Here is a 55750-nt window from a genome sequence, read left to right on the forward strand (position 1 = left end):
CGTACGCGGGGAGAAACCATGGCCACAAAATGCGCCATAAATGGCCGCCAGTGGGGAGCTTACGATGGCCGTCGACACTCACCTGCGGCTACGTTCCCCATTTTGCAAGATTTAAACCACTTTCGGCGAGAATTAGTCCCGCAATTGTAGGTTGTGGAGCGTCCGCAATGTTTAGGCAAAGTCCCATCTTTTCCCAGAACAATGCTCTACTAAACGTGAAAACCGGATGTTCCCCCGATTTTGCTGAGAAGGTGCAACTATGGGGCGTAGCGTAACTGTCGCAGCGAACCGGAACATCGCGAATTGCTGCTCTAACCAATGACTTTGTTCAGGTCCGAATAATGCTCGGAGGTCGTCGATGTCGATGGAAATGGTGTTAGTCGAAGCAGTGATAGACAGTGGGGACACGGCGTGGGTGCTGATCTCCGCGGGTCTGGTTCTCTTCATGGTTCCCGGACTCGCCTTCTTCTACGCCGGTCTGGTGCGTGGTAGCAGTGCGCTCGTCATGTTGCAGCAGAACCTCGTCCCACTCGGACTCGTCTCGATTACCTGGGTCGTGTTCGGATACAGCTTCGCGTTCAGTGGAGACTGGGGTTCCGGCTTCCTCGGTGACCTCAAATTGTTCGGCTTGCAGGACATACACACTGCCGCCGCCCCGGGCTTCCACCTGATCGAAGGTGCAGTCGCGGTACCGACTCTGGCGTTCGTGGTCTATCAGATGATGTTCGCGATCATCACGCCTGCGCTGATCACCGGTGCGACCGCAAACCGGCTCAAGCCCTTGGGCTGGGCCGTTCTGCTCGTGCTGTGGTCGATCATCGTCTACCCCCCGATTGCGCACTGGCTCTTCAATCCCGAAGGCTGGTTGGCGCTCCGCGGAGCTCAGGACTGGGCCGGCGGAATTGTCGTCCACGCATCCGCCGGCGCCGCCGCCCTGGCAATCTTGCTGGTGGTAGGTAAACGTCCGGGATGGCCCAACGCCGAGGCAGTCCCGCACTCGGTGCCTCTGGCGTTGATCGGCGCAGGCATCCTGTGGTTCGGCTGGTTCGGATTCAACGCGGGCGACGGATTGGCTGCCGATGGTGTTGCGGCACAGGCCTTGATGAACACTCACATCGCCGCAGCGGGCGGTATGGTCGTCTGGCTCGTCATCGAAAGGTACACCGAGGGCAAGGCCACGGCGATCGGCGGAATCACCGGCGCGGTAGCCGGTCTCGCGACCGTCACCCCTTGCGCCGGCTTCGTCAGCACCTTCTCCGCGTTGGCGATCGGCGCGCTTGCCGGACTGGTCTGCCACTTCGCGCTCGCGCTCAAGTCGATCTTCAAGTTCGACGACGCGCTCGACGTCATCGCGGTCCACTTCATCGGCGGCATCCTCGGTTCACTCCTTCTCGGTTTGTTCGGCGAAAAAGCCATCAATTCGATCGGCCGCGACGGACTCTTCTTCGGCGGCGGGGCAGGACTACTCGGCGAGCAGGCGCTGGCGTTGATCGTCGTCATCGCTTTCTCGTTCGTGGTGACCTGGCTGATCGCCACGGGCATCGAGAAGACCATCGGTCTCAAGCTGGCCCCAAAAGACCAGGTGGACATCGACCGTCGTCAGCAAGGCATGGACGCATACCGCTACAACGCCGCATTCGTCGACGCAGGTGGTGCGCCGCAGACCAGCGGGTTCGACTCGGGGGTCCTGGTCGAGGGGGCAAAACTTGTTCCGAACCTCGGCGCCCCGAAGCACGAACTCATCACCGCGGTATTGCAGACCATCGAGTCCGAGAAGCTACGGGAGGCGCTGCTGGCCGCCGGAGCGGAGTCGATAGTCGTATCGGAAGCGCATGTCTCCGCGAGTGACTCGGCCTCGCTCAAGTTCCGCGGACAACGCAACGACGTCGTGTTCACCGAGCGGTTGCGTGTCGAGGTGCTGGTCGCCTCGGAACATGCACAGGCGGTTCTGGACGCGATCAACGAGTACTCGGGCGGCAGGAGGAGCGGTTTCGTCCAGCAAGCGGCCGAACCTCTCACCGAAGCGACGGAACAGGGGAGCTGACATGTATTCGACGACAGGGAGTTACCGCATGATCGACAAGGAGCGTTCAGAATGCATCTGACACCGCGAGAACTCGACAAGCTGACAATCCTCATGTTGGCGGATGTCGCACTGAGGCGAAAGGCAAAGGGGCTCAAACTCAATCACCCGGAGTCCGTCGCAGTTATCACTGCAGCCGCCCTGGAGGGAGCTCGGGAGGGCAAGACTCTCGAGGAGGTCATGGCCGACGCATCGCACGCCTTGACGGTCGACGACGTGATGGACGGTGTCGCGGAGATGATTCCACGTGTGCAGGTCGAGGCGGTGTTCCTCGACGGTAGCCGGCTCGTCACCGTGCACTCTCCGATCCAGTAGCCCGACCGAGATGTCAGGAGCACTCCAAGATGGCAAGCAAATCGACGAAGAAGGATTCCGGCGGCGAGAAGAAGGTGCCGGTCGGCGGATACGTGTTGCGGGACGAGCCGATCGAACTCAACGAGGGCCGTCCACGTTTGAAGTTGCGAGTCCGAAACACCGGTGACCGTCCCATCCAGGTGGGTTCGCACTACCACTTCATGGAAGTCAATCGCGCGTTGTCCTTCGATCGTGAACAGTCCTTCGGCTGGCGCCTCGACATTCCCGCGGGCACGGCGGTCAGGTTCGAGCCGGGCGACGAGAAGGAAGTGACGTTGGTGCCGTTCGGCGGCAAGCAACGAGTGCAAGGCTTCAACGGACTTGTCGACGGTTGGGCGCCGACCCACGCCGCCTACCGGCCTCGGCTTCCCGGAGCCGTCCAGCGTGCCGAAGAACTCGGCTTTCTGTCCGAACCTCAAACCGACTGATTCTCGTTCACGGCGGACGAAGGAGAGCAACACCCATGACAAGCATTTCGAGACAAGAGTATTCGGGTCTGTTCGGGGTCACCACGGGTGACCAGATCAGACTGGGCAATACCGACCTGTACATCGAGGTCGAGGAAGATCTTCGAACGATCGGCGACGAGTCGATCTACGGCGGCGGCAAGACGCTGCGCGACGGCATGGGCCAGGATCCGGAGTCATGCAGCATCGACGGTGCCCTCGACCTCGTGATCACCAACGTGGTCATCGTCGATGCAACCATCGGCGTCGTCAAGGCAGACGTGGGAATCAAGGACGGCAAGATCGTTGGCTGGGGCAAGGCGGGAAACTCCAGCACGATGGAAGGTGTCACCCCGGGGCTGACCACCGGTCCGGCGACCGACGCGATTTCCGGTGAGCAGATGATCCTCACTGCCGCCGGCATCGATCCACACGTTCACCTCGTGTCACCACAGCAGGCGTACCACGCACTCAGTGGGGGAGTGACGACGCTGATCGGTGGTGGTATCGGCCCGACCGACGGAACCAACGGCACCACCATCACTTCCGGTATCTGGAACATGGAGATGATGCTCAAGGCCAACGAGGGTTTGCCGGTCAACGTCTGCATGTTGGGCAAGGGGAACTCGTCCGGGCATCAGTCGCTGGTCGAACAGATCAAGGCCGGTGCGGCCGGTCTGAAGGTCCACGAGGACTGGGGCGCGACACCGGCCACAATTCGTGAGTCTCTGCGGGTGGCAGACGAAATGGACGTTCAGGTCGCCATTCACACGGATACCCTCAACGAGGCCGGATACGTCGAGGACACCATCGCGGCCTTCGAAGGCCGTACGATTCACACCTATCACAGCGAGGGTGCGGGCGGCGGTCACGCACCCGACATCCTGCGAGTGACGGGCGAGGACAACGTACTTCCGGCGTCGACCAATCCGACGTTGCCGTACGGCATCAACACTCAGGCCGAGCTCTTCGACATGATCATGGTCTGTCACAACCTCAATCCCAAAGTGCCCTCGGATGTTTCGTTTGCCGAGTCCCGCGTTCGCGCCGAGACGATCGGTGCCGAGAACGTACTGCAGGACATGGGCGTCATCTCGATGTTCTCGAGTGACTCACAGGCGATGGGCCGGGTTGGAGAAAACTGGCTACGCGCGATCCAAACAGCGGACTGCATGAAGCGGTCCCGCGGAAAGCTGCCCGAGGATTCACCGACGCACGACAACTTCCGCGTGTTGCGCTACGTCGCGAAGGTCACGATCAATCCCGCGTTGACGTTTGGTCTTTCGCATGTGGTCGGGTCGATCGGTGTCGGGAAGATGGCGGATCTTGTTCTCTGGGAGCCCGCATTTTTCGGTGCGAAGCCGAAGACGATCATCAAGAACGGTCTGATCAGTTGGCATGCCATGGGAGATCCGAATGCTTCACTCCCGACACCACAACCGGTGATCTACCGGCCGATGTTCGGTGGATTCGGCAAGGCGTTGCCGCAGAGTTCGGTCTCGTTCGTCTCGCGAGCGGCACTCGACGACGGCATCAAGGACCGGCTCGGTCTCGAACGTCAGGTTGTTGCTGTCGAGGGGACCAGAACAGTCACCAAGCGTGATCTGGTTCGCAACTCGGCCACTCCGGAAATCAAGGTGGACCCGGAGACCTTCGCGGTGACTGCGGACGGCGTCCACGCATACGTCGAACCTGCCGAATCCATTCGCTTGAACCAACTTTACTTCTTCAGTTAGGGGTCTCCAGTGTCGGGAACAATCACACACACGCACGGCGCCGATGCGACGCCACACACGCACGGCGAGATGACCGCGCCGAGCGGAAAGCCGACGCGAGTCGACGCGCTGCTCGGGAAGGAGACCGACGAGGAGTGGGCCGGTCGACTCGACAATGCGGTAGTCGACGTCTTGTCGCTCGATCAGTGGGAAGCGCAGAAGAGTCGGTTACGACGCACCACGATCGGTGGCCGTGAATTGGCCGTCTCGCTCGATCGGGGTATTCAGTTGCAGGACGGCGACATTCTGCTGTGGGACGAGCAGGCGAACACCGTCGTCGTGGCGAGGATCAACCTCAAGGACGTGTTGGAGATCGACCTGAGCGCACTGGTCGAGGTGACGCCCGAGAAGATGATTCAGACGTGCTTGGAGTTGGGACATGCCGTGGGTAACCAGCACTGGCCTGCGGTGGTGAAGGGAATGAAGGTCTACGTTCCGTTGACGGTCGACAAGGCGGTCATGGGCTCGGTGATGCGGACACATGCTTTCGAGGGCATCGAGTACACCTTCATCCCGGGCGCCGAGGTAATTCCCTACATCGCTCCACACGAGGCACGCCGTTTGTTCGGTGCGGCCGCGCGTGAGGGCGAGGGGCATACCCATGACCCTCTCGTCTGAGGGATCCGGGCTCAGCATCAACCGCGCGATGCGGATGATGCAGTTTTCCGATTCCATGTTCCCGGTCGGTTCCTTCTCGTTCTCCAACGGTTTGGAATCGGCCGTGGCGCAGGGAATTGTCACGGGTGGTCCGTCGCTGCGGGAGTTTGTGCTCTCGGCCGCCCATCAGGGCGCGACGTGCGACGGTATCGCCGTACTCGCGGCGCACCGGGGTGCGGCAGCCGGTGATTTCTCGGCGATCCTCGCCGCTGATCATGCAGTGATCGAACGCAAACTCAACGAAGAAGCACGCACGATGAGTACCCGCATGGGTAAGAAGTTGGCCGAACTCGGCGGGCGCTTGGCCGGTGAGACCCTGTTCAACAAGTGGTTGGCCGCGATCGCATCGGGGGAGACGCCGGGTACCTACCCCGTCGGCCTCGGAATTGCTTTCGCGGAGATGGGTTCTCCGGAAGAGGACGCTTTCACGGTCAATCAGTACGGTGTCGCGATGACGTTGCTCGGCGCTGCCCTTCGTATCGTCCGAGTCGATCACCTCACGACGCAAGAGATTCTGTTCGAGGTCAATCAGAGCGCCGGCCGTGAGTACGCCGCAGTGCGTGACTACGGACTCGACGACATGTCCAATTTCGCCCCGATGATCGACATTCTGGCTGCGGTTCACGTCAAGGCGCACGTCCGAATGTTCATGAACTAGAAGGAGAACGATGAAGAAGACAACGCGCATCGGAATCGGCGGACCCGTGGGTTCGGGTAAGACCGCACTCATCGAGGCGATCACGCCGGAGTTCATCAAGCGGGGCACCAGCGTTCTGATCATCACCAATGACGTGGTCACCACCGAAGATGCCAAGCATGTGCGCAAGGCTCTCAAAGGTGTTCTCGTGGAGGAACGTATCGTCGGCGTGGAGACGGGAGCCTGCCCACACACCGCCGTCCGCGAAGACCCGAGTATGAATCTCGCGGCGGTCGAGGACATGGAGAAGACGTTCCCGGACACCGACGTGGTGTTCATCGAAAGTGGTGGCGACAACCTCACACTGACGTTCAGTCCAGCTCTGGTCGACTTCTTCATCTACGTCATCGACGTAGCCGCAGGCGACAAGATTCCGCGCAAGAACGGTCCGGGAATCTCGCTTTCCGACATCCTGGTCATCAACAAGACCGATCTCGCACCGTACGTCAACGCCGATCTCGGAGTCATGGATCGCGACTCCAAGGGGATGCGCGGCGACAAGCCGTTCGTCTTCACCAATTGCATGACCGGGGAAGGCATCAAGGAAGTGGTGGACCTCATCGTGCACGGAGTCCTCTTCGACGAAGAGGAAGTGGGAGCGAGCGCACCGTGAGCGCAACGTCCGTCCCGGGAGCATCGCGGTCGCTCCCGGGGCCGATCCCGACCATCCCGGAACTCGACCAGTACCAGGACCAGCCGAAGCAGGCCCCGGCCGGCAAGGTCGGGAAGACCGGCGTTCTCGAGATGCGATTTGTCGACCGTGGCGACAAGACGATTCTGCGGGACATGTACCGCAAGACACCGCTGCTCGTTCAGCAGGCGCTGTACTGGGACGAAGCGTTGCCGACCATGCCGTGCGTCTACATGATCTCGACGTCCGGCAGTGTGTTGCAAGGCGATCGACTGTTCCTGACCATCGAAATGGAGCCAGGTTCCCTTGCACACGTGACCACCCAGTCGGCTACCAAAGTCCACCGGATGGATGCCAATCACGCGTCACAACTCCAGAAAGTGGTGCTGGCCGAGAATTCGTATCTCGAACTGATGCCGGGAGTGACGATCCCACACCGCAGCGCGAGGTACTACGCGCGCACCGACATCACGGTGGATCCGACTGCAACGCTGTTGTTCTCGGAGATCGTGATGCCGGGTCGCAAGTACCACGACGGCGGAGAGATGTTCGTCTACGACCTGTACTCCACCTTGATCAAGGCGAAGCGCCCGGACGGGAAGAATCTCTTCACCGAGAAGTTGGTGATCGAACCGGCACGCTTCCCCGTGCGATACGGCGGAATCATGGGCGACCACGACGTCTTCGGCAATGTCATCCTACTGACACCGAAGGAGCACGCAGACGCCATTCTCGAGGAGATAGTTCCGGGCCGTGACGGCAAGGTCGTCTCCGGGGCGAGCCGGCTACCGAACGACGCCGGTCTCATCTTCAAAGTCCTCGGTCCGGAGAGCGAACCCGTCAAGGCGAAGGTCCGTGATTTCTGGTCTCTGGTACGAAAGGCAGTTCTGGACACCACCATTCCGCCCGTCCCGCTGTGGGGATGACGCGGATCGTCGGAGAAGGATCGAGGGACGTGCGATGACCACCATCACCAAACCCTGGGACGACGTCGCGGACAAGAACGTCGTGCTCAGATTCATCGACACCAATCTCAAAGGCTCCGGGCAGGTGATGTTCCAGGGCAATGCGCTGACGGGCCTGCTGTTTCTGGTCGGTATCTTCTGGGGAGCGATAGCCGCGGACACGATCACCGTCGCAATTGGTGCCGTGGTGGGTCTGGTGGTATCCACCGTCACCGGCATGATGCTGCACTCCGACGACGATTCGATGCGTATCGGCCTGTACGGATACAACGGAGTTCTTGTGGGAGCTGCCTTTCCGACGTTCCTTGCCGGCGGTGTGATGCTGTGGATCTACCTCGTGGTGGGAGCTGCCGCGTCGACGATCGCGTTCCTGGCCGTTGCCAATGTCTTCAAGACGTGGGGCGTACCGGCGCTGACCTTTCCGTTCAACCTCGTCAACTGGTTCTTCCTCCTCGCGGCGTTCCAGTTCCTGCGGATCGAAACGTCGGACCTCAGCGCCGGCCAGTTTCCCCAGCACATCGGGGACGCGTCGGTTCATGCCGACATCACTTTCAACTTCCTGTGGGACACGCTGTTTCGCAACGTCTCCCAGATCTTTCTGATCAACAACACTGTCACCGGCATTATCTTCGTGATCGCGCTGCTGGTCGCGTCGCGTTGGGCGGCGTTGTTCGCGCTCATCGGTTCCGCGATAGCGATGGGTTCGGTACTGGCGCTGGGCGCAAACACCGTCGACATCGGCAATGGTCTCTACGGGCTCAGTTCGGTGCTGACGGCAATTGCTCTCGGATCGGTGTTCTACAACCCGTCGTGGCGTGTGTTCGTCTACACCGTCTTCGGAGTACTGGTGACTGTTGTCATCCACGGCACGCTGGTGTCTGCCTTTGCTCCGATCAGCCTGCCGGCCGGAACGGGCCCGTTCGTCTTCGCGACGTGGCTGTTCCTGCTGCCGAAGAAGAAGTTCGTTCCCATCCAGCACGACACCATCGAGGGTGGAGCGGCCGAGGGCAAGGATTCGATCGCAAAGGCGAACGGATAGGGCTCGAACGGGCAGAAGTTCCTAGATCGTTCCGCTATGGCACCCTCGCGAACCGGTATCACTCGAGTATTGTCTGGCCTTCGGTAGTCGGGCATGGTCGAAGCATGACCGTGCAGGTAGTTGTGATGGGTGTGGCCGGTGCTGGAAAAAGCACCGTGGCAGTGGGTCTCGCCACGTCTCTCGGGGCAGACTTCGTCGACGGTGACGATCTGCACCCCGAGTCCAATGTCGCCAAAATGCGTTCGGGGACACCGTTGACCGACGAAGACCGTGTGCCGTGGCTCGACGCGATCGCGGCCTGGCTTTCCGAGCGTGCCGATGCGGGACGAACAGGCGTCGTTGCCTGTTCGGCTCTGCGAAAGGACTATCGGGGCCGGTTGCGCCCGGACGGTCTCGACGTGCAGTTCGTCCACCTGGCCGGTGATTTCGAGACTATCTCCGCACGTATGCGTTTCCGCGCCGGGCACTTCATGCCGGAGAGTCTGCTCATCTCCCAGTTCGAGGCTCTCGAACCGCTTACAGACGACGAGCGCGGCATCACGCTGAATGTCGTCTCCGAACCGAGCACACTGGTGGGCGAGGCAGTCGACTACATCCATACATCTCAGAGGAGCGTCACAGCGTGAGTAGCACCGCAAGCCCCGGCCCGTTCGACATATCCGGGAAGGTCGCGCTGGTGACGGGTTCGAGCCGAGGCATCGGCTCGGCCCTCGCGACTGGTCTCGCCGAGGCGGGTGCGGTGGTGGTGCTCAACAGCCGAAATTCCGACGTGCTCGAAGCCGAGGGTCGACGCATCGCCGACGCGACCGGCGCAACGGTGCACGCATACGCGTTCGACGTCACCGATTCGGCCGCCGTCCGGGATGCGGCGACACGCATCGAGGCGGAGGTCGGCCCGGTCGAGATCGTTGTCAACAACACCGGCGTGCAGCACCGCGCCCCGCTTCTCGAGTTCGGCGACGACGACTTCCGGCGTGTCATGGACACCAACCTGACCAGTGCGTTCTACGTCGGACGTGAATTCGCCCGCGGCATGGTCGAGCGCGGACACGGGAAGATCGTCAACATCTGCTCGGTGCAGAGCGAACTCGGCCGAGCGGGAATCGCACCGTACGCGGCCAGCAAGGGCGGGCTCAAGATGCTCACCCGCGGAATGTGCGCCGACTGGGCACCCTTCGGTTTGCAGATCAACGCGATCGCACCGGGATACTTCGACACCGAACTGACCTCTGCGCTGGTCAACGATCCGGAGTTCACCGCGTGGCTTGCCAAGCGGACACCCGCCGGACGTTGGGGCCGTACCGAGGAGCTGATCGGGTCGCTACTGTTCTTGGCCTCCCCGGCTTCGGATTTCGTCAACGGTCAGATCCTCTACGTCGACGGCGGAATGACGGCCGTCGTCTGATTGTCCGCTGTTAGATCGTCCGCTACTCGAACAGAAAGCACCCACATGACAGACGCCAGCGCCCCTCGCATCCACCTCGGTCCCGTCGAGGATCCTCACGTCGCCGACGGAATACGCCGAGCCGGTGGAGTTCTCGTTCCACTGGCAGACGCCGAGGGCGTCGTGTGGGTACACGGGCCGGAGACGTTCCCGTCGTCGCTACCCGATTCGGTTCGCTGGGTGCAGTTGCCGTTCGCCGGCATCGAGCCCTGGTTCGACGCCGGGGTGATCGACGACAAGCGGGTCTGGACGTCTGCTGCCGGAGCGTACGCGGGCAATGTTGCCGAACATACGATGATGCTTCTCCTCGCCGGAGTTCGTTCTCTCCCTGAACAATTGGCGGCGCAGTCGTGGCGCAAGGAAGAGTTCGACCCGCGGGTGGGCACTTTGCAGGGCTCGACAGTGGCGATCATCGGTTGCGGCGGAATCGGCCGTGCGTTGATCCCGTACCTCGCCGCGTCCAAAGTCAAGGTCATCGCGATCACCCGCTCCGGGACCCCTGTCGAGGGTGCTTCCGAAACGCTCTCGGCCGACCGCACCGGCGAAATCTGGTCCAAGGCAGATCACTTCGTGATCGCAGCACCGTCGACATCCGCGACGCGGCATCTGGTCGGCAAGGCCGAACTGGACCAGATGTCGGAGTCGAGCTGGATCGTGAACATCGCGCGTGGCACCCTCGTCGACACGGACGCATTGGTCGACGCACTGGAAGCCGGTTCGATTGGCGGGGCGGCACTGGACGTCACCGATCCCGAGCCGTTGCCGGACGGGCATCGGTTGTGGAAGCTGCCCAACGCGATCATCACTCCACACGTCGCCAACCCGGCTACGACGCTCACCCGCGTCCTGGCAGATCACGTTGCAGCCAACGTCGCCCGATTCGCCGCAGGTGAGGACCTCGCCGCCGTGATCGATCCGTCGGCGGGCTACTGACCGCTCGCGTTGGTTCCCTTCACGTAATCGGCAACGACGGTGCGCAGAACATCGCGCACCGCCTCGGCCGGTTTGGAGAGGGGCTGATTGGCCGGGGTGCCAAGGGAGACATGCACTTCGATGCCCGGCTCGATGCGTCGTAGCTCGAGCGCTTCGACGTCCATGACCCTGCGGGCCACCGACCACGGCAGAACCGTCGCGCCCAATCCGGTGCGTACGGCCTCGGACAGCGTCATCACCGATTCCACTTCGGCCACGACGTTCGGTTGCTGCTCTGCACGGTCGAAAGCCTGCTCCACCACCTTGCGGATGGTGTGCATCCGACCCGGAAGCAATAGTGGCAGTTCGGCGATCTCGGGCAGGGAGATGTCGGATCCCGATTCGCCTGCCAGTCCGGTACCGAACGGCGCAACCACCACCAGCTCCTCGGTGAGCAAGCGTTCGAACGTCACACCCTTGATCGGGCCGGCGTCGTACAACAACGCCAGATCCATGCGACCGGTCATCATCGCTTCGCTGAGCACGCCACCGAAGTTCTCGTTGATGTGCAACAAGATATTCGGGTGCTGCTCGCGCACACGGGCCAAGAGCGGCAAGGCGATTGCCGTCGCGGTGCTGTACGGGGCGAGGCCGACCGAGACGCCACCCGCCAGCGCCCGTCCGACCACGGACACCTCGGCCTGGGCACTCTCCACCTGACGCAGAATCACCTGAGCATGCCGATAGAGTGCGTGCCCCGCATCGGTCGGCTCGACACCCTGTTTGCTGCGGATCAGAAGTTGCTGACCGAACTGCGTTTCCAGCGACGTCATCTGTTGGCTCAGGGCGGGTTGTGCGATGTGCAGGATGTCGGCGGCTCGGGTGATGCTGCCGGCATCGACAATTCGTACGAACGAGTAGAGCCTTCTCGTGTCCATGCTGTGCAAACTACCAGCTCAACGGACATATCGAATTCCGATCACCCCAACGCGAAACGGTATTAACAACCCTTTGGCGTTCCTGAGTAGCGTCCCAGAAACACCGAAGTCGACACACAGAACTTCGACAGTCGGACCAACCACGGGCAACGGCGCCCGTACGAACAAGTAAACGAACCGGAAGGACCGAAATGGCAACCAGCATCGATCTTGTCGCCGATCTCGGCGAAGGTTTCGGCACGTGGACCATGGGCGCCGACGATGCTCTGCTCGACACGCTGACTTCGGCCAACATCGCTTGCGGATTCCATGCAGGCGATCCACGAACCATGGATGCGACCGTGCGGGGGTGCGTATCGCGCGGTATCGGCATCGGCGCGCATCCGAGTTTTCCGGACCTCGCCGGATTCGGACGTCGCGCGATGGATCTCAGTGAGAACGAGGTCCGAACCGACGTGCTGTTCCAACTCGGCGCCCTTCACGCCTTTGCGGTCGCGAGCGGAACGTCGTTGTCGCACATCGCTCCCCACGGCAAGCTCGGGAATCTTGTTGCCGTACGCCAGGATTACGCGCGCGCCGTCGTCGATGCGGTCGCGGCCTTCGATCCGTCGTTGATCGTGCTCGCCCAGGACGGGGCGTTGGCCGACGAGGCGACTGCCCGCGGATTGAGCGTCGGCATCGTCGGAATCGCGGATCGCGCATACAACTCCGACGGAACTCTCGTGCCCCGCAGCGAGCCGGGAGCGGTGATTCACGACGTCGACGTTCTGGTCGAGCGGACCGTTCGGATGGTGGTCGAGGAAGTCGTCGAAGCTGTGGACGGCACGTTGATCCCGGTTGTCGCCGATACGGTCCTCGTGCACGGTGACAACCCCGGTGCCGTCGCGAACGCGAAGGCGATTCGCGCCGCGCTCGAGGCCGCCGGTGTCACCATTGCGCCGCTGACCCGGGTCGTGGCGTCACGGCGGGCCCGTGATGTCGGGTGTTCCGCGTGAAGACCTACGTCGCCGACTGCGGTGACGCCGCCGTTCGCGTCAGTGTCAGCGGCGGGACCGCCGAGCAGAACTGGAACACCGTTCGATCGATCGCTGCACGTTTCGATCTCGGTGCCGACGGCATCGTCAGCGTCATCCCGACATACGACGCCCTGCTGGTCGAGTTCGACAACCTCCTCACCGACCACGACGCCGTCCGCGGCCTGGTTCGCGAAGCAACGACTATCCCCCGACCGCTGGAAGGTGAACCTAGGACGTTCGAGATCCCCGTCGTCTACGGGGGCGAACACGGCCCGGACCTGGGTGATACAGCGCGGTTTCTCGGCGTCACCGAAGCCGAAGTGGTGCGCCTTCACTCCGCAGCCCCGTTGGTCATGCGTTGCTACGGCTCACCCGGCGGCGCCCCGATGCTCGACGGCCCGGCGTTCGGCCTTCCCATCCCGCGCCGATCGAGCCCGCGACCGCACGTCGCGGCCGGTTCCGTTGCGGTGGCCGGACGTCAGGCAGTCGTTTCGGCCAGGCCTGCGCCCGGCGGTTGGGCAGTGATCGGCCGGACCCCGCTCATCTTGGTCGATCCGGCGTCGGAGCAGATTTCTGCCTACCGCCCGGGCGATCTGTTCGTCTTCCGTGCGATCGACGCCGATCGCTGGGACGACTTCGACGGACGCTCGCTCCTGCCCTTAGGGGGTGATCCCCATGGCTGAGACCGTCACCGTCCTGACTCCCGGAATCAGCTCCGTCCAGGATTTGGGGCGTGGATCGGCGTCACAGTTCGGTCAGGCGACGGGCGGCGCAGCCGACCAGATCAGCGCGGAGATCGCCAACGCGTTGGTGGGTAGTAGGCGCGAGGCCCCGCTACTGGAGTTGACGGCCCTCGACTTTTCAGCGTCGGCGTCCACGGATCTGCTGATCGCCGTCACGGGTGCACCCGCAACAGTGACGGTGGACGGACATCGGCAACCGCAGTGGGAACCGATCGTCTGGCGAGCCGGTCAGCGGCTTGCCGTCACCGGAATTCACGACGGATTGCGCGTCTACGTCGCCGTCCACGGAGAGCTGACGGCCGACTACCTCCTGGGCAGCTGCGCTCCCGACCAGGTCCTCGGATTCGGCCGTCACTTGACCGCGGGGGAGACGCTGGTCGTCGACACCGACTGCCCGCCGATCGACCACCCGGTCTTCCGGCTACCGCTGTTCCGGTTGTTGCCCGACCGACCGTCCTTCGGCAACGTGTGGACGCTCGACGTGACCGACGGCCCCGACATCGACGACTTCGGGGAGAGTGCAGCCGCGCTGTTCGGCACCGAATTCGTGGTGGGCGATCAGAGCAATCACATCGGGCTTCGGCTGGCATCTACCGATGAGCAGCCGCTCCCACAGCGCACCGGCACCGGCGAGGTCCTCTCGCGCGGCGTCCCCATCGGCGCCGTCGAAGTACCCGCTGGCAACGAACTTCTGGTCCTGCATCGAGGTAGAGGCGTCACCGCCGGTTATCCGGTGCTGGCAGTCGTCACCACCGTTTCACTCTCACAGCTGGGACAGGCCCGACCCGGGCACCGCGTCCGATTCCGGAACTGCAGCGTCGCAACGGCGGTTGCAGAGCACCGCGAACAGCAGCACCGCATCGCCTTGCTGAGGCGGCGTGTGGAGAACGTATTCACCACCCTCCGGATACCTCTTCACACCTCGGAAGCCCGAGTACCGAGCCACGTCGGCACCACACGCCCCGCGAGCGCTCCGCGCCGCGCGTCTATTTTGGAGACAGCATGACCAACACCATCGAAGCGGTAGACGGCCAGGTAGCCGACCCGCGCAAGGTCCGGAAAGTCGTCGCAGCGGGCTGCGTCGGCATCTTCGTCGAGCTCTACGACAACGGTGTCTTCGCGTTCATGGCGACGGCACTGGCCATCGTGTTCTTCGACGTATCGAAGTCGAGCGACGCGCTGATGCTGGTGTTCGCCGGCTACGCGGTCTCGTTCTTCGTTCGGCCCCTCGGCGCGGTGGTCTGCGGCATCCTCGGCGACCGGATCGGTCGACAGAAGATGTTGGTGTTCGTCATCATGCTGATCAGCGTGGCGACCGCCGGTATCGGCTTGCTGCCCACCTACGCGGCCATCGGTATCGCGGCACCGGCACTGCTGATCTTTCTGCGGATCGTGCAGGGATTCTCCGTCGGTGGTGAAGCTGCCGGCGCCATGACGTTCCTCGCCGAACACGCCCCGGAAGGCAAGCGCGGCTTGATCACGAGCTACGCGCAGATCGCGTCGTTCCTCGCACTGCTGACCGGAACGATGATCGCGTTTGCCATGTCGCCGTGGCTCAACGCCGACGCGATCAACGGCGGCGGACTCGCATCGTGGGCGTGGCGCATCCCGTTCCTCATGGCCATTCCGATGGGAATCATCGGCTGGTACATCCGCCGCGCGACCTCCGATACCCCGAACTTCGAGCGGCTCAAGGAATCCGGCGGTTTGTCGCGCAATCCGCTCAAGGAAGCATTCTCCACTCCCGAACACCGTCGCGCCATGATCCTCGCCCTGTTCATCCCCTTGATGAATGGTTCCGGCTACTACGTTCTGTTCTCGTACATGCCCACGTTCCTCAAAGGCGATCAGATCGGATTCTCGACCGGGACAGCGCTTCTCGTCACCGCATCCAGCCTGGTCGCGATCTGCTTCGCGATTCCGTTCATGGGCGCTCTCTCCGACCGGATCGGTCGCAAGAAGGTCATCGCCGGTGCAGCTGCGGCAATGGCGATCGGAGCGATCCCCTGCTATGCCATGATCGTGACCGGCAACGTCGGCCTCGCCGTTCTCGGTGCCTGCCTCATGGCAGTGATCTTCGCCGGGCACACAGCCGTCATCCACATCCTGATCGTCGAACTGTTCCCCACGCGGGTTCGCTACTCCGCCTACGGTTTGGGTTACAACATCTCGTCCGCACTCTTCGGTGGTACCGCACCGTTGTTGATGACCTGGTTGATCCCCGAATTCGGTATCTACGTTCCCGCCTTCTACGCGGTCATCACTGCAATCGGCACGCTGATCGCGGTCAGCACCATCACCGATCGCGCCCACGTTCCGCTACGCGACACTCTGTGACTTCTCGCGTGAGTCACTCCTGATCCGGCCCGGTGGCCGCCTGCAGTCCGCGGCGGCCGCCGGGTCATACCAATTTCTTCCTGTAGGAGCACACAATGCCTTTCTCCGATTACCGCACAGCTCTCGTCACCGGCGCCAACACCGGAATGGGTGCCGCCGTCACCGAGATGTTCACCAAGCGCGGACTGACGGTCTACGGCGTCGCCCGCAATGCCGACAAGCTCGGTGAGGTTGCCGATCGCACCGGAATGATCCCTCTGCCCGTGGACATCACCGACACCGCCGCGCTCGCCGAAGCTGTCGGCGGACTGGAGATCGACATCCTCGTCAACAACGCGGGGGTGTCCGCAACCGGAAACATTCTCGACGCCGAAGAAGCATCGGTCGACGCGATGGTGGACGTGAATCTTCGTGCGGTGCTGCACCTGTGCCGCATTCTGCTGCCGGGAATGGTGGAGCGCGATCTAGGTCATGTCGTCAACATCAGCTCCATCGCCGGCCTGTACAACTTCTACGGCCACACCGCCTACCACGCGACCAAGGCTGCGGTGCACCAGATTTCGCGCCAGCTGCGAAACGACTGCATCGGCAAGCGGATTCGAGTGACCGAGATCTGCCCCGGCCGGGTCGAGACCGAGATCTTCGGTCGCAACCTCGGCGGCACGCCCGAAGCCATGAAGGAAGCGTGGGAGACCTTCTACGAAGGCTACGAATCCATCACTACCAAGGACATCGCGGATACCATCGAGTTCGCGATCGACGCCCCTGGCCACGTCAATCTTGGTCTCATCGAGGTGCTCCCCACCTTCCAGGTGCCCGGTGGCCTCGACTTCATCCGTCGCAACGACTGAGAGAGCGCATCATGAGTTTTGTACTACCGGAAACGACGCTCGGAGTGGTGGCCCATGCGGCAGGTGACCTGCGGGTCGAGCATGTTGCGTTGACTGCGCCGACCGCCGAGCAGGCAGTGATCGAGATCGCTTACGGCGGTGTGTGTGGATCAGATCTGCACTACTGGACGCACGGCGCGGCGGGGGAGTCGATTCTGAAGGCACCGATGCTGCTCGGTCACGAGGTGGTCGGCACGGTCGTGACGGCCGCGGCGGACGGAACGGGGCCGGCAGTTGGAACTTCCGTGGCCGTACACCCCGCAACGCCCGGTGGGACCGCGCCTCGGTTCCCGAGCGATCGGCCCAACCTCTCGCCCTGCTGCACATACCTGGGAAGTGCAGCGCAGTACCCACACACCGAGGGCGCCTTCGTGAAATACGCAGTGCTCCCGACACGCATGCTCCGGGAACTGCCCGAGGGGTTGGACCTGCGGACTGCGTCGGTAGCCGAACCGGCAAGCGTTGCCTGGCACGCTGTTTCGCGAGCGGGAGACGTACGCGGGAAGAAGGCGCTGGTCGTCGGCTGCGGACCCATCGGCGCACTGGTCGTGGCTGTGCTCAGACGAGCAGGCGCGCAGTCGATCACCGCGGTCGACGTGCACGACGTTCCGCTGCAGATCGCGTCGACGCTCGGTGCGGATCGGGTTCTCGAGGCCACCGACGCCGAGGCAGTCGCCGCATCCGATGCCGACGTGGTCGTCGAGTGCACCGGCAATCATCGCGGGCTCGAATCCGCTATTCGCGGGGCGACGCGCGGTGGACGGGTGGTCATGCTCGGGCTTCTTCCGTCCGGACCTCAACCGGTACACATTTCGCTGGCGATCACGCGAGAGTTGGAGTTGGTGGGCTCATTCCGCTTCAACGACGAAATCGACGAGGTGCTGCTCGCCCTCGCCGACGGTTCGCTTGCTGTCGATGCTGTTCTCACACACGAATATCCGGTCGAGGAAGCTCTGGAAGCTTTCGCAGTCGCCAAGGATGCTTCGGTGTCGGGGAAGGTGCTGTTGCGGTTCTGAGTCCTTCGACCCTGTGCGCCTTTATTAACCGCGGGCGGTTAATAAAGGCGCACAGCAGGTTATTCGACCACCAGGCCCTTGGCTTCCAGCAGGGCAGTCAGATTGCTCACCTCGAGTGGGGTCTCGCCCCGCTTGTAACGCTCGATGTACCCGGCTTCGGCTTCGTCACGGGCACGCGAAAGTTCGATTGCCTCGGCAACCTCCTCGCGGCGGACCACGACAACGCCGTCGCAGTCACCCTTGACGACGTCACCGGGATAAATGACCTGTTCTCCGAAGACCAGGGGATGGTTGATCGGGCCGAGAGATTCCTTGACGGTTCCCTCGATGTACACGTGCTTGGAGAAGACGGGGAATCCGAGTTCGCGGATCTCCCGGGTATCGCGCACTCCGCCGTCGGTGACCAGTGCGGTAATGCCGCGCGCAACACAGGCATTGGCCAGAACATCGCCGAACTGGCCGGCGGCTTGATCACCTGAAGAGACGATCAGGACGTCACCCGGCTGTGCGTAGCTGATCGCAACCTGCAGCATGAGGTTGTCGCGGGGATGGCACTTGACTGTGAAAGCGGAGCCGCAGAACTTCATGTCGCGGTCGATCGGCTTGATCGCCGGATGCAGCGAGCCCTTACGTCCCTGTGCCTCGTGAATCGTGGCCGCGGAGAACGTCCCCAGTTCGGCAATCAGGTCCTTGTCCGCGCGATCAATTTTCGTCTTGACGTGAATCATCTTGTACTCCAGAAAGTATGAAAGATCAGGAAAGGCGTTCGACTGCCGCGGCGATCTGTGCCGCGGCCTTTTCGAGGACAGCCTCGGAGGTGGCGAAGGAGATACGGAAGTACGGCGATGCGCCGTAAGCCGAACCCTGAATGGTGGCAACCGACGCCTCGTCGAGGAGATAGAGGACGAGATCCTGGTCGGACTCGATCACGGTGCCATCCGGGGTCTGCTTGCCGATCAAGCCGGCACAGTTGACGAACAGGTAGAACGCACCCTGCGGCACGACGGGCTCGAGCCCGGGGACAACACTGAGGAGGTGAGCCGAGAGGTCGCGTCGTCGTCGGTAACTTCGTACGGATTCGGTGAGGAAACTCTGGTCGCCGGTGAGGGCTTCCACGGCTGCGGCCTGGCTGATCGAGGACGGGCAGGAAGAACTCTGACCCTGCAGTTTGTTGACGGCGCCGATCAATCCGGAATTTCCGAGTCCGTATCCGAGTCGCCACCCGGTCATGGCATGAGACTTGGAGACTCCGTTGGTGACCAGTACCTGATCACGGAGGTGCGGAGCGACCTGCAGCAGACTCGGGATCGGAGCGTCGCCGAAGTTGATCTCGTCGTAGATCTCGTCGACCAACACACTGACATGGGGATTGGCCTCGATCACTTCGGCGAGGGCCTGCAGCTGCTCGCGGGTGTACACAGATCCGGTGGGGTTGCCCGGGGCATTGAGGATGACCCACTTGGTGTTCGAAGTGATTGCAGCGGATAGTGCTTCGGCTGTGAGAAGAAAGTTGTCGGACTCCTCGCACTGAACGATCACCGGAGTTCCGTCGTGAGCGAGGACCATATCCGGGTACGAAACCCAGTAAGGGGCGGGAACGATAACCTCGACGCCGGCTTCGACCGTCGCCATGAGAGCGAGGAAGATGACCTGTTTCGCGCCGCCGCCGACGGTGATCTGGTTGTCCGCGTACTGGATTCCGGTTCGCGAAGCCGCGCGTGCTGCGATTGCCTCGCGTAGAGCCGGGATGCCGTTGACTGCGGTGTACTTGGTCTGACCCGTGTTGATCGCAGTGATCGCCGCAGACTTGATGTTGTCGGGTGTGTCGAAATCGGGCTCCCCGACGGTCAGGTCGAGTATTTCACGGCCCTGGGCCTTCAGCTCGCGCACTCGTTGTGCGGCAGCCACACTCGGCGACTCCCTGATTCTGTCGACGCGCGCAGCCGGAACGAAAGTCGCCATGATGGTCTGCTCCTGGGTCCGGGGTGAGCGTGGATTCCCGTCGTCGACGAGCCACAGTTCTCACTCGGTGATCCGTTCGACCATAGGGTCCTACCAGGGAATCTGACCAAGACCGAACCGTTGTGGCCCGATAAGCAAACGTGATGGAGCGGTGACGGAATCAGACCGACAGAACGCGCAGATCCTCGAGACCGTCCACGACGGGAACTCGCCACGACGCAAGCTCTTCCGGTCCCTGCTCGTCCCACAATTCGAACAGTTCCGAATCGGTCGATGCGATGGTGCGCTCCACCATTTCGATCAACCAGGTGAGCCGTTCGCTGGTCAGGGCCGCGGTGAAGGAATCGAGATCGAGGTCTTCGGTGGCGGGGTCGCGCTTGTGATCGGCGCGCACGATCAGCACCAATTCGAGCAAGGCGATGGCGATTTGGCCGCCGTCCACCTCGAGGTAGTCGTCCTCGAATGCCCACTCCACCGATTCGAAGGTGAAGTCACCGTGCCCGATGGACGCGATCAAATCCCCTGCACCGTCGTTCTCGAACGGTCCCGATCCCCACGCGCCCACTGTCTACTCTTTTCCGATTGCCGTCTCAGCGCGCTTCGAGCGCGATCTTCGCTCCGAATCCTAGAAGAACTGTTCCGGTTATGCGCTCGAGTGCCTGTCGCACTCGGGGCTTCTCGAAGGTGCTACGCGCTCGCGAGAGAAGGACCACGTAGCCACTGAGCCACACGATGGTGATGGCTGCGTGGATGAGCACCAGCAATGCAAGCGACGGTCCCGTCGGCCACCCGGCCGGAACCAACTGCGGCAACAGTCCGGTGTAGAAGACGGCGATCTTGGGGTTGAGCAGGTTGGTGGTGAAGCCCGTCTTCCATGTCCCGGCCTTCTGCGATCGTGGAGCGTCGGCATTGTGTTGCATCCGCGACGTCCGGCTCTCCCACAGTGCTCGCACACCGAGATAGATCAGGTAAGCCGCGCCGGCGAGCTTGACGACGGTGTACGCCTCCGCCGACGCGGCCAGGATCGCCGACAGCCCGAGGACGGTCAACAGACCCCACACCAGAAGGCCCGAGACGATGCCGGCAGCTACCCGGAAACCGGCGGATCTGCCCGCGCCGAGAGCAGCCTGCGTCACGACGGCCATGTCGGGCCCGGGGACCAGAGTCAGTAGGGCGAGCACAGCTGTGGCGGCGAGCAGAGCGGTCAGCATGCAACAAGTATGAAGTCGGGGTGGGGAGCATTGTCGGCCGGTGGTGTCGGGCCTGTGAACAAAGAGTGGCGCGGCGGTGTGAACTGCATGGACACGCCCGGAAACCGGCGTCTCGCGAGCCCTGTTCGACAAAGTTATGCACACTGTGGGGAAACGAATCGTTGCAGGTAGAAGGAATAACTATGTTGTAATTCATCCTTTTGTCCACAGGTTATGCACAACTGGGAAGCGGATGTGAATGAAGTTATCCACACCTGTGTGTGCATCGGTGGAGAACTGTCCAACTCCATTGGATACCCGCGAGTAATAAATCCCAACCAGTGGGTTGACCCCGGGACGTTCGTCCTGTCCAATCGAGAGTCAGCGGTAGTCGTGCGATGCTCAGGGGGCGCTTGACGGATGCGGAGATTTGGGTTTGTCGGGATTGTGTTGGTCGTGCTCGCGCTTGTCGTGGGCGGAGTGGCGTATGCCGAACCGGCACCTGAAAACCCGCCAGGAGATTCGGCCGGTCAGGCCGGGGCTCATATCAATCGCATAGAGCAGTTGTCGCCCACACGCAGTGCCGTCTTCGTCGAGTCGCCGGCCATGCGGCGCGAGGTGCAAGTGCAGGTTCTGCATCCAGCGTCGAGTGCCGGTTCGCGTCCGTCCTTCTACCTACTCGACGGCGTCAGTGCCGGTTCGGAATCCGGATACTCCGAAAGCACCTGGACTCAAAAGACCGACATCGAAGCGTTTTTCGCCGACAAGAACGTCAACGTCGTTCTCCCTGTTGGCGGTACCGGCAGTTTCTACACCAACTGGAAGAACGACGATCCGAACCTCGGTGTGAACAAGTGGGAATCGTTTCTCGCTGAAGAGCTTCCGGCGTTGATCGATTCTGCGTTTTCCGGAAATGGGACGAATGTGGTCGGCGGGGTGTCCATGGGTGCGCTCGGCGCGGCCAACCTCATCACACATCACCCGAAGCTCTATACCGGATTGGCCTCGTACAGTGGCTGTCTCGACAACTCCGAATCGTCCTCGCAGGATTCCGTGCGGCTCACCGTGGCCAGCAAGGCGGGCGACGCCACCAACATGTGGGGCCCGGCGTCGGACCCCGACTGGCAAAAGCACGACCCGTCCACCAACGCGGAAACGCTGCGTGGGAAGACGATCTACGTGTCCTCCGGTACAGGTGCGCCCGGAGAATACGACAACGTCTTCACCCCGAGTGGACTGCAGACTGCCATCGAAGGCGGACCGCTCGAGGCGCTCGCTAATACGTGCACACAACTGTTCGAAGCGAGGTTGGGGGAGTTGTCGATTCCCGCAGTGTTCGCGTATCGGAACGACGGCACCCATTCGTGGCCGTACTGGCAAGACGCGCTTCACGATTCCTGGCCGACGGTGAAGACGGCGCTGGGAATGTGAGCTGAGAACTACTCGGCCAGTGCCAGTTCGAGCAATTGGAGGGCGCCGTCACGGGTCTGCGCAGCCGCGATGAACCCGGCCTTGTGGCAGAAGACCGAACTGTCGACGCCCGTCTGGGCGGCAAGATCCGAGCCGTTCAGGCCGCGCCACGGCTCCGGCAACAGCTTTCGTGAACCGAACTTGGAGTCAGCAGGCTTGACCGTCTGAATCGACCAGCCGCCGTTGGTGTTCGGGAAGATGGTGAACAGCAGCTCTGGCTGGGCCGACGCGGCGCGGCCGTGGGGAACGAAGCGTTCCAGCACGACGAAGCGCGGATCCGTTGCTTTTTCGTAGGTCTCGGTGAACTCGCGCTCGGCCGCCGCGTCGCCGGCATACTTGGCGCGCAGGCGAATCAAGACCTGGGTTGCGAGAACGACGGCCAGCTCGAACTGGGTGTCGAACTCCTCGTCGGTGGACGAGATCGGATTGAAAAGGTCCAGCACGGACGACAGATCAAAAGGCTTGGTGCCGTAGTCGTTGAGGGTGTAGATCTCTTGGCCGTTGTCGACGGCGTCGATGCCCTCGACCAGTCGGCTGTCGATACGGCGGAACACGGAGGCGTCGCCTTCACAGAACTGCAGGCCGTATTCCTGCCAGAGCAGACCGAAGGCGGAGTACAGGATGCCGTTGCTGCGCTCGCCGGCATCACGCTGGTGATGGTCGAAGCGCCCCTCGGCCGGGTTGTAGCGACCGCCGACGTCGAGCACGATGTCCGCGCTGTCGAGGACGGACTCGTCACGGCTGCGAACGACGGTGGCGTCGGGGTACAGCTGCTTGAGCAGCGATACGCCGAAGACGTCGTCTGCATGGAACTTGCCGTTATGGGTCGCGATGATCACCCGTCGAGACTAGGCAATCGAGCGCGGGGATGCCTAGTCAGCCGATGGTGCGGATGCGGTCGGTGGCAGGTGGCGAGACCGGCGACCCGGCTGCGAACAGGGCGGTCAAGGCGTCGAGGTCGTTGCCAGCACCGGTCATCTGGGTGGAGTTCTTCAGTGCGGTGAAGCCGTCCCCGCCCTCGGCGAGGAACTTGTTCACCACGACGCTGTAGACGGCGTCGGGCGCGATGTCCTGCCCGTTCAGACGCATTTCCGAGATTCGCGAGCCCGGCGCTGCTCGCCGGTCCATGGCGTAGGTGAAGCCCGCGGACGGGGAGAGGATGCGCTCGGTAGCGGTGCCGTCGAGGTCGATCTGGAATTGCTGTTCGAGAGCGTCCTTCAACACCGCTCCTGTGACGGAGAGCACCTCGAGGCTGTTACCGAAGGGTTGAACACCGTAGGCCTGGCGGTAGGTGACCTGGCCGGAAGTGCCGAAGTCCAAGTCCTCGCGCATGCCGCCGGGGTTCGTCAACGCTAGTTGGGCGCCTCGTGTCGATCCGGCGGCGAGTTGAGCGTCGGCGACCAGGTTGCCGAGTGTCGATTCGCCGCTGGGGACGCGGTCGCGTGTCAGATCGGCGGTAATGGTCCCCACCGGCCGCTGAGCGCTGTCCGACGCCTCCGACCAGGCCCGGTCGGCGAGAGCCTGAATATCGGGATCCGGCGAAATATCGTGTGTCACTATCTGATTGAACGCGGACGTCTGATCGCGAACGACCTCGCGTGTGTTGCGGTCGATGGTGACGTCTGCGACGGACACGATCCGGCCGTGCGAAGCGCCCTGCATCACGACTCTGGGATTGCCTGCGGGATCAGGGAATTCGCAGTTGTACTGCTGGTGGCTGTCGGCGGTGAAGATGACGTCCACCTTCGGTGAGGCGCGGAGGGCGATGTCGCGGGCCGGGCCGGACTCGACGTTGCAGTCGTTGGGCCCACCTTCGACGGCCGGTTCGTCCCCACGGTGCAGGAGGACGGTGATGGCTTTGACGCCGAAGAAGTCGAGGACGTCGGCGGTGCGGTTGATCGCTTCGACCTCGTCGCCGAACTGCAGATCGGCGATCCCGCCCGGTGTCACGATCTGCGACGTGTTGGCGGGGGAAATCGCTATGACTCCGAGCGGAATGCCGTCGACCATGTTCACGGTGAACGGCAGCGTGGCCGGAGCGCCGTTGGTGTACGTCATGTTCGCGGCCATCAGAGGGAAGTTGGCGCCGCCGAAGGACGGACTGAACGTGCACGCATCGACGGCGGAGCAACCGCCGGACTGCATGCGACGGAACTCGGCGAGCCCTTTGTCCAGTTCGTGGTTGCCGATCGCGGAAGCGTCGATCTTCATCCGGTTCAGGAGTTCGACCGTCGGTTCGTCGTTGAACATCGCCGACTCGAGCGCCGACGATCCCCAGTTGTCACCGACCGAATACAGCAGCGAGTTGGTGGCTTGGCTGCGAAGTTGCGTCACGTAAGCAGCGAGATACGCCGCGCCACCTGCGGGAGTGAGCGAGCCGTCGGCCTGCCTGATCTCGCTGCGAACACCTTCCGGCGGGCGGAGACTGCCGTGCAGATCGTTGAACGCCAACAGACGTACCGACACCGTGTCCTGGGACTCTGCGTTGGCGACGCCACTCAGGGAGGTCGCGGTGGTGGCGAGAAGGGTCGTTGCGAGCACGGCACACGTTCGTGTCATGCGTCGCGTCATGCGTCGTGCTCCCTCACTCGGACCGGCCTCGAACCTCCCTGAGTGTGCCCGTCTGCCGAAACGAATTCCAGTCCTCGGCGTAACAGTTATGTATCGAGTGTCACGCGGTGACGCCGATGCCCGCGGCCTGCTTCGCGACGTCGGTGTTCGCGAAAGCGAGGAATGCGTCGTTCTCGTGTGGATCGCCGATGGTCATCCGGACGCCCTCGACGCCGTACTGGCGGATCAGAATGCCCGCTTCGGTACTCGCCTCAGCAAAAGCGGGAGAGAGTTCTCCGAGGGGGAGATAGACGAAGTTCGCCGACGACTCGGGGACGGTGTACCCGGCTTCGATCAGAGCGGTTCGAACTCGCGTCCGCTCGGCGATGACACCTTCGGTGCGGGCAAGCAGTTCGTCTGCTGCAGCCAGGGAAGCGATTGCGGCGGCCTGCGCGACAGCGCTCACGGTGAACGGGGTGTGCACCTTGCCGAGGGCCACGATGATCTCCGGATCCGCGACCGCGTAACCCACGCGGATTCCCGCGAGGCCGTACGCCTTCGAGAAGGTGCGCAGAACAACCACGTTGGGGCGGCTGCGGAACAGCTCGATGCCGTCGGCGTCCGAGCGTGAGTATTCGAAGTACGCCTCGTCGAGTGCGACGACGACGTGCGCCGGGACCGCGTCGAGGAAGCTCTCGAGCTCTGCCTTCGACAGTGCATTGCCGGTCGGGTTGTTGGGGTTGCATACGAAGATCAACCGCGTGCGATCCGTGATCGCGGCCAGCATCGCGTCGAGGTCGTGGCCGAAGTCCTCGGTCAGCGGAACCTTGACCGAGACGGCATGGCCGACCTGGGTGACCACGGGGTACGCCTCGAACGAACGCCACGCGTAGATGACCTCGTCACCCTGATCGCACGTGATCTGCACGAGTTCCTGGCACAGCGTCACGGAGCCGCAACCAGCGGCGACGTTGGCCGGCTCGACTTTCAAGAAGCTGGCCAGCGCCTCGATGAGTGCAACCGCGGCATTGTCCGGGTAGCGGTTGGCATTGGCGACCGCGTCGGCGACGGCGTCACGCACACCGGGCAACGGCCCTACTGTCGTTTCGTTGCTCGCCAGCTTGATCGCACCCGGAAAATTGCGTCCGGGAACGTAGGCGGGGATGGAGGCGAGGTCAGGGCGAATGTGTGCGGTCACGAGTCGATTATGCGCGCACTGATTTGGTGCGTAGCGGCCGTCTGCGTGTCAGAGTTAGAAGATGTCGGAAATCTTCCGAGCCACCGCGTATCTGCGCGGAGCCGAAGGGGAGGTCGCCACGGCTGTTCCGCTGACCGTGGTGGAGCCGGACGGCCCGACGCGGGGCGGGATCGTCGTCCTGCATGAAGCCCGGAAGTTCAGCCCGGCTCTGCTGAATCTGATGTGCGCGCTTGCCGGCGAAGGGTGGGTGAGCGTCGCACCTCACCTGTTTCACCGCGAACCCGAACACATGCAGGGTGAGGTGTTCGGTGACAACCTCTTCGCCGACTTCGACGCGACCCTCGATTGGCTCGTCGGACGCGAAGTTCTCGCAGACACCATCGGGGTGCTCGGATTCGACGACGCCGGTACCGCCGCGATGCTCGTGGCCACCAGCCGTCCCGTCGGCGCCGCGGTGAGCGTCGCCGCCCGGGGAATCGTCGAAGCCTTGTCGGTGGATGCTCAGGCGCTTGTCGACGCGGCCACTTCCCTGCAGGCGCCGTGGCTGGCGCTGTACGGCGAGGACGATCCCAGCACGCCTCGCGAACACGTGACTCTGCTCCGGGAAGCGACCGCGAAGGCCGACGTCGCGACACTGGTGGTCAGCTACGCCGGACTGGCTCACCGGGCGGACGAGCCGCCACAGCTGTCCGAGGACGCTGACCTCGACGACCCTGATTCGGCCTCGATCATCGAAGCTCAGACCCGGATCTTCGACTGGTTCGACAGCCACCTGCGGTAAGTCCACAAAACAGCCCGCTGACCACACGTTTTGCCTTTGGTGGCGAAGGGTGTGTAATCTTTCGATCCGGCGGTCCGAAAGGATCGGAACCCCCAGGGAGGCGTGCCAGAGCGGCCGAATGGGACTCACTGCTAATGAGTTGTCCCTTTTACGAGGGACCGGAGGTTCAAATCCTCTCGCCTCCGCCAAGCCGGTGATTTTGACCGGCGGGTTAGAAATGATAGAAATTACGACGGTAAGACACGCAAGACCAGCAAGACAACAGAACATGCGCCCGTAGCTCAACGGATAGAGCACTTGACTACGGATCAAGAGGTTAGGGGTTCGAATCCCTTCGGGCGCACAACAGAAAGCCCCTCACCAGCAGAGATGCCGATGAGGGGCTTTCTTGTATCCGAACCCTCTGGGCCGGCTCAACAGTTACTCAACAGATTGCGTCAGATCTGGGCCGAAAGTGTTGAGTACCGATGTCATGTCTGGGACGTGTGTCACACGCTCGATGTAATGGGCTTCAGTCACTCGAGTGTTGGCGTGACCAAGTTGGGCCTGAGCACCTTCGACGCCGTACTGCTGCTTCACTAGCGTTGCTACCGTGCGCCGGAACGAATGAGGCTTCACCCACGCGTACTCCTCGCCTAGTGCTGCTCGCCACGCCCGACGCACGTTGGCAGGAGACACCCAGTTGCCCGTCCCGGTGACAAAAACTGCCCCCACGGACTCCTCGGGCACAGGCAGGCTCAACCGTCGCCGCAGAGAGTCTGCGGCGAACTGAGGCAGCATCACCGTCAGTGGAGGTGCGTCACCTTTTCGGTACTCCTGACGACGCAGCTTTTCTCCCTTTGTTCGAGGAACGATCAGCGTGCCTCGAATCTCGACGGTCACCGGGTCGGTGGACAGGTTGACATCCTCGGCGCGGCGCAATGCCAGTACCTCACTGATTCGACCACCTGTCGCAATGAGCAGATCCATGATGTCTTGCAGGTCTTGTCCAGGTTTCGGGCCAGGCCGTGGCCGCACTGTTCCGTCGAGGCTCACTTCCTCATGCCGGCAGTAGGCTGCGATCTTTGCTCGGACAGCCGCAAACTCCTCCACAGTGATTGCTCGGACAGGCTTCCTCTTGATCTTCGGCCTAGTGGTCTCTCTTGCGGGGTTGTACGGAATCAGGTCGAGTCGGACGGCAGTCGAGAAGATTCCGCTGCAAACGATCTGAGCGAGTCGTGCGCGGGAGGGGGCGGTTTTTGCGATCGCCCGCAAAAAAGCGTCAACCGTACCGGTGGTGACCTCGCCAATCTGGAGAGAGCCGAGGGCGGGCCGGCAAACCCGATCCCACGTGTCGGTGTAGGTGCCCAAGGTCTGAATCTCGACGGTGTCCGCCTTTTCCTCCAGCCAGTACGCAGCAAGGTCGGTCATCGGAGATCTTGCACTCAGCGCAGCTCGGACACCCGCCGGCGTCACTCGATCGGTGAGCTTCTTCTGAACATTCAGCCGGGCATCTTCCGCCGATGTCCCAGTCGCCTCGACAAGACGCAGCACGCCGTCTCGGTCGCGCACTCGAACCTTGGCCACATCAGTACCGTTGCGGCTCGTAGTGGTGATCTTCCCCCACTCGCCCGGCTTGAGACGCTGCCTAGTCATCGGTCCACTTCCATGCCTAGCGACCGCATGCGGGCTAGGAGAAATTCGAGCAGGCGATTTACCTGGGCCAACTGAGACAATAGGTTCGCGCTGTGCTCGACGGGCTCAGTGTCCGGAAGGTCTGCAATCCGATCTTCGAGATCAACCGCCTGTTCGATTAGCCCTTGCCATTGCCGTGCCAATCCCAAGCGTTCCCCCGACTGCCCGAGATTGTCGAGCCAGTCATATCGGTCGTCGACGTCGGCAATGCTCGGATCTCCGGGAATCTTACTGAAGTCAAAACCTGTCAGCACCTCGCCCGTGAACTGAAGGGCAGCTTCCAGGCTGTCGCCTTGTCGGCCCGGAAAAATATCTACCTGCCGGGAAATCAGGCCGGGAAAGAGTAGTTCAAGAGGCGCGACTTCTAGTGCGGCAGCTAATGTTTGGATCTCAGCCACGTCTAACTTGGCGGATCGGCTATTGCTTTCAATCTTGGCGATAGTGGCTCGCGTGATCGGAAATCCAACATGGCTTGTCCTAGCGGATAGCTGCGATGCCGAAAGCCCACGCGTCACCCTTAGTTCCCGAACTGCCACCCCTACGCGCTCGGCTTGGTCATTCGCCCAAGCCCTTGCCGTCTCAGATCCTCGCATTGTCGCTTCGTTGCTCCGCATAGGAGCAGACTAAACCGAACTTAGGCGCATCGTGGAACTACGTGTGATACTGTTCCGAACAGATCCAGCATCATAGATTACTGGACCTTAAATGGAGCAATCGGAGGTAAGTGGTGACAACCCCAGCAACTCAAATGCACGCCATCCCAGCTGTTCAAGTTCGCCTGAGCGTCGGCCGCGCCAAGGTCTTCGAGCTAATTAAGTCCGGAGAATTGCGCTCGGTGAAGATCGGCAAATCTAGGCGCGTCTCCGAGTCTGCGCTCTGCGAATACATCAAGGGGCTCGAGGCTTCGGCTTGATGTGCGCGCAGGAATCAAACGAAAAAGGCACCAGATGCGGGACTCCCATCCCGGAAATGCACCTGATGCCTGTTCAGAACCCCAACAACCCTTACGAAAGCAGGAGATCTGTCATGAGTTTACCAATTATCCCTACCGTTGCCGAGGTTCTCGCGGGTGTGCCCTCAGGTGAGAGCGTCCACACCGTCGTAGCCGTGATGACTATCGGAAAAGTTGCGCCACACACGAGCGTTGATGTCGAGCTCAGCCGCTTCGATGCCCTCGATGATGAGGGTATCGCTCGTCCGTCCGAGTGGGAGGTCGAGTTCAGTAAAGGCGAGGGGAGCAGTTCTATCCATCCCTCCGAAGTGCCGGCCCTGATCGACACGCTGACCGAGATGTATCGGGCATACCTGGACCTCACCGTCGCCGCATTCCAGATGATCGAAGACGGGCAGGCCCCGAAATGACGATCATCGTGAATGCGCCGACAAGTGAACAAGTCTCGGCAAAGCTGGACGAAAATGGCGGCGAGAGCACCATTTTGGCCCAAGTTGAACGTGCTCCCTTCAAAGCTCAGATACTTCGATACGACGGGCATGACGGCGAGGAGTTCTTTACCGACCTCCCGCGCATCGAGATCGACTGCTCGGATCAGGACGGCGGAGAGATGTTCGTCGACCTGACGATCCTGCCGGATTACGTGGAGACGTTCGCGGAAGTAGTGAACGAGATCGTGTCCGACTACCGGGCCATCGCCAGCCGGTGCAAGCTTCTCGCCCGCAATGAGTCCGAGATCCGTACATCGGCCGACTACCGGGAGTCGCTGTGACCACAACAACTTTCGCGCTCACCTTCCTGTTGATCGTCGAGAACATCACGATCATCTGCCTGGGCGCCTTCCACCTCCACGAAACGGGGCTACGACATGGTTCATCCGGAAACGCAACGCATGCGCGACCTCGGGTTCGCGCTCGGACCACTCGACGGGAAGAAGGCGTTCCTGCCGGGAGGATTCCACGACTTCACCACCAACCCAGACGTGCTCACCCGTCAGGCGCACAAGTACCCGCACTGCAACTGGGGCGGCACATGTCAGGGCGTGATGGTGCTCGATGAAGATCCTCGGAACGGCGGCAACCTCGAATCTTTAGACATGCCCGAGGTTCTCGACACCTTGGTCGTGCGGACCGGATCAGGTGGCCGGCATGCGTACTTCCGATACGACGGAAAGGTCCGCGGCAAGCTCGACAGGTACGACGGGATCGATCTCAAGACCTGGCGCACGGGCTACACGGTGATGCCCGGCTCCGTTCACCCAGATACCGGAAAGCTGTACCGGATCGAACGCGACCATCCGATCGCACCATTGCCACAACAACTGCTCCCTCTTGTAACTCCACCCGTCTACAAACCGTCGCCGGTCACCGCGAATCCGGAACGGCGCTCGGATGGGTTGGTGCGCAAGGTTGCCGAGGCTGTCGGTGGTGGCCGTAATCAAATCACGTTCTGGGCGTTGTGCCGCGCTCTCGAACGTGGGGGCAGTTCTCTTGTGCCTGAGATTCGCGACGCGGCACTGTCCACAGGTTTGACCGAGGGAGAGTTCGATACATGTCTGAGATCGGCCCAGCGGACGACAGGTCGGGCGGCGTGAGCGACTCGGAGTCAGTGCCTGAGTATGTCGAAACTCGACCGAAGGTTTGGAAGGCGACCGACCTAGATGGTGCCCGTTCGATCGAATGGCTTGCCGTTGGTCGTCTTCCGGCCGCGTCGGTGACGTACATGCTCGGGCCGGAGGGAATCGGCAAGTCGATGTTCTTGGTGTGGCTGATCGCGCTGGTGACGACAGGCCGACCATTTCTCGCCTTTGGGATACCAGCCCGCGCACCTCAGTGTGCGGTGCTGGTCCTGACGGAAGACGACTGGTCGACAGTCGCCCGCCCGAGACTCGAACTCGCCGGCGCAAACCTGGACTACGTACGCGTGATCTGTGCCGACAGTGACGGCTCTGGCTCTCCGACGTTTCCACGCGACTTGGATGTGGTGGCGGAGGTTGCCCAGGATTCAGCCCTGGTGATTGTCGACGCTTGGGCAGACACCCTTCCGGGGTCTCTCACCGTTAAGGATCCGCAGCATGCACGTCGGGCACTACACCCCTGGAAGGAACTGGCAACCCGCACCGGCATCTCAGTCCTGTTGACCGGGCACACAAATCGGGAAGCCACAGGCAATGTCCGCAATGCCTATGGAATGACCGCCGAGTTGCGCAAAAAGGCTCGCATGACGTTGCTCGCCCAGCCTGACCCGGATGACGACACGGTGCTTCTCATCGGACCCGAGAAGACGAACTTGACGAAGCCCGTGGCGGCGTCGAAGTTCCGAATCGAGTCCGTCCAGGTGTTCGACCCGAGCCCTGACAGTGACGGCACTGTTCCTCGCTTGGTGTGGGCAGGTGACGCCGAGCATTCTGCGCGGGATGTGTTCACTGACGCGGCTGAAGCTGCACAGGGCGAAGGTGGCGATCGGACCGAGGCGGAGGCATGGCTCGAGGACTATCTCACCGAACAAGGCAAGGCTCCCAGTAAGCAAGTCAAAACCGAGGCAGCTAAGGAGAAGATTTCCGAACGAACTCTCAAGCGGGCCGCACAGAAATTGAAGGTGGTGTACACCACCGAGGGATTCCCTCGAATCTCATGGTGGGCACTCCCCCCGCAGTCAGGCCACGCAGCGAACCATCCCTCTGAGAGTGGCCCAACTGGCCCAACTGTGTCTGACCTGCACAAACTGGCTGGCCCCACTGAGCGTCAAATACAGCTGGGCCACTTGCCAGAAGACGGGCCACACAGTGGCCTCACTGCCAAAGTTGACCTTTGCGGCAAATGCGGAGGGACGCTCGGCAGGTCCGGGAAGTGCGTGGCATGCATCGTCGCCGATGCGAGCGGGGTCCCCGCATGACTGCACCCCGAACGCGGTCCGGCTCACGAAAAGTGCCGGGAGCGGAATCACTTCTCGCAGCGATCTTGGCTAATCGACCAGACCTTCCTGAAGCAAAGTGCCGAACGCACTGGGATTTGTTCGACAACATCGCAGACGCCAAGGCAACCGACGATGACAAGAACTACGCACGCGGGCTGTGTGCCCGCTGCCTGCACCTGACCGAGTGTCCCGATGCACTCATCACACTCCACCGAAAGGCGACGGCATGAAGGTTCCAACGGAACTCTCGCTCGACCAATACCGAGAGCTCAATGAAATTTGCCTCGAATATCGGGGCAAGCGATGGACGCAATTGACGATGACGGAATGCGACGACCTCTTGCAGGAAATCAACCAGGAGGTGGCGGCACTAGAGGAAAGAATCGTGGAGCTCAACGCCTCACGTACGGAAGAGCTCGAATCGACTGCGGAAGTTCCGCAGTTTTCAATCAACGCAAAGGACGCATCATGACCAACGAGACACCCGAGACACCCGCCCTCGTGACAGTCGTCGACGACAAAGGGGTCCCCGACGCCGTGATCGACATCGACGTCATCCAGAAGGCTGCTACCCGGCTCATGTACGACATGGCCGCCAAGAGCCACGACATCGAAGCCATGCGGAAAGTCAACGAGCGGTACCTGACAGAAGTCGGACCTGAACTCTTCGGCTATGTCGCCGGCCATGCCCTGAAGTTGATGGCCGAGTGTGTAGTCGAACCGCTACTCGTCATGTGCGACAGGGCAAAGACTCCGAGGCGAGCGGATCTCGTTGCCGCTGCCGAGAACGCTAATTCGACCCTCCGCGACATCCCCCTGCCGGATGACGAGGGCTGACGCCGAACACCTCGGGGCAGGAGTGATCTTGCTCCGAGGTTCGGCCATCCCAGAGATCTACTACCTTGTCTCCGTTGCAATCAAGCAGCTGCAGCGCGACGGGTATCGACCCTCACCGCATGTTCTCAATCTGCAGGAAGAACTCAAGCTCGGCGCTCTCGAAGCGAACGATGAGCTGAGTCGACGGCGACAACGCGACGTCGCCAAACCCCCTATCCCGCAAGGATTATCAATAGGCAGCACTGAAGCCGCGGAAATCCTCGGATGCAGTAGACGCCACGTTCAACGAATCGCAAGTTCGTTGGATGGTCGGAAAGGGAGCGCCGGGGCTCTCATCTTCGACCGAAACGTCGTGATGGCTTACTGCGGGGCAAGGGGTTCCGTGGCGTAGTACCCGGAGGTAGCCCGTGAGTGTCCAGTTTCAGGCAGGCACAGCATCAATCGCCATTGGACCCGACCTCACGGGCTTCCATCGGAAGGTCAAAGTCAGACTGCGCTCCGAGCGCATCGAAGCACCGGTCATCGTCGTACCGAACTTCGACAACTTCAGGCAGAAGCTCGAAGCGGGTCTGGGGAGATTCAACGCCAATATCAAGGTGACGGTCTCCCCGGACCTGTCTGGTTTTCGCCAGCAGCTCCGGGCTGACCTCGCAGCTGGATCTGCCGGGGCTGATATCGAAGTGCCACTGCGGTTGGACCTGACTCTCGCTCGGGAGCAGTTGCGCCTGTTTCGCATTGAAGCCAATCAGGCCATGCGGGCAGACTTCGATCTGGACATCACCGCTGCACTGGCTCGTTTGGCAACTCTGCGCGCCGCATCTCAGGGCATCGGTTCGACGGCCAATATCGGAGGTGGCGCCGGTCGTCGAGGTAATGACCGCCTCGGTGGCTCTCTGTCGAGCGTCGGAACATCTGGTCTCAAGTACACCGCCATTGCGGCCGGTATCGGTGCCATCGGGGGCGCTGCAGGCCTGGCGGCGGGCGCGGTCGGGGCACTCGCCGCCGGTCTCGGCGCAGTCGGGATTGCCGGCGCGGCAGGCATGGCCACCACCGTCGTTGGACTCAATGGAGTCAAGGACGCCTTTACCTCACTAGCTGCGGAAGCCAAGTCGTCAGTTTCCGACGCGCAAGCAAAGGCGAAGAGTGTCGCCTCCGCGCAGAAGGGTGTCGAGCAGGCGAACCGCGGCGTGGAAAGCGCCACACGTGGAGTCGAGCAGGCGAATCGAAGTCTCGAGCAGGCCGAGAAGGGTGTCGCTCGCGCTCACCAATCAGCCCAGGATGCTCAAGAAGACCTGACCCGAGCCCGCAAGGATGCTCAGGAGCAGATCGAGGACCTGAACCTCGCACTGAAGGGGTCCGCTCTCGATGAGCGTGGCGCCGAGTTGGCGGTTCGTCGTGCCGAGCAGCAGTTGCGTGACCTCTGGAAGGGTGGCCAGCCGGTCACCCAACTCGACATTGCCGAGGCTGTTCTCGGAGTCGACGAGGCTAAGCAGCGTCTCGATGAAGTGCGTGAGCGCAACGGTGATTTGCGAACCGAAGTCGATGCAGCCAACAAAGCAGGCGTCGAAGGTTCTGAACAAGTTGTCTCTGCCAAGGAAGCGATCGCCGAGGCTGACGACCGAGTCAAGGAAGCCGAACTCGGAGTGCAGGACGCTCAACTCGGAGTCGCGGACGCCAACCGCGGTGTCGTAGAAGCGGTTCAGGGAGTTGTCGAAGCCCAAGCGGCTCTGCAGGAAGCGAACAGTGCCACATCGAGCAGTGCCGACAAGGCCGCCGAGGCAATGGCCAAGCTCTCCCCGAGCGCGGCCGGCTTTGTCCTCGCGATGCGCGAGCTCGGGCCCGCGTGGAGCGATGTCCGTAAGTCGACGCAAGAGAACATGTTCGCCGGACTCGACGCATCGTTCACGAACCTCGCCCAGGTTTCGATGCCGATGCTCAAGGAAGGCTTCGGCGAGGTAGCGACTTCCATCAACGGGGCCGCGACAAACTTCTCCGACTTCTTCGCATCCGCTGCGGCTCAGGACAGCCTGCGAAACATCTTCGCCGGTACCGCTGACCTGATCACTGGCATGCAGCCCGGTCTGGCTGCCATCACCGGAGGCATTCTCGACATCGGCAACGCCGCGGCACCCGTCATGGGGCAGCTCGGCGAGTCTCTGGGAAATGTGCTCGGCGGCATCGGAACCGCATTCTCCGATGCCTTCGAGTCCGGAGCATTGACTGAGCTGATCGGGAACTTCTCGTCGATTCTCGACGGTCTCGGCGGCGGCCTGAACGGCCTACTCGACGGATTGATCCAGTTCGGCAACATTGTCGGTCCGGTCATCGGCCCAGTCCTTCAAACACTCGGTGAGTCGATCGGAGCCCTCGCTCCTTCACTCGGTCAACTCGGTGTCGCATTCGGTGATGCGCTCGTCAAGATCCTGCCGGATCTGTCGAAGTTCATTTCCGCTCTGGCAGACGGGCTGACACCGGTCATGCCCATCGTCGCCGAACTCCTGGGATCTCTCGGGACCGCTCTCACGCCACTGATTCCGCCTCTCTCGCAGATCATTCAGACGATCGGCACCGCCCTCGTCAAGGCAGTCGACGCCCTGGCTCCCGCGATCGGCCCACTGGGCACCGCCTTCGCAAGTCTGGTCGAGGCTCTCGCCCCGTTCCTGCCGATGGCAGCCGAGGTCATCTCTGTACTCGTCCAGGCGCTCGCGCCGGCACTGCAGAAGATCTTCGAGGCGCTCGGGCCGGTGATCGACCAGTGGCTCACCGGGATGAAGCCGGTACTCGAAAAGTTGGCGCCAATCCTCGCCGACGTTGCGATGCAACTGGGTACCGCGATCGCCGACGCGCTCGTCCAGATCATGCCGCTGCTACCAACTCTGATCGACTCGTTCTCGCGGATAGTGCTGGCGATCACGCCGTTCATTCCGCAACTGATCCAGATCGGCACCGATCTGCTCCCCGTACTGATCGACCTGTTCGTGGTCCTTGTGGAGACAGTCCTTCCACCGCTGACCAGAGCTATCGAGTGGATCGCCGAACATGTCTTACCCCTGGTGGTCGAAGGCATTAGATCCTTCGCCCAATCATGGGGCGAGAAACTCACCGAAGCCAAGGACGCCGTGCTGGGGGCGAAGGAATTCATCGGCGAGACTTTCGAGAAGGTGAAAGGCACCCTCACCGACTTGAAGAATTTCTTCGGCAACATCGTCGAATCCATCGGCAATGTTTGGGATGGGTTGAAGGACAAGGTCGCTGGACCGATCAACTGGATCATCGACAACGTCATCAATGGCTCCCTGAAGAACGCATGGAACGCGGTCGCGAAGGTCATACCCGGCCTCGACGAGTGGGGCGGCGTCAGCCGTATCGAGATAACCGATGCAGGCAAGGCGGATGGCGGCCTTAATCAGGTAGTCAAACGAGCAACGGGCGGCATTCTTCCGGGCTACACCCCGGGCCGTGATGTGCACGAGTTTGCATCACCAACCGGTGGGCGACTGCACCTTTCAGGCGGCGAAGCTGTAATGCGCCCGGAGTGGACCCAGGCCATGGGCTCCGGCTACGTGAACGGCATGAATGCCGCAGCACGAGCCGAGGGCGTAGCTGGCGTCAAGAAGCGAATGCAGTACTTCGCAAACGGCGGAATCGTCGAGTCGATGACTTCGGCCGTGCAGGAGAAGTTCGGCACCGGAATGCAAATGACCTCCGGTCTTCGCTACACCGACAACGGCTACCACTCGCAGGGCATGGCTGCGGACTTCTCGAACGGGTATTCCTCAACCCCTGAGATGCGTCAACTCGCAGGCTGGATTGCAGACAACTTTGCAGGCCGAACCATCGAGTTGATTCACGATCCGTTCAATCGCAACATCGGCGCCGGCAACCCAGTTGGTGACGGTTACGGGTTCTATGGCGCGGGCACGATGGCGGAGCACAACAACCATGTGCACTGGGCAGTCGCGGAACCGGTTGGCCCTGGCGGCGATCCGGCCGACGCGGATGGTGGCGGGTTGCTGGGCAGTATCCGTCGAGCCGTTGGCGCGGCAATGAATCCTGCGAAGCAGGCTGCGGCAGCCGGATTCGATTTGGCCGCTTCGCAGCTCGGTAAGTCTATTCCAGACTTTGGGCCCTCGCTGTTTGGCCAGGTGCCCAAAGCTGCCTTCAATGCGATAAAGGATGCGCTGACTGAGAGGATCCGAGGCGCAGCGGGTCCGAACGATTCAGGGTCGACGCCGTTCGATATCGGCGCTGGCGCAGAACAATGGCGCTCCAAGGTGATTGAAGCTCTCCAGCGAGAGGGGTTTGACGCCAACGAGCGGAATCAGAATCTGATGCTCGCGCAGATTCAATCCGAGTCCGGCGGCAATCCGAACATCGTCCAGTCGGTTCAGGACGTGAACTCGGGCGGCAATGAAGCGGTGGGTCTACTTCAGGTCATTCCTGGAACCTTTGCGACCTACCGCAATCCGGATCTGCCGAACGACCGCACGAATCCCGATGCTTCAATGTCCGCGGCGTTGCGCTACTACCGATCCAGGTATGGCGACGACCTCGGGGCCATGTGGGGCCAAGGGCACGGCTACGCACTCGGCGGGATCATCCCCGGATACAGCCCCGGCCAGGACAAGTTCCAGGTCGGAGTTTCCGGTGGTGAGTCGATCATGCGGCCCGAGTGGACTCGCGCTGTGGGTTCGTCGTTCGTCGACGGCATGAACTCGATCGCCCGTAAGCAGGGCGTCGAGGGTGTGCAGCGGGCGATGGGCGCCGGAGTGATGGGAATGTTCGCCGAGGGTGGCGTCTTCACGCCGGAGGAACAGCGGCTCTACCTCGAAGGCCGACTCAGCAAGTTCGGAACCCAGGCGGGCGACATCGCCAAGAAGGCGCTTCCGGAGATCCTCGGAGTTCAGGGCACGCCCTTGGATCCGAACCACCGGTACTGGCAGGCGGCGATGGACATCCAATCCGCGGCTATGGGAGCCCAAGCAGTCGGCCCGGTCGTCTCAGACCAGCTCGGGTCCAACTCGATTCAGTCCGCGATCGCCGAAGGTGGCCGCGTCATCGAGGAGCACATCCACTATCACGTCACCGACATCGATGAAGCGATCCGCAAAGAACGCATCCGGCAAAAGCAGCAAGCCACATCGTTCACCGGACGCTAACTACAAGAAAGGAATCCACCATGACCGAAGCCCACGAAACAGACCCCGCACGACCGCTCGGCGCCGTCGTCGAGGAATACCTCAGCGGACTCACCGAGCAGGACTTCACAGACCTCGTCGCCAGGACACGTGAGCCGGTGCAGGAGGAGACCCTCTACCCGGCCTCCTGGCGGACTCAATGAGCCCTGAGGAAGAGGACGCACGCTCCGAACGCATCCTCGAGCAACTCAGGCTCGGCGGGTTCAAACCTGGAGCCTCGCCGGCCAAATCACCCGAATCTGACCACTCGTACCCACCCCATTGGAACTCTCGACGAAGGAACGAACAACAATGACTGCCTACTACAGCTCGCTCACCACCACTGCCCACTGCAAGCGTCTCGTCTCCAGCATCAAGGCATTCGACATTCCGGTACCCAAGCCGCTCTCGGACACCCTCGATGCGTGGCAGCGAATGAAGGCATTTGCTGCTCCCTCTGATGCAGTAGCCGACGAGATCAAGGACAAGATCGTCCGCGGCGAGCTCACCGACGCCCAGCTCGCCACCCTGGCAGCCAAGGGCGCGGCCGAGCAAGCCGCCCGTGACTACGTCGGCTCGATCACCGGCCATGAAGCGTCGTACGTCCGTCGCTTCCACGACGCTCTCGACAACGGCATCGCAGACGAGATCATCGACGCACTGCGACCCAAGGTCGACCAGGCAATGGCAGCCATCGCCGCAGCCAAGGAGCACATCAACGGCGACGAGTCATTGGAAGCGTTCCTCAATCACGCTGACGCCGAGGCGCTCGACGCATGGCAGTCACTACCCGGATACATCGCGACCCTCGACAGGGCCGAGAGCATCCTCAACGACTTCCTGCCAGGCTCGAGCTTTCCCCTCTTCGAGTCGTCGCCGGCAACTCTCCGCATGTCAGCGTTCGCTGTGTTCTTCACCGACCCCTCACTCGGCAAGCTGATGGAAGCGTCACAGTTCTCTCACACCGGACGCAACGGGGACCGACGCGACAACCCTTGGTACCGAGTGATGACATCGATCAAGCTCAACACTCTCGCAGAGGCGCGTGAATACCACCGCGCCTACCTCGAACAGGACTACGAGACGGTGAACCAGACGTTCCGCGGAACAGTGACCGAGGACAACGGCATCGTGCAGGACGCACCAATGCCGAACCCGTACCGCAAGCCCGAGCCTGCCGAGAGCTAACCAGCCGGCCAACCCATCGGCGTCAACCTCACCACCGCGGTATCAAACGGGCAGTGCCGTGCGTGGATGGATGACCAGCTCATGACCCGCACCTTTCCGGAGAGGCTGGCTCAGCGCCGATGACAGGCCCTTACGAAGCACCCCTGGCCATACCCCCTCGATCGATCCACACGGAAGGGCGCTTTGAGCCGCTGACCTTGTACGGGATACAAGGTCGGTTCGAGGCCCGTTTCCTGGTCTTTTGCCGAGTTCCGGACCAAAAAGTGCGTGGGGAGAGAAGCGACGCAATGCGGAGCGGGTGGCAGCAGGATCGATCGAGGGTGCACCGGGAGGGTCTAGAAATTTGACCCCTCAGCCATAGGGTCAGGACATGAGCGAGAACATCGATACCCCATGGATGAACGTCTCCGAGGCCGCGGCTTACATGCGCCGGCATCCCGTCACTGTCCGCAAGGATCTTGAGTCCGAGCGCCTTCTCGGGTATCAGCGCAAGGCGCCGAATGGTCACTGGCGAATTCACCGTGACGACTGTGATCGGTTCCTCCGTGGCGAGTCGAACTGACCTGCTCTCGGTTCAACTGACATCAGGTCCAACCTTGGCCGGTGCAACTCAACACTTACTCAACGCATTGATGGCGAATCATGGCGAACTGTGCCGAACTTTCCGATACTCAAATCGTAGCTAAAGGCCAGATCAGGTAGACTTTCCCGAACCTTAGTGGACTATCAGAGATTGTTTGTTTTAGACCAAGAGGTTAGGGGTTCGAATCCCTTCGGGCGCACAAGAAAGAAGGTCACAGACTTCAGGTCTGTGACCTTCTTTTTGTTGTGGTGCATACGCAATTCTTGAATGTGTGTGAGGTCACCTCGGCGATTTCGGGCGGTGATCCTCGCGATCGTGGGAACCGACAACCGATCCACGCGACCTATGCTTTCTGCGGAGCAGCCACGCGAACCGAGGAGAACCCGTTGGAGACCGTCGACAGTCGGACGCTCCCGGTCTACTCGGCCGGGGCGGTCGAGGTGCCCTTTGTCATTGCGGGCATGGACGAACTTGTCTCCCGCGAGACCCGGTGGGATGCGCACTCGCACCCGACTCACGAATTGTTGTGGAACGAGCGGGGAGCGTCGAGCGCCACGGTGGGATCGCGCACGTGGACCATTACGCCGACCGTAGGTCTGTGGATGCCCGCCGGCGTCCTGCACTCGGCGATCGCGCCGGCCGGCACCTGGTATCGCGCCGCTCAGCTCGACATCGCATCGGTTCCTTCTCTGTCCGACGTGCCGGTGGCGATCGAGGTCACTCCGCTGCTGCGGAACCTCCTCGAGCGACTGGCAGACGAGTCACTCGGAGCTCCTTCGCGCTCGCTCACGGAGCAGATGGTGATCGACGTGCTGGCACCGTCGCCGAACGAGTTGCTGGTGCTGGTGCCGGACTCGCCACTTCTGCAACCCATCGTCGATGCGATCGGTGACGATCCGAGTGACATGCGAACGCTGTCCGACTGGGCAAGGCTCCTCGGTGTCAGCCCGCGAACCATCACCCGGGTATTTCGGTCGGAGACCGGGATGAGTTTCGGGCAGTGGGTCTCGGCTGTGCGCGCCCAACGAGCGGTGACCCTTCTTGCCCACGGCTTGGATCTACAAGAGGTTGCCGAGCGTGTGGGCTACCACTCGACCAGCGCATTCGGGGCGGCATTCCGACGCACTACAGGCGCTACGCCAGGGATGTTTCGGGCTAGCTAAGCGGTCATCTCGCTCTGACTCGATCGCTACACCGGGTGTCCCAAACACGCGATTGCGCCACAATGCCCTCCCGTATACGGTTTAGGCAAACCTCACCTAAGTGCCCTTATCGAGCCGGGTTGAGGGCCGTACCCCTTCTCGAGAGAGTTCTGTTTTCATGCGTTCAAAACGCTTCTTGGCGGTGGCCGCAGCAGCGGTCGCAGTCGCCCTCGGCATGACAGCTTGCAGTTCCGACTCCTCGGAGACCGCCGACGGCGGCAACGCCGGAAGCGGATCCAGCTCCTTCCCCGTCACGATCGAGCACGCTTTCGGAACTACGACGATCGACGCCAAGCCGGAGCGAGTTGCCACCGTCGCCTGGGCCAATCACGAAGTGCCCCTTGCTCTCGGCGTGGTTCCCGTCGGAATGGCAGCGGCGACTTTCGGTGACGACAACGGCAACGGAATGCTGCCGTGGGTCGAGGAAAAGCTCGACGACCTTGGCGCGAAGCCGCCGGTGCTCTTCGACGAGACCGACGGCATCGACTTCGAAGCCGTCTCCGATACGAACCCTGACGTCATTCTTGCCGCGTACTCCGGATTGACGCAGGAGGACTACGACACTCTCAGTGAGATCGCTCCGGTTGTGGCGTATCCCGAGGGGCCGTGGGCGACGTCGTGGCGCGACGTCATCAAGTTCAACAGCATGGGCTTGGGTATGGAATCCGAAGGGCAGGAACTGATCTCCACCATCGAAAAGGAGATCGCCGACGAGGTTGCCTCGCATCCGCAGCTTGCCGGCAAGGCAACCATGTTCCTGACGCACGTCGACACCGCTGATCTGAGCCAGGTCAGCTTCTACACGGCGAACGACACGCGCGCCGCGTTCTTCGAGGACCTCGGACTTTCGACGCCGAAGAGCGTTGCCGACGCCTCGACGGGTGGTGAGTTCTCGAAGAAGGTCAGTGCGGAGCGTGTGGACGTCTTCGACGACGTCGAACTGATCGTCACCTACGGTGACCAGGCACTTGTCGACTCACTCAAGGCTGACCCGCTGCTCTCGCAGATGCCTGCCGTCGCCAACAACGCGATCGTGTTCCTCAATGGAACCGGGCCGATGGGAACGGCGGCCAACCCGACTCCACTCGCGATTTCGTGGGTACTCGGCGACTACGTCGATCTGCTCGCCGGGGCCGCTGGAAAGTCGGAGTGACTGTAACCTCGCAGGATTCGACGTCGGGCGCTCGCGATACGCGGCGCCCGACGTTCGGCAATTCGCTGTGGTTGATCGCCCTTCTCGTTGTCCTCGCGGTGCTCATGTGCGCTTCGATCGTCATCGGCTCTCGTGAGGTCGACTGGTCCGATATCGTTGCCGCACTAGGCGGTTCAACGGACAACATCGGTCAGGGTGCGATTGCCAAGCGCATTCCGCGGACGGTGCTCGCGATAATCGTGGGAGCTGCGCTCGGTCTTGCCGGCGCGGTGATGCAGGGGATTACCCGAAACCCTTTGGCGGATCCCGGAATCCTGGGCGTCAACATGGGCGCTTCGCTCGCCGTGGTGATCGGAATGGCGTGGTTCGGATTGTGGACCCAGACCAGCATGATCTGGGTGGCCGTACTCGGTGCAGCCGGGGCGGCATTGTTCGTCTACGTAGTCGGGTCACTCGGGCGAGGTGGAGCCACGCCACTCAAGTTGGCTCTTGCCGGGGCCGCAACATCGGCTGCGTTTGCTTCGTTCATCACTGCGATCATGCTGCCGCGAAACGATATTGCGGGCAACATTCGTTCGTGGCAGATCGGCGGCGTCGGTGGCGCGAGTTTCGAGGTGATCCGGCAGGGTCTGCCTTTCCTCATTGTCGGCTTCGTGATCTGTCTGCTGTCAGCGCGCAGTCTCAACTCTCTTGCGCTCGGCGACGAGGTTGCATCAGGTCTCGGCGAACGCGTCGCGGTGGTTCGTGCAGTGGCAGCGCTCGGTGCAGTGTTGCTCTGCGGTGCGGCCACTGCCATCGCGGGACCGATCGGCTTCGTCGGTTTGGTCGTCCCGCACCTGTGCCGGTTGTTGATCGGGATTGACAACCGTTGGCTACTACCGTTTTCTGCGCTGACAGGTGCCGCCCTTCTGGTCGCCGCCGACATTCTCGGACGAATTGTCGCCCGGCCGAGCGAAATCGACGTCGGCATCATCACCGCGCTCATCGGAGCGCCCTTCTTCATTTACATAGTCCGCCGTCAGAAAATACGTGAGCTGTGACCACTACATTCGTTACTCCCGAAGTCGAGGTCGACGCAGTCGGAGCAAGCCGTATCCGACGAGGTAGACGCCGCCGCATCGTGATTGCCGTGCTGATGGTCCTCGTCGTCGCCTCCTTCGCGGTCACTCTGATGGCGGGAAAAACCTTCTACTCGCCGTCAGATGTGCTTCGGGTCGTGCTGGGGGAGAACGTGCCTGGTGCCTCGTTCACCGTCGGCCGCCTCCGGCTGCCTCGCGCTGTCCTCGCTGTGGTCGCCGGAATCTGTTTCGGCTTGGGTGGCATCACGTTCCAGACGATGCTGCGCAACCCGCTCGCGAGCCCCGACATCATCGGAATCAGCTCCGGCGCAAGCGCTGCAGCGGCTTTCGCGATCATCTCGCTTTCACTCGGCGGTTCACAGGTATCGGTTTTTGCTATCGCTGTCGGTCTGGGCGTCGCAGTCTTGATCTACGTTCTGTCTTTCCGGGACGGTGTGGCGGGCACTCGGCTCATACTGATCGGTATCGGCATCGCCGCGATGCTCGACAGCGTCACCGCCTACCTGCTCAGTACCGCCGCCGCGTGGGATCTGCAGGAGACGATGCGTTGGCTCACCGGCAGTCTCAACGGTGCCAACTGGGGTTCGACGGTTCCCGTACTCCTGGCGCTGGTCGTGCTCGGGCCGGTGCTGCTGAGCCAATCGCGCAACCTTTCGACCATCCAGCTCGGTGACGACGCAGCACAAGCGCTCGGCGTCAGAGTGGAACGAACGCGCATTCTGACGATCATTGCGGCCGTCGGACTCATCGCCTTTGCCACTGCCGCTGCGGGGCCCATCGCCTTCGTCGCATTTCTGTCCGGCCCCATTGCCGCCCGCATCGTCGGTCCGGGAACATCACTTTTGATTCCGTCGGCGCTGGTCGGAGCGCTGCTGGTGCTCGTTGCCGATTTCTGCGGACAGTACGCCTTCGGCACCCGTTACCCCGTTGGCGTGGTGACCGGCGCGCTGGGAGCGCCGTATCTCGTCTACCTCATCATTCGCTCCAACCGAACGGGAGGTTCGCTGTGACCGAATTCCATACTCTGACTGTCGAAAACCTCGAACTCGGTTACGGAGGACGGACCGTCGTCGAATCGCTCGACCTCGCGGTGCCGCCGGGAAAGATCACGACCATCGTGGGCGCCAACGCGTGCGGCAAATCGACACTGCTGCGGTCGATGTCGCGGCTACTCAGTCCCCGAAGCGGTCATGTTCTGTTGGACGGCAAGGATGTTCATCGCCTGCCTGCGAAGAAGCTCGCTCGCACGCTCGGTCTGCTGCCGCAGTCACCGATCGCACCGGAAGGGATAGTTGTCGCCGATCTCGTCGGCCGTGGTCGTCATCCACATCAGCGGGTGCTGGCGAGGTGGAGCCGCGAGGATGACGCAGCTGTCGCCGAGGCGCTTGCGGCTACGGACACAACCGGATTGGCCGAACGATCGGTGGACGAGCTTTCCGGTGGTCAGCGCCAACGTGTGTGGATTGCGATGGCGCTCGCCCAACAAACCGATCTGCTTCTACTCGACGAGCCGACCACCTTCTTGGACGTGAGCCACCAGGTTGAGGTCTTGGACCTGCTCACCGACCTGAACCGGACTCGGGGTACAACGATTGTCATGGTTCTGCACGATCTCAATCTCGCCGCCCGCTACGCCGACTACCTCGTCGCCATGGCCGATCGCCGGGTCTACGCGGCGGGTGATCCTGCCGAGGTGCTCACGAGCGACAACGTCCGCACCGTGTTCGGTCTCGAGAGCCGAATCATCCCGGACCCCATGTCGGGTAAGCCGTTGGTGTTGCCGCTCGGGCGCCACCACGTGCTCGACGACGTGTCGACGTGACGGCGTCGAACGCCCCGGGCGGGCGGATCGAATCCGTGGAACAACTCAATGCGATTCTCGGACAGCCCCATCCGACGATCATGGAGAAGCAGACCGCTCACACGACTCCGTTGATCCGTGAATTCATCGAGCAGGCACGGTTTTTTGTGCTCGCGACATCCGATGCGGCCGGAAATTGCGATTGCTCGCCGCGTGGAGACCTGGTCAGTCAGGTTCTGTTTCCCGACGAGAAGACGCTCGTGCTCCCGGATCGTCCGGGTAACCGGCGCGCTGACTCGTACCGGAACATGATCGAGAATCCTCACGTGGGGATCCTCTTTCTCGCGCCCGGGCACGACGAGATCGTGCGCGTCAACGGCACGGCGACTCTGTCCACCGATCCTGATCTGTTGGATTCGATGGCGATGAACGGCAAGCCTGCACAGCTTGCGGTGATCGTGCAGATCGACGAGGCGTATCTGCATTGCGCGAGAGCGATTCTGCGGGCGAAGCTGTGGGATCCGTCGACGTGGCCCGCATCCGATGAGGTGCCGAGTCTGCGCGACATGATGGCGGAGCAACACAGCCTGCGCGTCGAGGACCTCGAACCCGCCAGACAAGAGGCGTACCGCAAGTACCTGTACTGACCTCAGTCCGTTGGCCTTTCGCAGGAGAACGGTCTCCACCAGCTGATCGTCAACTGGTGGAGACCGTCGTTCTTACTGTTCCGGGTTTACTGAAGCGAAATTGTGGCGCCACCGGAGAACATCGAGTCGTGTACCTCGATCTCCTTGGGGGTGGCACTGGTCGGGATGTCGAAGACAATGGTGGTCTTCCGGGTGATGCCGGGGTTTATGTCGCCGCCGATCGCGGTTTCGGCGTCGATATTGATCGCTGCCATCGTGTTGTTGGTGAATTCGCGACCTTCGGTGTCGATCAAGGTCTGATTGGATCCGAAGTAAGCCTGGGGCTTGTCGGAAGTGTTCGTGATCTCGACGTGAACGAGTACGAACTGACCCTCAGCTTGCTCTTGCAAGTAGGGATTGTCGCCGATCGTCGTGAGGCCGGTCTCGATACCCGTCACGACGAAACCGAACTTTCCGTCTCGCACTTCCTCGCCGATTCCGGGATTCGAAGACTTCGTTTCCTTGGGAGCTTCGGCCGGGGCAACTGCGGCCACGGAGGCACCGTTGGCCGCGGCTTGCGTGGTTGTGGGGGCCGCGGCGGATTCTTCCTTGTCTTTGTCCCCGCCGCCAGTGGCGATCGCGACAATCACGAAGAACGCCACGATGCCTCCGACGACCCATGGCCACTTCTTCTTTTTCGCCGGTGAAGGCGGCGGTTGCTGAAATCCACCGGCCGGCTGAGCGTACTGGCCCGGGAACGGCGCGCCAGACTGGTCTGGATAAGGCTGTCCATAAGGTTGCTGAGCCGGTGGTTGCTGTCCGTAGGGCTGCTGGGGTTGCTGCCCGTACGGCTGCTGAGGCGGCTGGCCATATGGCTGGTTAGGGTCCTGCGGGGGTTGTGTCATGGCCGTTCCTTCACGTGGGATTGCTCACGCATTACTAGGTGAGCATTCGATACTTCTACCAGACTGACCGGTCGCAATGTGTGCAGAGTGGTCGGTTTTGTCCGACAATGATCCGTGCCTTCAATTGCCTCCTCGCTGTTCTGGATTGCGCTGATCGCGGCCATCGCGCCGATAGTCGCGGGCCTGATCCCGCGTCGACTGGTTCCCGAAGTGGTGTTGCTACTGGTCGCGGGCGCAGTGGTCGGGCCGTTCGCCCTCAACATCGCAGCTGACAGCGAAGCGATCGGCATCCTCCGCGAACTCGGCCTCGGCATGCTGTTCCTGCTCGCCGGCTACGAGATCGACCGACAGGAACTCAGTGGGCGCGGCGGACGTCGAGCGCTCTACACGTGGCTGTTCTGCCTCGCGCTGGCGTTCACGGTGGTCGCGCTGCTTGGCATGAGGAACGTGATCTCCGCCGAAGCCGCAGTTGCCATCGCGATGACGTCGACCGCTCTGGGCACGCTGCTGCCGATCCTCAAGGACAACAAACTCCTCGACACACGCTTGGGCAAGACCGTCCTCAACCACGGGGCCGTCGGCGAGCTCGGGCCGGTCGTCGCGATGGCGGTGCTGCTGAGTGCCCGTGGCGCCATCCTGTCGCTGATCGTTCTTGCCGTCTTCGCCGTGATCGCCATCATCGTGGCGGTGCTGCCCGGCAAGCTGATTCACGAAGGCTCGTGGACACATCGCCTGGTGCGGGCAGGAGCGGACACCACGGCGCAGACGACGGTCCGCCTCACCGTTCTGTTGTTGGTCAGCCTCGGAGTGCTGTCGGCCGTGTTCTCACTCGACGTCATTCTCGGTGCGTTTGCCGCCGGCTTCATCCTGCGGCGACTGATGCCAGAGGGCGACGAGCGCCTCGAGATCAAGCTCGACGGGATCGCCTTCGGGTTCCTCATCCCGATTTTCTTCATCACTTCAGGCATGGCGATCGACGTCTCGGCGGTCGCCGCCAGTCCCGGCATACTGATTGCTTTTCTGATCCTGATCGTTGTCGTCCGCGGCGTGCCGGTGTTCTTCGTGACCAAGTTCGAGAAGGCCGAGCCGCCCTTCACCACGCGCGAAAGTGCGCAAGTCGCGTTGTACGGGGCTACCGGTCTGCCCATGATCGTGGCGGTCACTGGCGCGGCCGTCGACGCGCATCAGATGTCCTCGGACAACGCGTCGATTCTTGTCGCGGCCGGGGCGATCACGGTTCTGCTGTTGCCGATGATTGCCACTCTGTTGACGAAGAAAGAGAAAGTGTCCTGATTCAGAGATCCAACTGCTCGTCGAGCCAGTCGAACATCCGCTGATCCGTCAGACGCCTCGCCATGGGCTGGCAGTGGAAGTTCGCGCCCTCGGCAGCGGTGAAGGGAACCACCGTCGTCGGTCCGCCGGCGAGGGCGGCAAGCCGCTTGGATTGACCGGGCCAGAATTGCTCGCCTTCCGGATCGGTGATGAGCAGGGGAGTGGAGATCGAGCCGGCGACGTGTTCGAGGTGGTACTTCCGAACCTCGGCGAGAGTGTTGTAGTAGCCGTCGGCGAGGTACGGACGCGCTCGGAAACGCCAGATTCGGGCGCTGTCCTTGGAGAATTTCATTCCCAGCCCTATCGCCATGTCGCGGTCGAAGGCCTCCGACTTCCCCTCGTCGAGCAGCTTCTGCATGTTCTTGGGGATGTGGGCGAGCCACGACGCGGCCACGTCCACGACCCCCGGATCGGCGATCGCTGCCGCGATCCGATGCTCGAACGCCAACGACTGCGGCACCCAGTACCCGCCCTGACTGATCCCGTACATCGCCAGCTTCGACGCATCGACGTCCGGCCGGTCCACGAGATAGTCGACGACGGGCGTGATGACGGCTTCCCAGTCGTGACGGAACGGGATGTTGCGCTCGAAGAGCATCGACTGCTGACCGGGACCGTCGAACATCAACACGTTGTAGCCCCGCTCGAGCGCCCCGGCACCGCCGCTGCCCCACAGCCCGCTGATCGGGCCGTCGCTACCGTTCACCATGATCAACGTCGGCCGTCGCACGTCGCCGGGCGGCCGGAAGAAGTACCCGGGCAGGTGGGTGTCCTCGTAAGGGATCCGGACGCGTTCGACGGGCTGGGAGGTGGTGTCGACGAAGCGGTCCCACGCCTGTCGGTGACGTTTGAAAGTGGGGACCAGAACCGAATCGTCGCTGAGACCGTCGACTGCGTTGATCGCCACACCGAAGTACGACGCCGCCCGCAGGTACGCGTTGGACGCGCTTCGCGAATGCCCGGCCTCGGCTGCCTCATCGGCCTGCCCGAATACCCGTGTGCCGAGGTCGAACCAGGCCTCGTACCAGCCTTCGAGGTCCTTCTCGCCGACGTGAGCGATGGCCGAGAGCACTTCGCCGGTATCTGCCGCGCCGAAGGTGGCTTGCCCGAGAACGACTCGTAGCTCGAAGTCGAAGGACTCGTTGCGATAGAAACCAGCAGTGAACGCCTGGTGCGGATGGGCGAAGAACGACGACGCGAGAGACATGGGCACACCTTCGCTAGTTCGGGGCAGCCATTTTCAGTTGTAGTTCCAGGATCGCCCGAATCGCTTGCCGGAAAACCTGTCAGCGCGGCGAAGCCAGGAGCCCGGTGGATGGCGGCCTCGACATCGCAAATGCCAGGGTGCACAACCACAACGACATTCCCAGCACCTGCGCACGTTGAGCGATACCCAGTCCGAGATTACCGCCGCCGGAGACTTCGATGCTGTTGGTCGTCAACATCCACACCGTCGCAAGGGAAGTCAGGATCAGAATGGTCAGACCCGTCGTCCGCAAAGAAGGGTGCTCGCGATACCTGAACGCTCCCACGGTGAATGCGATCATCGCGGTGAAGATCGCGAAGACCGCCACGCTGCTCGTCAACGCGTGAACATGGTGGAGCTGCGGAAGTAGACCGTCGGGTGCGCTCGACGGGCAACCCTCGCCCGAGCATTCGAGGGGGAACGACGCGTCGGCGATGGTCGCGATGCCGAACACCGCCAGCGCAATCCAGCCCGTGACGTAGAGCCTTCGCCGGGGCGTGATCAGCAGACCCAGCGCTCCGGAGATCAACATCAAGATTGCGGACAGGACATCGGCGTTACCGAAGACATCGCGGTATTTCTGGTTCTCGGCATCGAGTTCGCTGAGGAACGATGTCACCGGGTCGAGGCCGGTGTCCAGGAAGAATTCGAGAATCCACGACGAGTAGACGATTCCGCCCAGAGCCAGCGCAGCCACCAAACCCCACCGCGCAACGTTGCGTTCCTTCACGAAATCGAGCTTACGGACCGAGCAGGGCTTTCTGGACGCGTTCGGCCGCTACCAGCGGATCTTCGTGCTCCCAGATGCGGATGACGGTCCAACCCTGCTCTGCCAGACGTGCATCGGTGTCGCGGTCTCGAACCACGTTGGCGGCCAACTTGTCCGTCCACCACTGCGCGTTGTTCTTGGGAAACGTCGCATGCTGCGGGCAGCTGTGCCAGAAGCATCCGTCCACGAACACCGCGACTTTGCGGCGTGGGAATACCAGATCGGCCCGTCGGCGAACACCTTTGACAGGCGCCCGATCCACGAAGTACCGGAGTCCGCGTCGATGCAGCTCGCGTCGAAGTGCGATTTCGGGTTTGGTGTCGCGCCGACGCTGAGCGCTCATCCGAGCGCTGGTGGCAGGATCCGTCGCAGGCACCGTGGTTCCCTCAGCCGTCGGAATCTTCGCTGTCTTCGGGATCGGACCAGGTAGGCGCAAACCTGTTGCGACGCTCCACTTCACCGTGCACGACGGTCACGAAGTCGGTGAACGAGAGCGTCTGAGCTTCGGTGGGGCGGCCGTTGCGCGGCGGCGGCTCGTCGACGTCGAAGAACCGAACTGCGCCATCGGGTTCGTAGAGTCCGATGTAGACCTTCTCGAAGAGGTCGTAGCGGGTGTCCTCGGCGCCGAGATCCACCCAGGCCTTTCCCGGAACGCCGACCACCGCGCGCTTGCCTCGGCCCGAGCGCTTCGAGAGCGTCGTGACGTGGTGTGCAAAAGAGGATTTGCCGGTGTCGCTGGTCTTGGTCGGGTCGCCGTCGTCGCACGTGGCGTACGGCTCGAACATGACGGCGACCAACACGCTGTACGGCTGACGCTGATGCAGAACCATTGCCTCGCCACGCAATTCGTGGTCGTTGCGGACGATGTTCTTGGTCCACCGTCCCAGCTTGCCGCTGCGGGGACTGTAGTCCTGGAAGTTGTACGTCTTGATGGAGACGCAGAGGATCAGGCCGAGAGTGGGGTCGAGTGCCTTGACGTCCAAGCGCTTTCGGCCCTTGGCGACATCGACTGTTGCCTCCTGGCCTTCACCGGACGCCGTCGGGGTGATGTTGGGATACAGCGGACGCAGAGCGTCGGCCACCGTCTGTGCCAGTTGATTGGACAGTCGCTGGGCGTAGTTCTTCTTCTCGCCGCGATCGGCGTCGGCCGGGGGCTTGTCGCCCGCGAGTTGCAGTGCACTCCACAGTGGTTCGTGTTCCGGTTCGGAAAACAGCGTTTCAGGTTCGGGGAACAGCGAGTCCGTCATGCTGCGGCCTCGGGGTATCCGCCCATCCGCTCGAGATGGCTTTCGACGTCCTCGATGAAACCGGGGATGAACCGAAGATTACCCATGCGTGCGCGCTTGAGGAAGCCGGCGGTGGCCCGAGCCGACAGCAACCGCGTGTCTTCGAGGAAGCCGCTCAGATCCTCGTAGTCGTACTGGACCGGCCAGGTCGAGGTATGGACGCGGAAGGCCTGGCGGTTACGGCCCCAGGCCGCACTCGGCCAGGCGTCGCCCGGTTCGAGTGGCGTCTCGCCCGCGGCGTCGTATTCGATGGGATCGCTCAACCGGCCACCGACCCACGACGCCATCCGCACGCTCACGGCATTGCCGACGAGCTTCCAGCGATGGCTGTGGCGAAGGCCGGGGACCTCGACGGACGGCAGCGTCCAGTCGGGATCGAAACCCTGTAAGCGTTCGGCGTCGACGAGGCCGGGGGTGACGATCTCACCGGACGGCAACCGGACTGCCGGTTGGCTGGGGATGCCGACGGACGAGCCGCCCTTGAGCGTCGGCACGGCGTTGACGGCCCATCCGAGACCGCGAGTGCCTTCGGTCCAGTAGAAGCCGCACGGGTAGTCCGCAGGATCGCCGCCCAGGCGCTCGCCGGCGTCCTGGCCGAACAGGATTTCGCGAGGATCGTTTGTGCGCGAGGCGAGCATGATGACCCGCTGGCGACGCTGGGGGAGTCCGAAGGCGCGGGCGTCGACCACCCGGTACGCCCAGGTGTATCCGAGGTCTTCGAGGGCGTCGGTGATGTGCCGCATGGCTGCGCCCTTGCCGAGCTGGAGCATGAACGGAACGTTCTCGATCAACAGCCAGCGCGGGCCCTTCTTGCGCTTGACCAGACGGAACACCTCGTCCACCAGGCCCGAGCGTGCACCGGTGATGCCTGCGGTCTTGCCGGCCTGAGAGAGGTCCTGGCAGGGGAAACCGGCGGCCACCAATTCGATGTCACTGGGCAGCGCACGCAGTTTGGTGACGTCACCGTGCAACGGCACGTCGGCGAAACGCGAACGGAGAACTGCCTGCGCGCCCGGATCGATTTCACACAGCAGTTCGGTGTTCCACCCATGTTCCGAGAGCCCCAACTCGAGACCACCGATACCGGCAAACAAACCCACCATGCTCCGCGACGACGTCACAGCACCCTTCCTCACGAACCGACCTAGAAGCACGGTACTCGAGAACTCCGACACCGTTTGCCAACTATTCGGTCCGCGGCGTGCTCCTTACGGAAGAACCGTTGTGAAACGCCTTACATCGAGATCTTCGGGGCCGATCGAAGTCCCTAAAAGGTCCCTGATCGAAGCAATAACCCGAACCAGCGGTGCTCCGTGCCCGTTCGTCCATTACCGTGGTCGGGTGAGCATCCAACCTTCCGGTGACGCGTCCTGGCCCGCGGTATTGACCTGGCAGGCCCACAACGCTCCTCGTATGGAGTCTGTTCGTGTGCAGCTGAACGGAAATCGCATCAAGGCTTCCGGCCGGATCATCGGTGGAGCCTGCAGTGAGCACCCGGCATTCAGCGCGTCGTACGACCTGGTCACCGACGAGGCCGGCATCACCCGCCGGTTGTCCGTGCGGACCGCCCTGGCCGCCGGTGAGCGTCAGATGTCGATCAGCCGGGACGAAGAAGGCACCTGGATGGTCGAGAACGGCGCCAGTCACCAGCGCTCTGCGTTCGATGGCGCACTCGATGTCGACGTGATCCTCAGCCCGTTCTTCAACACGCTGCCCATCCGCCGCGTCGGCTTGCAGAACGACATCGAAGACGCCGAGGTCCCGGTCGTCTACGTCAATCTCCTCGACCTGCGCGTCGAGGGTGCGACCATCACCTACAGCTCCGGCGCCGACGGAATCAGTGTGCTGTCCCCGGTGTCCAGCTCGACGTTGTCCGTCGATACCGAAGGCTTTGTCCTCGACTACCCGGGTCTGGCAACTCGTATCTAGGTTTCGTATCTCCAGGTTGCGTAGTTCTAGGTTGCGGATCGCCGGATGACGCCGCCGCGTCGACCGGCGTCCCGCATCCGGTTGATCCAGTCGGGTTCTCCGACCTGAACGTCTTCGATGTCCCACCGCTCGTGCGACTCGTACGCTCCGCGCGCAGCGAACCCCGCGTCCACCAGTCGTGCCGTCGAGCCGTTGTCGAGCAGATCGGTACGTGCACCCTGCAAAAGGTCGAGCGCCTCGTCCAGCGCGACCAGCAGGGCGTCGCGGTTGCCCTCGCACATCGCCCGCACCAGGCCAGGAGCGCTCCCGGCCACGCGAGTGCCGTCGCGAAATGATCCGGCAGCCAGCCCGAGAGCCAGTTCGCCTCCGGCAGCTCCGGTGATCGCAAGCGTTTCCGCGAGCAGGTGAGGCAGATGCGAGATTCGCGCGACTGCTCGATCGTGTTCCAGAGATTCGGCCGGCACGACGACCGAGCCGCAGTCGAGTGCAAGGTCGGCGACCTGCGACCACACGTCTGCGTCGACGCCCTCGTCGGTGGCAACGACCCACACCGCGTCGACGAACAGATCGGCATCCCCGACCGCCCAACCCGAAGCTGACGTCCCCGCCATCGGATGACCGCCCACGAACTTGGCGCTCAAGCCCGCTCGTTCGACCGCGGCCTTCACTTCACCCTTGACGCTGACGACGTCCGTGATCGGATTGTCGGGCGCATGCGCGGCGATTGCCTCCAAGGTGGCGTCGACGGCAGGCATCGGCACGGCGACCACGATGATCGCGCCGCTTTCGTTCGCTCTCTGCAGCACTGAAACCAGATCGGTGTCGGCGTCGAAACCGTCGGCTCGGGCCGCGTCGGCGGACTCGCTGGAACGGTTGTAACCCCACGCCCGGCGGCCGGATCGGACGGCGGCGCGAAGTAGCGAACCGCCGATCAATCCGAGGCCGAGAACGCAGACTGGTGGGGCGGAATCGATCGCAGACACGAGTTCAGGTTGGCACATCGATGCTCGGACTTCACTCACTGGCACCAGGCGGGCTACCGTTGCGCCATGGGTGCACAGCGCGCGGGTAACAAGAGCGCCTCTTCGAACCAGTCGGAGGAGCTTGAAGGCTTCGGTGTCGCGGTGGTCCGTGAAGAGGGGCGTTGGACGGTCAAGGCACTGACGCCCGACGCGTTGACCTCGCTCTCGGCCGCCGAAACGCAGCTGCGTGAGCTGCGAAGTTCGGGTGCCGTCTTCGGTCTTCTCGACGTCGACGACGAGTTCTTCATCGTGTTGCGTCCGGCGCCGTCGGGCACGCAGTTGCTGATTTCCGACGCGACCGCCGCCATCGACTACGACATCGCGGCCGACGTCCTCGACGCCTTGCACATCGAGATCCCCGACATCGACCCGGACGACCTCGACGATGTCGAACCCTGGGAAGAGGGCGATCTGTCCGTGCTGGCCGATCTGGGCCTGCCGGAACCCGTGCTCGCCGTCATCGCGGCCGAGACCGATCTCTATCCGGACGAGCAGTTGGGGATGATCGCGCAGCGACTCGGGTTCGCATCCGAGTTCGGCGCAGCGCTCGACAAGCTCCCGCGCTAGATGACTCTCGCTGACGATCAGCGCATGATCCGTGCGGCCATCGTGGCCGCACGTTCCGCCTCCGACGCAGACGTCCCGGTCGGGGCAGTGGTGTTCGACGCAGACGGCGTCGAAGTTGCTCGGGCCTCCAATGCCAGGGAAGCGTCGTCCGATCCGACCGCGCACGCCGAAATCCTCGCGTTGCGTGCTGCCGCAAAAATCTACGGTGACGGCTGGCGCCTGGAAGGTGCGACGCTTGCCGTGACCCTCGAGCCATGCACGATGTGTGCGGGCGCTCTGGTCCTCGCCCGGGTTTCTCGGGTCGTTTTCGGGGCGTGGGAGCCGAAAACCGGAGCCGTCGGATCATTATGGGACGTAGTTCGAGATAAAAGATTGACCTATCGGCCGCAGGTGCGCGGCGGGGTCCTCGAGG

At 62.3% G+C, this 55750-nt stretch carries 58 protein-coding genes, 2 tRNA genes and 1 pseudogene (1 of these 61 cut by a window edge); 43 read left to right on the forward strand and 18 right to left on the reverse strand.

Annotated elements, in window-relative coordinates:
• The first annotated feature begins 364 nt into the window (after window positions 1-364).
• The 12 genes from amt (at window position 365) to V3587_RS28155 (ending at window position 11024) form a co-directional block, all read left to right on the forward strand.
• Window positions 365-2044, forward strand: a complete 1680-nt coding sequence (gene amt, locus V3587_RS28100; RefSeq protein ID WP_283377546.1) for an ammonium transporter — start codon at window positions 365-367, stop codon at window positions 2042-2044.
• A 51-nt stretch (window positions 2045-2095) separates the two neighbouring features.
• Entirely contained in the window at window positions 2096-2398 is a 303-nt protein-coding gene (locus V3587_RS28105) for an urease subunit gamma (protein ID WP_007731718.1), read from the forward strand.
• Between the two features lie 29 nt (window positions 2399-2427).
• Window positions 2428-2865: an urease subunit beta gene (locus V3587_RS28110; RefSeq protein ID WP_003943812.1), complete on the forward strand. Its 438-nt coding sequence runs from the start codon at window positions 2428-2430 to the stop codon at window positions 2863-2865.
• 35 nt (window positions 2866-2900) lie between these two features.
• Window positions 2901-4619: an urease subunit alpha gene (locus V3587_RS28115; RefSeq protein ID WP_003943847.1), complete on the forward strand. Its 1719-nt coding sequence runs from the start codon at window positions 2901-2903 to the stop codon at window positions 4617-4619.
• A 9-nt stretch (window positions 4620-4628) separates the two neighbouring features.
• On the forward strand, window positions 4629-5276 hold the full coding sequence (gene ureE, locus V3587_RS28120) for an urease accessory protein UreE (protein WP_050655600.1): 648 nt from the start codon (window positions 4629-4631) through the stop codon (window positions 5274-5276).
• The gene (locus V3587_RS28125; protein WP_047271507.1) at window positions 5260-5973 is read left to right on the forward strand and encodes an urease accessory protein UreF; all 714 of its coding nucleotides are present in this window, start codon (window positions 5260-5262) and stop codon (window positions 5971-5973) included. Before ureE ends, V3587_RS28125 begins: the two co-directional genes overlap by 17 nt.
• A 10-nt stretch (window positions 5974-5983) precedes the next feature.
• Window positions 5984-6625 carry an urease accessory protein UreG gene (gene ureG, locus V3587_RS28130; RefSeq protein WP_283377547.1) on the forward strand — a complete coding sequence of 214 codons (642 nt, stop codon included), beginning with the start codon at window positions 5984-5986 and terminating at the stop codon, window positions 6623-6625.
• Window positions 6622-7569: an urease accessory protein UreD gene (locus V3587_RS28135; protein WP_058038192.1), complete on the forward strand. Its 948-nt coding sequence runs from the start codon at window positions 6622-6624 to the stop codon at window positions 7567-7569. The genes ureG and V3587_RS28135 overlap by 4 nt, the downstream gene beginning before the upstream one ends.
• A gap of 34 nt (window positions 7570-7603) precedes the next feature.
• Window positions 7604-8647 carry an urea transporter gene (gene yut / locus V3587_RS28140; protein ID WP_064687971.1) on the forward strand — a complete coding sequence of 348 codons (1044 nt, stop codon included), beginning with the start codon at window positions 7604-7606 and terminating at the stop codon, window positions 8645-8647.
• 104 nt (window positions 8648-8751) lie between these two features.
• Window positions 8752-9273: a gluconokinase gene (locus V3587_RS28145; protein WP_030535782.1), complete on the forward strand. Its 522-nt coding sequence runs from the start codon at window positions 8752-8754 to the stop codon at window positions 9271-9273.
• On the forward strand, window positions 9270-10052 hold the full coding sequence (locus tag V3587_RS28150) for an SDR family oxidoreductase (RefSeq protein ID WP_064687970.1): 783 nt from the start codon (window positions 9270-9272) through the stop codon (window positions 10050-10052). Before V3587_RS28145 ends, V3587_RS28150 begins: the two co-directional genes overlap by 4 nt.
• Before the next feature lie 45 nt (window positions 10053-10097).
• On the forward strand, window positions 10098-11024 hold the full coding sequence (locus tag V3587_RS28155) for a D-isomer specific 2-hydroxyacid dehydrogenase family protein (RefSeq protein ID WP_007731707.1): 927 nt from the start codon (window positions 10098-10100) through the stop codon (window positions 11022-11024).
• On the opposite strand, the gene nac is transcribed toward V3587_RS28155, so the two are convergent.
• The gene (gene nac, locus V3587_RS28160; RefSeq protein ID WP_030535780.1) at window positions 11018-11941 is read right to left on the reverse strand and encodes a nitrogen assimilation transcriptional regulator NAC; all 924 of its coding nucleotides are present in this window, start codon (window positions 11939-11941) and stop codon (window positions 11018-11020) included. The two genes, V3587_RS28155 and nac, sit on opposite strands and share 7 nt — an antisense overlap.
• Window positions 11942-12132: 191 nt before the next feature.
• Here nac and V3587_RS28165 point away from each other — a divergent pair, with 191 nt between their 5' ends.
• From V3587_RS28165 to V3587_RS28190, 6 genes are all read left to right on the forward strand, one after another.
• Window positions 12133-12936, forward strand: coding sequence for a LamB/YcsF family protein (locus V3587_RS28165; RefSeq protein WP_007731705.1), 804 nt, complete (start codon window positions 12133-12135; stop codon window positions 12934-12936).
• The gene (locus V3587_RS28170) at window positions 12933-13640 is read left to right on the forward strand and encodes a 5-oxoprolinase subunit B family protein (RefSeq protein ID WP_244993216.1); all 708 of its coding nucleotides are present in this window, start codon (window positions 12933-12935) and stop codon (window positions 13638-13640) included. Before V3587_RS28165 ends, V3587_RS28170 begins: the two co-directional genes overlap by 4 nt.
• Window positions 13633-14706 carry a biotin-dependent carboxyltransferase family protein gene (locus V3587_RS28175; protein ID WP_007731701.1) on the forward strand — a complete coding sequence of 358 codons (1074 nt, stop codon included), beginning with the start codon at window positions 13633-13635 and terminating at the stop codon, window positions 14704-14706. The genes V3587_RS28170 and V3587_RS28175 overlap by 8 nt, the downstream gene beginning before the upstream one ends.
• A complete protein-coding gene (locus V3587_RS28180) occupies window positions 14703-16037 on the forward strand; it encodes an MFS transporter (protein WP_283377548.1) in 1335 nt (444 codons plus the stop codon). Before V3587_RS28175 ends, V3587_RS28180 begins: the two co-directional genes overlap by 4 nt.
• A gap of 95 nt (window positions 16038-16132) precedes the next feature.
• Entirely contained in the window at window positions 16133-16888 is a 756-nt protein-coding gene (locus V3587_RS28185) for an SDR family oxidoreductase (RefSeq protein WP_007731698.1), read from the forward strand.
• 11 nt (window positions 16889-16899) lie between these two features.
• The gene (locus V3587_RS28190; protein WP_030535776.1) at window positions 16900-17943 is read left to right on the forward strand and encodes an L-idonate 5-dehydrogenase; all 1044 of its coding nucleotides are present in this window, start codon (window positions 16900-16902) and stop codon (window positions 17941-17943) included.
• Between the two features lie 59 nt (window positions 17944-18002).
• Here the strand turns inward: V3587_RS28190 and V3587_RS28195 are convergent, their stop codons facing one another.
• From V3587_RS28195 to V3587_RS28210, 4 genes are all read right to left on the reverse strand, one after another.
• A complete protein-coding gene (locus V3587_RS28195; protein WP_007731695.1) occupies window positions 18003-18671 on the reverse strand; it encodes a 4-carboxy-4-hydroxy-2-oxoadipate aldolase/oxaloacetate decarboxylase in 669 nt (222 codons plus the stop codon).
• Window positions 18672-18696: 25 nt separating this feature from the next.
• Entirely contained in the window at window positions 18697-19905 is a 1209-nt protein-coding gene (locus tag V3587_RS28200; RefSeq protein ID WP_007731694.1) for an aspartate transaminase, read from the reverse strand.
• Between the two features lie 160 nt (window positions 19906-20065).
• Window positions 20066-20470 (reverse strand): DUF4259 domain-containing protein, encoded by a 405-nt coding sequence (locus tag V3587_RS28205; protein ID WP_007731693.1) that lies wholly within the window; start codon window positions 20468-20470, stop codon window positions 20066-20068.
• Between the two features lie 25 nt (window positions 20471-20495).
• Window positions 20496-21116, reverse strand: coding sequence for a LysE family translocator (locus V3587_RS28210; RefSeq protein WP_007731691.1), 621 nt, complete (start codon window positions 21114-21116; stop codon window positions 20496-20498).
• Between the two features lie 399 nt (window positions 21117-21515).
• Here V3587_RS28210 and V3587_RS28215 point away from each other — a divergent pair, with 399 nt between their 5' ends.
• Window positions 21516-22526: an alpha/beta hydrolase gene (locus V3587_RS28215; RefSeq protein ID WP_030535774.1), complete on the forward strand. Its 1011-nt coding sequence runs from the start codon at window positions 21516-21518 to the stop codon at window positions 22524-22526.
• An 8-nt stretch (window positions 22527-22534) separates the two neighbouring features.
• Here V3587_RS28215 and V3587_RS28220 read toward each other — a convergent pair whose 3' ends face one another.
• The 3 genes from V3587_RS28220 to hisC form a co-directional block, all read right to left on the reverse strand.
• The gene (locus tag V3587_RS28220; RefSeq protein ID WP_003943978.1) at window positions 22535-23404 is read right to left on the reverse strand and encodes an MYG1 family protein; all 870 of its coding nucleotides are present in this window, start codon (window positions 23402-23404) and stop codon (window positions 22535-22537) included.
• 37 nt (window positions 23405-23441) lie between these two features.
• Complete coding sequence (locus V3587_RS28225) at window positions 23442-25136, reverse strand: bifunctional metallophosphatase/5'-nucleotidase (protein WP_030535773.1); 1695 nt, start codon at window positions 25134-25136, stop codon at window positions 23442-23444.
• Window positions 25137-25236: 100 nt separating this feature from the next.
• Entirely contained in the window at window positions 25237-26313 is a 1077-nt protein-coding gene (gene hisC / locus V3587_RS28230) for a histidinol-phosphate transaminase (RefSeq protein ID WP_007731684.1), read from the reverse strand.
• A gap of 61 nt (window positions 26314-26374) precedes the next feature.
• Here hisC and V3587_RS28235 point away from each other — a divergent pair, with 61 nt between their 5' ends.
• The 3 genes from V3587_RS28235 (at window position 26375) to V3587_RS28245 (ending at window position 27437) form a co-directional block, all read left to right on the forward strand.
• Complete coding sequence (locus V3587_RS28235) at window positions 26375-27094, forward strand: dienelactone hydrolase family protein (RefSeq protein ID WP_003943860.1); 720 nt, start codon at window positions 26375-26377, stop codon at window positions 27092-27094.
• Window positions 27095-27190: 96 nt separating this feature from the next.
• Window positions 27191-27282, forward strand: a tRNA-Ser gene (locus V3587_RS28240).
• Between the two features lie 82 nt (window positions 27283-27364).
• Window positions 27365-27437 (forward strand) — tRNA-Arg (locus tag V3587_RS28245).
• Window positions 27438-27514: 77 nt separating this feature from the next.
• On the opposite strand, the gene V3587_RS28250 is transcribed toward V3587_RS28245, so the two are convergent.
• The 3 genes and pseudogenes from V3587_RS28250 to V3587_RS30740 all read right to left on the reverse strand — a co-directional run.
• Window positions 27515-28729 (reverse strand): tyrosine-type recombinase/integrase, encoded by a 1215-nt coding sequence (locus V3587_RS28250; protein WP_209910930.1) that lies wholly within the window; start codon window positions 28727-28729, stop codon window positions 27515-27517.
• Entirely contained in the window at window positions 28726-29166 is a 441-nt protein-coding gene (locus V3587_RS28255) for a hypothetical protein (protein ID WP_374192589.1), read from the reverse strand. The genes V3587_RS28250 and V3587_RS28255 overlap by 4 nt, the downstream gene beginning before the upstream one ends.
• Before the next feature lie 6 nt (window positions 29167-29172).
• Window positions 29173-29382, reverse strand: a pseudogene (locus tag V3587_RS30740) (hypothetical protein); the annotation flags it as partial.
• Window positions 29383-29516: 134 nt separating this feature from the next.
• Between V3587_RS30740 and V3587_RS28260 the strand changes: the two are divergent.
• From V3587_RS28260 to V3587_RS28340, 17 genes are all read left to right on the forward strand, one after another.
• Window positions 29517-29681, forward strand: a complete 165-nt coding sequence (locus tag V3587_RS28260) for an excisionase family DNA-binding protein (RefSeq protein WP_209910935.1) — start codon at window positions 29517-29519, stop codon at window positions 29679-29681.
• A 113-nt stretch (window positions 29682-29794) separates the two neighbouring features.
• The gene (locus V3587_RS28265; protein WP_030535769.1) at window positions 29795-30130 is read left to right on the forward strand and encodes a hypothetical protein; all 336 of its coding nucleotides are present in this window, start codon (window positions 29795-29797) and stop codon (window positions 30128-30130) included.
• Window positions 30127-30492 (forward strand): hypothetical protein, encoded by a 366-nt coding sequence (locus V3587_RS28270; RefSeq protein WP_030535768.1) that lies wholly within the window; start codon window positions 30127-30129, stop codon window positions 30490-30492. The genes V3587_RS28265 and V3587_RS28270 overlap by 4 nt, the downstream gene beginning before the upstream one ends.
• 96 nt (window positions 30493-30588) lie before the next feature.
• A complete protein-coding gene (locus tag V3587_RS28275; RefSeq protein ID WP_283377549.1) occupies window positions 30589-31314 on the forward strand; it encodes a bifunctional DNA primase/polymerase in 726 nt (241 codons plus the stop codon).
• Window positions 31272-32615 carry an AAA family ATPase gene (locus V3587_RS28280; protein WP_283377550.1) on the forward strand — a complete coding sequence of 448 codons (1344 nt, stop codon included), beginning with the start codon at window positions 31272-31274 and terminating at the stop codon, window positions 32613-32615. Before V3587_RS28275 ends, V3587_RS28280 begins: the two co-directional genes overlap by 43 nt.
• Before the next feature lie 247 nt (window positions 32616-32862).
• Complete coding sequence (locus V3587_RS28285) at window positions 32863-33108, forward strand: hypothetical protein (RefSeq protein ID WP_283377551.1); 246 nt, start codon at window positions 32863-32865, stop codon at window positions 33106-33108.
• Window positions 33105-33473, forward strand: coding sequence for a hypothetical protein (locus V3587_RS28290; protein WP_283377552.1), 369 nt, complete (start codon window positions 33105-33107; stop codon window positions 33471-33473). The genes V3587_RS28285 and V3587_RS28290 overlap by 4 nt, the downstream gene beginning before the upstream one ends.
• 407 nt (window positions 33474-33880) lie before the next feature.
• Window positions 33881-38632, forward strand: coding sequence for a transglycosylase SLT domain-containing protein (locus V3587_RS28295; protein WP_283377553.1), 4752 nt, complete (start codon window positions 33881-33883; stop codon window positions 38630-38632).
• Window positions 38633-38652: 20 nt separating this feature from the next.
• Window positions 38653-38814 carry a hypothetical protein gene (locus V3587_RS28300; RefSeq protein WP_156778985.1) on the forward strand — a complete coding sequence of 54 codons (162 nt, stop codon included), beginning with the start codon at window positions 38653-38655 and terminating at the stop codon, window positions 38812-38814.
• A 148-nt stretch (window positions 38815-38962) separates the two neighbouring features.
• Entirely contained in the window at window positions 38963-39838 is an 876-nt protein-coding gene (locus V3587_RS28305; protein WP_283377554.1) for a hypothetical protein, read from the forward strand.
• Window positions 39839-40208: 370 nt separating this feature from the next.
• Window positions 40209-40400, forward strand: a complete 192-nt coding sequence (locus tag V3587_RS28310; RefSeq protein ID WP_283377555.1) for a helix-turn-helix domain-containing protein — start codon at window positions 40209-40211, stop codon at window positions 40398-40400.
• 266 nt (window positions 40401-40666) lie between these two features.
• Window positions 40667-41584, forward strand: coding sequence for a helix-turn-helix domain-containing protein (locus V3587_RS28315; RefSeq protein ID WP_082239025.1), 918 nt, complete (start codon window positions 40667-40669; stop codon window positions 41582-41584).
• Between the two features lie 157 nt (window positions 41585-41741).
• The gene (locus V3587_RS28320; protein WP_283377556.1) at window positions 41742-42776 is read left to right on the forward strand and encodes an iron-siderophore ABC transporter substrate-binding protein; all 1035 of its coding nucleotides are present in this window, start codon (window positions 41742-41744) and stop codon (window positions 42774-42776) included.
• Window positions 42773-43816, forward strand: a complete 1044-nt coding sequence (locus V3587_RS28325) for a FecCD family ABC transporter permease (protein ID WP_283377557.1) — start codon at window positions 42773-42775, stop codon at window positions 43814-43816. The genes V3587_RS28320 and V3587_RS28325 overlap by 4 nt, the downstream gene beginning before the upstream one ends.
• Window positions 43813-44865, forward strand: a complete 1053-nt coding sequence (locus V3587_RS28330; RefSeq protein WP_283377558.1) for a FecCD family ABC transporter permease — start codon at window positions 43813-43815, stop codon at window positions 44863-44865. The genes V3587_RS28325 and V3587_RS28330 overlap by 4 nt, the downstream gene beginning before the upstream one ends.
• Window positions 44862-45677, forward strand: coding sequence for an ABC transporter ATP-binding protein (locus V3587_RS28335; protein WP_283377559.1), 816 nt, complete (start codon window positions 44862-44864; stop codon window positions 45675-45677). Before V3587_RS28330 ends, V3587_RS28335 begins: the two co-directional genes overlap by 4 nt.
• Window positions 45674-46303, forward strand: coding sequence for a pyridoxamine 5'-phosphate oxidase family protein (locus V3587_RS28340; protein ID WP_007731668.1), 630 nt, complete (start codon window positions 45674-45676; stop codon window positions 46301-46303). The genes V3587_RS28335 and V3587_RS28340 overlap by 4 nt, the downstream gene beginning before the upstream one ends.
• 86 nt (window positions 46304-46389) lie before the next feature.
• Here the strand turns inward: V3587_RS28340 and V3587_RS28345 are convergent, their stop codons facing one another.
• Complete coding sequence (locus V3587_RS28345) at window positions 46390-47187, reverse strand: DUF4352 domain-containing protein (protein WP_030535755.1); 798 nt, start codon at window positions 47185-47187, stop codon at window positions 46390-46392.
• A gap of 114 nt (window positions 47188-47301) precedes the next feature.
• Here V3587_RS28345 and V3587_RS28350 point away from each other — a divergent pair, with 114 nt between their 5' ends.
• Entirely contained in the window at window positions 47302-48480 is a 1179-nt protein-coding gene (locus tag V3587_RS28350) for a cation:proton antiporter (RefSeq protein ID WP_283377560.1), read from the forward strand.
• A 1-nt stretch (window position 48481) separates the two neighbouring features.
• On the opposite strand, the gene V3587_RS28355 is transcribed toward V3587_RS28350, so the two are convergent.
• The 5 genes from V3587_RS28355 to V3587_RS28375 form a co-directional block, all read right to left on the reverse strand.
• Window positions 48482-49726, reverse strand: coding sequence for an alpha/beta hydrolase family protein (locus tag V3587_RS28355; RefSeq protein ID WP_283377561.1), 1245 nt, complete (start codon window positions 49724-49726; stop codon window positions 48482-48484).
• A 79-nt stretch (window positions 49727-49805) separates the two neighbouring features.
• Complete coding sequence (locus V3587_RS28360; protein WP_283377562.1) at window positions 49806-50495, reverse strand: DUF998 domain-containing protein; 690 nt, start codon at window positions 50493-50495, stop codon at window positions 49806-49808.
• Window positions 50496-50505: 10 nt separating this feature from the next.
• Window positions 50506-50910, reverse strand: a complete 405-nt coding sequence (locus V3587_RS28365; RefSeq protein ID WP_019746481.1) for a very short patch repair endonuclease — start codon at window positions 50908-50910, stop codon at window positions 50506-50508.
• Window positions 50911-50920: 10 nt separating this feature from the next.
• On the reverse strand, window positions 50921-51781 hold the full coding sequence (locus V3587_RS28370; protein WP_003943911.1) for a hypothetical protein: 861 nt from the start codon (window positions 51779-51781) through the stop codon (window positions 50921-50923).
• Window positions 51778-52923, reverse strand: a complete 1146-nt coding sequence (locus tag V3587_RS28375; RefSeq protein WP_283377567.1) for a DNA cytosine methyltransferase — start codon at window positions 52921-52923, stop codon at window positions 51778-51780. The genes V3587_RS28370 and V3587_RS28375 overlap by 4 nt, the downstream gene beginning before the upstream one ends.
• Window positions 52924-53161: 238 nt before the next feature.
• On the opposite strand from V3587_RS28375, the gene V3587_RS28380 reads away from it, so the two are divergent.
• Window positions 53162-53749 carry a putative glycolipid-binding domain-containing protein gene (locus V3587_RS28380; protein WP_073512852.1) on the forward strand — a complete coding sequence of 196 codons (588 nt, stop codon included), beginning with the start codon at window positions 53162-53164 and terminating at the stop codon, window positions 53747-53749.
• 26 nt (window positions 53750-53775) lie between these two features.
• On the opposite strand, the gene V3587_RS28385 is transcribed toward V3587_RS28380, so the two are convergent.
• Window positions 53776-54750, reverse strand: coding sequence for a prephenate dehydrogenase (locus tag V3587_RS28385; RefSeq protein WP_047271538.1), 975 nt, complete (start codon window positions 54748-54750; stop codon window positions 53776-53778).
• A 48-nt stretch (window positions 54751-54798) separates the two neighbouring features.
• Between V3587_RS28385 and V3587_RS28390 the strand changes: the two genes are divergently transcribed.
• Together V3587_RS28390 and V3587_RS28395 are read left to right on the forward strand one after the other, a co-directional pair.
• Window positions 54799-55338, forward strand: coding sequence for a tRNA adenosine deaminase-associated protein (locus V3587_RS28390; RefSeq protein WP_003943823.1), 540 nt, complete (start codon window positions 54799-54801; stop codon window positions 55336-55338).
• Window positions 55339-55750 carry the 5' portion of a nucleoside deaminase gene (locus tag V3587_RS28395; RefSeq protein WP_047271540.1) on the forward strand. Its footprint extends 50 nt past the window's final position, so 412 of the gene's 462 nt are visible here — the first part of the coding sequence; the start codon lies at window positions 55339-55341; its stop codon lies beyond the right edge, outside the window.

The organism is Rhodococcus sp. IEGM 1306, from assembly GCF_036541985.1.
Lineage (GTDB): Bacteria > Actinomycetota > Actinomycetes > Mycobacteriales > Mycobacteriaceae > Rhodococcus_F > Rhodococcus_F qingshengii.

Excerpts from the sequence above, each read along its gene's own strand:
- V3587_RS28225 (WP_030535773.1), bottom strand. The coding sequence starts at position 25,136 with ATGACGCGACGCATGACACGAACGTGTGCCGTGCTCGCAACGACCCTT.
- V3587_RS28250 (WP_209910930.1), bottom strand. The coding sequence starts at position 28,729 with ATGACTAGGCAGCGTCTCAAGCCGGGCGAGTGGGGGAAGATCACCACT.
- V3587_RS28275 (WP_283377549.1), top strand. The coding sequence starts at position 30,589 with ATGGTTCATCCGGAAACGCAACGCATGCGCGACCTCGGGTTCGCGCTC.
- amt (WP_283377546.1), top strand. The coding sequence starts at position 365 with ATGGAAATGGTGTTAGTCGAAGCAGTGATAGACAGTGGGGACACGGCG.
- V3587_RS28280 (WP_283377550.1), top strand. The coding sequence starts at position 31,272 with ATGTCTGAGATCGGCCCAGCGGACGACAGGTCGGGCGGCGTGAGCGAC.
- V3587_RS28305 (WP_283377554.1), top strand. The coding sequence starts at position 38,963 with ATGACTGCCTACTACAGCTCGCTCACCACCACTGCCCACTGCAAGCGT.
- yut (WP_064687971.1), top strand. The coding sequence starts at position 7,604 with ATGACCACCATCACCAAACCCTGGGACGACGTCGCGGACAAGAACGTC.
- V3587_RS28265 (WP_030535769.1), top strand. The coding sequence starts at position 29,795 with ATGAGTTTACCAATTATCCCTACCGTTGCCGAGGTTCTCGCGGGTGTG.
- V3587_RS28390 (WP_003943823.1), top strand. The coding sequence starts at position 54,799 with ATGGGTGCACAGCGCGCGGGTAACAAGAGCGCCTCTTCGAACCAGTCG.
- V3587_RS28155 (WP_007731707.1), top strand. The coding sequence starts at position 10,098 with ATGACAGACGCCAGCGCCCCTCGCATCCACCTCGGTCCCGTCGAGGAT.
- V3587_RS28375 (WP_283377567.1), bottom strand. The coding sequence starts at position 52,923 with ATGGTGGGTTTGTTTGCCGGTATCGGTGGTCTCGAGTTGGGGCTCTCG.
- V3587_RS28190 (WP_030535776.1), top strand. The coding sequence starts at position 16,900 with ATGAGTTTTGTACTACCGGAAACGACGCTCGGAGTGGTGGCCCATGCG.
- V3587_RS28300 (WP_156778985.1), top strand. The coding sequence starts at position 38,653 with ATGACCGAAGCCCACGAAACAGACCCCGCACGACCGCTCGGCGCCGTC.
- V3587_RS28175 (WP_007731701.1), top strand. The coding sequence starts at position 13,633 with ATGGCTGAGACCGTCACCGTCCTGACTCCCGGAATCAGCTCCGTCCAG.
- V3587_RS28200 (WP_007731694.1), bottom strand. The coding sequence starts at position 19,905 with ATGGCGACTTTCGTTCCGGCTGCGCGCGTCGACAGAATCAGGGAGTCG.
- V3587_RS28260 (WP_209910935.1), top strand. The coding sequence starts at position 29,517 with ATGCACGCCATCCCAGCTGTTCAAGTTCGCCTGAGCGTCGGCCGCGCC.
- V3587_RS28215 (WP_030535774.1), top strand. The coding sequence starts at position 21,516 with ATGCGGAGATTTGGGTTTGTCGGGATTGTGTTGGTCGTGCTCGCGCTT.
- V3587_RS28345 (WP_030535755.1), bottom strand. The coding sequence starts at position 47,187 with ATGACACAACCCCCGCAGGACCCTAACCAGCCATATGGCCAGCCGCCT.
- V3587_RS28355 (WP_283377561.1), bottom strand. The coding sequence starts at position 49,726 with ATGTCTCTCGCGTCGTCGTTCTTCGCCCATCCGCACCAGGCGTTCACT.
- V3587_RS28285 (WP_283377551.1), top strand. The coding sequence starts at position 32,863 with ATGAAGGTTCCAACGGAACTCTCGCTCGACCAATACCGAGAGCTCAAT.
- V3587_RS28105 (WP_007731718.1), top strand. The coding sequence starts at position 2,096 with ATGCATCTGACACCGCGAGAACTCGACAAGCTGACAATCCTCATGTTG.
- V3587_RS28115 (WP_003943847.1), top strand. The coding sequence starts at position 2,901 with ATGACAAGCATTTCGAGACAAGAGTATTCGGGTCTGTTCGGGGTCACC.
- V3587_RS28195 (WP_007731695.1), bottom strand. The coding sequence starts at position 18,671 with ATGATTCACGTCAAGACGAAAATTGATCGCGCGGACAAGGACCTGATT.
- V3587_RS28125 (WP_047271507.1), top strand. The coding sequence starts at position 5,260 with ATGACCCTCTCGTCTGAGGGATCCGGGCTCAGCATCAACCGCGCGATG.
- ureG (WP_283377547.1), top strand. The coding sequence starts at position 5,984 with ATGAAGAAGACAACGCGCATCGGAATCGGCGGACCCGTGGGTTCGGGT.
- nac (WP_030535780.1), bottom strand. The coding sequence starts at position 11,941 with ATGGACACGAGAAGGCTCTACTCGTTCGTACGAATTGTCGATGCCGGC.
- V3587_RS28185 (WP_007731698.1), top strand. The coding sequence starts at position 16,133 with ATGCCTTTCTCCGATTACCGCACAGCTCTCGTCACCGGCGCCAACACC.
- V3587_RS28180 (WP_283377548.1), top strand. The coding sequence starts at position 14,703 with ATGACCAACACCATCGAAGCGGTAGACGGCCAGGTAGCCGACCCGCGC.
- V3587_RS28290 (WP_283377552.1), top strand. The coding sequence starts at position 33,105 with ATGACCAACGAGACACCCGAGACACCCGCCCTCGTGACAGTCGTCGAC.
- V3587_RS28165 (WP_007731705.1), top strand. The coding sequence starts at position 12,133 with ATGGCAACCAGCATCGATCTTGTCGCCGATCTCGGCGAAGGTTTCGGC.
- V3587_RS28110 (WP_003943812.1), top strand. The coding sequence starts at position 2,428 with ATGGCAAGCAAATCGACGAAGAAGGATTCCGGCGGCGAGAAGAAGGTG.
- V3587_RS28385 (WP_047271538.1), bottom strand. The coding sequence starts at position 54,750 with ATGTGCCAACCTGAACTCGTGTCTGCGATCGATTCCGCCCCACCAGTC.
- V3587_RS28235 (WP_003943860.1), top strand. The coding sequence starts at position 26,375 with ATGTCGGAAATCTTCCGAGCCACCGCGTATCTGCGCGGAGCCGAAGGG.
- V3587_RS28270 (WP_030535768.1), top strand. The coding sequence starts at position 30,127 with ATGACGATCATCGTGAATGCGCCGACAAGTGAACAAGTCTCGGCAAAG.
- V3587_RS28210 (WP_007731691.1), bottom strand. The coding sequence starts at position 21,116 with ATGCTGACCGCTCTGCTCGCCGCCACAGCTGTGCTCGCCCTACTGACT.
- V3587_RS28370 (WP_003943911.1), bottom strand. The coding sequence starts at position 51,781 with ATGACGGACTCGCTGTTCCCCGAACCTGAAACGCTGTTTTCCGAACCG.
- V3587_RS28145 (WP_030535782.1), top strand. The coding sequence starts at position 8,752 with ATGACCGTGCAGGTAGTTGTGATGGGTGTGGCCGGTGCTGGAAAAAGC.
- V3587_RS28310 (WP_283377555.1), top strand. The coding sequence starts at position 40,209 with ATGAGCGAGAACATCGATACCCCATGGATGAACGTCTCCGAGGCCGCG.
- V3587_RS28320 (WP_283377556.1), top strand. The coding sequence starts at position 41,742 with ATGCGTTCAAAACGCTTCTTGGCGGTGGCCGCAGCAGCGGTCGCAGTC.